We start from the raw sequence: 57,671 nt of genomic DNA, 5'->3' as shown, positions 1-57,671 counted from the left end.
ACGGCGGGCATCCGCAGCCCGCGGCCGAGGTCGTCGACCACCTCGCCGACCCGACCGGCGTGGACCGACTTCGACACCCGCGTGAACAGCGCCGTGACGAGGGAGACGGTGACCAGCGAGTGCGGCAGCATGAAGAACAGGAAGGCCGTGCTGTACGAGTACTTGTCGGTGCTGCCGGTGAGGACCCGCGAGGTGACGATGAAGCCGAGCTGGCTGACCGCGACGGCCGCGAACGTCCACACCGCCACCTTCGACGCCGAGCGCAGCCCCACGCCGCGGAACCCCCACACCGGGCGGAACCGGAAGCCGATCCGGCGCAGCGGCATCACCAGCGCGAATGCCTGCGCCGCCACCCCGAGGGTGGCCGTGCCGGCCACGAGCCAGATCATCGTCGGCGTCCACGCTGAGACGCCGGCCTCGGCGGGCAGCCCGCCGAGCAGGAACGCCCCGAGGCCGAACATGCTCACGATGTTGGCCAGGGCCGGTGCCCACATGTATGCCGCGAAGTGGCCGCGGGCGTTGAGCACCTGACCGAGGAGGGTGTACAGCCCGTAGAAGAAGATCTGCGGGAGGCAGATGAACGCGAAGGCGGTGCTCAGCGCGAGGGTCTGGTCGGACCAGCGCGAGGTCGCGTTGATCTGGACGAGGAACGGCGCCAGGGCGGTGGCGACCACGGTGGCGACCGCCATGAGGGCGATCGAGAGGGTCAGCAGCCGGTTGACGAACTCGTCGCCGCCGTCGTCGTGGTGGGCGGCCTTGGTGATCTGCGGGACGAGGACGGCGTTGAGGACGCCACCGGCGAGCAGCAGGTAGAACTGGTTCGGCAGGGTGTTGGCGACGTCGAAGGCGTCACCGGTCACCGCGAAGCCCATGACGGCGGCGAGCATGACCGACTTGGCCATGCCGAGGACGCGGGAGACCACGGTCCCCGCGGCCATCACCGCGCTGGAACGGGCCAGGCTGCGTTCGCCCTGCTGGGACGTCTCGCTCATCCGCGTGCCTCCACGGTCTGGGGGTCGGCACCGGGGCCGCGGTCGGTGCGGCTCGGTCGCCGCCGGACCGTGCGCACGATACCGAGGGCGATGACCAGCGCTGCCACCCCACCCAGGACGAGGTAGACCCAGTTGCCGGTGGGGGTGACGTGGACCTGGACGTCGGCGCCCTGCCCGACGACCGTGCCGTCGGGCGTGGTGAGCGTCGTGCGCAGCGGCACGAGGCCCGCCGCCAGGGCGGTCACGCTGACGTTGACCGTGGCCCGGCTGCGCGGGCCGATCCGCAGCACCGAGGGCTGGCTGTCGATCTGCAGGCGGGGGTTGGACGCCTCGACGGTGAGCTTGACGTTCTCCACCGGCACGTCGAGGTCGTTCGTCACCGTGATCTGCAGCCGACCGGAGTCCGCGAGGAAGTTGATGGTGCCGGCACTGACCTTGACCGCGGTCGTGGTCTGCCGGGTGGCGGCCGTGACCCGCCCGCTGAGCGTGTTCCAGGCAGTGGGGGCCGAACGCCAACGGGTCGAGAACAGCTGTTCGGCGGCGCGGGTCCAGGTGCGCGCGAACTCGTCGCCGTCGTCGCGGATCTGGGCCACCCCCCGCACCGTGCGCAGGGTGCGGTCGAGCTCGGCGACCCGGGCTCCGGTGAGGACCGGCTTGCTGCCCGTGGTCACCGGCGTGGTCGGCCGGGTCACCGGAGCGGCCTGGGTCGTCGCCGTGCGCCGGGCCTGCGCCAGCTGGGCGCCGGTCGTCGACGGGGTCAGCCACGGCAGCGTCTGCACGGTGTCGAAGAACCGCCGCGTCGCCTCGGGGTCGGGGTTGAACGAGCGCGGGGCGACGACGAACACGGATCGTCCGGCTGTCCCGGGCAGCTCGCCCAGCAGGGCCGCCGTGTCGGCGATGAACTGCTGCGTGCTCAGCAGGGACTCCTGCGGCGACGTGGTGCGCCCGAGCAGCGCGCTGAGGGAGTCGTCGTACGCCAGCAGGGGCAACCCGGTCGTGCTGCGCTGGACCGCGCCCGGGGTGAGGCCGTTCAACCCGGACGGCAGGGCGTTGCTCGAGGCCACCTGCCCGGCCAGCGAAGGCACGCGGAAGAGCTGGCGCAGCCCCGACTCCGCCCGGGCGGTGTACGTGCCGTCAGCCGGCCACGCGATGTCGGCGCGGCCCCCGAGGGCGTCAGCGGCCTCGTCGGAGCGACCGACGAGCTCGCGGACCAGCCCGGTCGCCCCGGCCTGGCCGACGACCGCACCGAGGTCGGCGTCGGTGTCCGGCAGGACCCAGGGCGTGTGGCTGCGGGCCTCCTGGGTGATGCGGTCCTCGGTCGCCGTGCGCAGGACGCGTTCCTGGGTGCCGGTCTGCCCGGCGTCGATGGGGTCGGGCAGCAGGGACGGGGTGAGGCTGGGGTCCAGCGCCCAGGTCACCGGGGCGTCCTGGGTCGCGTCCAGCACCCGGGTCACCCGCGAGGACGCGTCCAGGGCCGAGGTCCACGCGGTCTCCCGGGCGGTGCCGCTCGCGCCGAACAGGTCGGGGTCGGGGTCGAGCGTGAGCGGGACGGCCCACGAGATGGACAGCGGTTGGTACTGCTTGATCCGCTGGTAGCCCGCGAAGGTCCGCACCGCGCTGGTCCCGGACTCCACGCTGAGGGGGACGGCGCCGTACGTCGCGTCGGTGCGGAGGGAGGCGACCCCCTCGATGCTGATCCGGAACCCGGCCGCGGTGCCGGGCGCGACGTTCCCCTTGAGGCGGGTCTGGCCGATGACGTCGCCGCGCGCCGGACCGGCCTGCGCCGCCCAGTCGCGGACGGCCGCCCGGGTGTTGGCGAGGGTGCCGGCCACCACCCGGACGGTCGGTCGGGCCAGGGGGGTGGTGCCGTCGTTGCGGATCGTCCCGGTGACGACGAGCGCCTGGCCGGGGGCCACGACGGCGGGGCTCACGCCGGTGAGCTGCACGACGGCGTCGGCTGCTGCGGCTGCCGGCCGCCCGGCCGCCGCTGTGGTGGTCGTGGTGGTCGCGGTGGTCGTGGCGGTCGCGGGTATGGCGCGGACGGCCGGTGCGGTGGGGCCGGCCGCGGCGGTGGCGTGGGGGGTGAGCAGCGCGGGCAGCACCAGGGCTGCCGCGGCGAGCACGCGGCATACCGGGACGCGCACCATCACCCGTCTCCGGCCAGACGGTGCCAGGCCTGCCTGGCGATGCGACGCTCGTTCGGGAAGGTGAGGTGCTCGTGGGCCTCCCGCAGTGGGAGCCACGCGACGTCGACCGCTTCGTGGTCGGGGTCGTTCTCGATGGTGAGCCGGCCGCCGGTGGCCTCGAGGAGGTAGTGGTGCACGAACTTGTGCACGCGGTGGTCGCTCGTGGCGAACCAGTAGTCGATGGTGCCGAGCTCCGTGAGCACCCGACCCTCGATGCCCGTCTCCTCGGCGACTTCGCGCTCGGCGGTCTCGGGGAGGGTCTCGTCGTTCTCGCGGTGGCCCTTGGGCAGGCACCACTCGATCCGCCCGGCCCGGTTGCGGCGGGCGATGACCGCGATCCGGGCGATCCCGTCCTGCACGTCGACGACGATGCCGCCGGCGGAGCGTTCCTCCACGGCGGGAAGGCGCGCGCGGCTGGGGGCCAGCCGTTCCGGATCGCGCGCAGGGGAGGTCACGCTGTCACTCTAACGAGCGCCTAGGCTTGTCCCTCGTGTCCACCGCTGATCCCCGCGAGCCGAAGGCCGGCCCTCCCGCCGCCCTGCCGGAGCTGTTGCGGGCGGCGACGGCCCACCTCGCCCCGGTGGTGCCGCTGCTCACCGAGCTGGGCGAGCTGTTCGCCGCCGCCGGGCACGAGCTGGCCCTGGTCGGTGGCCCGGTGCGCGACGCCTTCCTCGGGCGCGTCTCGCCCGACCTGGACTTCACGACCAGCGCCTCGCCCGACGAGTCGCTGGCCGTCCTCAAGCCCTGGGCCGACGCCCACTGGGACATGGGTCGCGAGTTCGGCACGGTGGGGGTGCGTCGCGGCGACCTGACCGTCGAGGTGACGACCTACCGCGCCGACGCCTACGACGGGCAGACCCGCAAGCCCGTGGTCGCGTTCGGCGACAACCTCGAGGACGACCTGGTCCGACGCGACTTCACCGTCAACGCGATGGCGCTGCGGCTGCCCTCGATGGAGTTCGTGGACCCGCACGACGGGCTCGCCGACCTCGCCACGCGGACGCTGCGGACACCGGGCACCCCCGAGGTGTCGTTCGGCGACGACCCGCTGAGGATGATGCGGGCCGCGCGGTTCGCCGCCCAGCTCGGTGTGGCGGTGGCGCCCGAGGTGCGCTCGGCCATGGAGCAGATGGCGGGCTCGATCGAGATCGTGTCGGCCGAACGCGTCCGCGACGAGCTCACCAAGCTGCTGCTCGCCCCGACCCCGCGCCCCGGGCTGAGGCTGCTCGTGGAGACCGGCCTCGCCGACCACGTGCTCCCCGAGCTGCCCGCGCTCAAGCTCGAGATCGACGAGCACCACCGGCACAAGGACGTCTACGAGCACTCGCTCACCGTGCTCGACCAGGCCATCGCCCTCGAGGGACCGGCCGACGGCCCCCCGGAGTCGGTGCCCGGCCCTGACCTGTGGCTGCGGCTCGCGGCCCTGCTCCACGACATCGGCAAGCCGGCGACCCGGCGGTTCGAGGAGGGTGGCGGGGTCTCCTTCCACCACCACGAGGTCGTCGGGGCCAAGCTCGCGTCCAAGCGGCTCAAGGCGCTGCGTTTCGACAAGGACACGGTGAAGGCGGTTGCGCGCCTCACCGAGCTGCACCTGCGGTTCCACGGGTACGGCGACGGCCAGTGGACCGACTCCGCCGTGCGCCGCTACATCACCGACGCCGGCCCCCTGCTGCCGCGACTGCACCGCCTGACGCGGTCCGACTCCACGACCCGCAACGCCCGCAAGGCTGCCCGGCTCTCGAGCACCTACGACGCCCTCGAGGTGCGCATCGCCGCGCTCCAGGAGGCCGAGGAGCTGGCGGCCGTTCGGCCGGAGCTGAACGGCAACGAGATCGCCGAGGTGCTAGGCATCCGTCCCGGGCCCGTGCTCGGACGCGCGTACTCGTTCCTCCTCGAGGTCCGCCTCGACCAGGGCCCCATCGGCCACGACGCCGCGGTGGCCGCGTTGCGCCGGTGGTGGGCCGACCAGCCCGAGTCCGCCCCCCAGGACTGACGCAGGCTGACGCGGGACTGACCCAGGAGGGGACGGGTTGTCCCGCGTGGGCCGGGACCCAGCGGTCGGCGGGGCTGCGTGAACAGGCATCGGTGCAGGCCAGCGGTCCTGCGGCCCGGCGCGCCTTGGTCGCGATTGCTCGTGCTTGTGCCTTGTTGGATACTCTGGCGGCCGTGTCCAGTGTTCAGCGCGCCCCCGGGGAAGACGGTTCCGTCGCGCCCCGTGAACCCGCGCCGGCACCGGCGGCCAACGCGCCCGACCCGGTAGCGACCGGGGACACCGCCAGCACCCCCGAACCGGAGGGCGCGCAGGCCCCACGCAAGGGTCGGGCCAACGGCCTCGTCGAGGTCCGGCACTGGCCGATCCCCGTGCTCATGCTGGTCGACGTGGCGATCCTGGTCATCATCATCGTGCTGCTCGCGATGAGCCGGTACGAGCAGAAGTCGTCCATCGTCAACCGCGAGGGCCTCGGCCTGGCCCTCCTGCTCGGCGCCTGCGTCTACCTCGTCACGTACGCCATGCTCGTCGCCCGTCGCTGCCGGTGGGGGACCCAGGACGAGATCGTCGGCCTCGCGGTCGTCGCCATCTTCCTGATGTCCTCGCTCAGCTCGGCGTCGATCCTCACCCACCCCGCGATGCTGCCGCTGTCGGTGGCCGTGACCGCTGCCCCGTGCGCGGCGTGCGGCTGGCTGGTCCTGCGGTATGTCGCGGTGCAGTACCACCGCGCGCGCAAGCGCCGCCAGGGTCGGGCCGGTCGCCGGGCCCTGGTCGTCGGCGCCGGCTGGGGTGGACGCCAGGCCATCGCGATGATGCTCGACGACGCGGGCACCGTCCTCCACCCGGTCGGCCTCGTCGACGACGACTCGGGCAAGCGCCACCTCGGCATCTCCGGCATCCGCGTCCAGGGCCGCATCGACGACCTGCCCGAGCTGGCCCGACGCCTCGGCGCCGAGGTCGTCCTGCTCGCCGTCCCGTCCGCGTCGCCCGGGCTGGTCCAGCGCGTCATCGACCTCACCAACCAGGCCGGGGCCGACCTGCTCGTCCTCCCCTCGCTCGACGAGATGCTCTCCGCCCAGGGCGTCTCCGGGCCGACCCGCGAGGGCATCCCCGGCGGGGTGCGCATCGACCTGCCGCGCCAGGCGTTCCGCCCGGTCCTGCTCGACGACCTCCTCGGCCGGGGTGCCGTCGAGATCGACGTCGAGGCCATCGGGTCCTACCTGCACGGCAAGGTCGTCCTCGTCACCGGCGCCGGCGGCTCGATCGGCTCGCAGCTGTGCCGCGAGATCATCCAGTACCAGCCCGCGCGACTGGTCATGACCGACCGCGACGACAGCCTCCTGCACGCGGTCCAGCTGTCCGTCGACGGTCGCGGCATGCTCGACTCGGAGGACCTGGTCCTGGGCGACCTGCGCACCCCGGGGTTCATCAACGACCTCATCGGCCGACACCGTCCCGACGTCGTGTTCCACGCCGCCGCGGTCAAGCACCTGACGCTGGCCGAGCGGTACGCCTCGGAGGCGTTCCTCACCAACGTCGCCGGGACCAGCGACCTGCTGGCCACCTGTGTCGAGCAGGGCGTGAGCCGGTTCGTCAACATCTCCACGGACAAGGCCGCCGACCCCGCGAGCGTGCTCGGCTACAGCAAGCGGATCACCGAGCGGCTGACCGCCTCGTTCGGCGTCAAGGCCGGGCCGGACGCGCGGTACATCTCGGTCCGCTTCGGCAACGTCCTGGGGTCCCGGGGTTCGGCGTTGACGACGTTCGCCGCCCAGCTGGCGGCCGGTCGCCCGCTGACGATCACGTCCTCGGAGATGACGCGGTACTTCATGACGGTGCACGAGGCCTCCCAGCTCGTGCTCCAGGCGGCCGTCCACGGCCGCAGCGGCGAGGGCCTGATCCTCGACATGGGCAAGCCGCACAACATCGAGCAGCTGGCACGACGCTTCGCCGCGCTGCAGGGCTTCCCGCCGCCGACCGTCGTCTACACCGGTGTCCGCCCCGGCGAGAAGATGGCCGAGCGCACGCTCGCCAGCGACGAACCCGACCACCGCCCGTTCCACGAGCTCGTCACCCACGTCGGCATGCCGCTCATGCCCGACGACGTGCTCGTCGACATCGACCGGGTGCGACGCGAGCTGGCCCTCGGCCGATTCATCGACCTGCACGCCTGGCTCAAGGTCGTGGCGTACGCCGCCGAGCCGGTCTCCGTCCCCAGCGGCCGCCGCGCATGACCGCAGCCCTCGCCTGGGCCATGGTCAGCTGCACGGCGCTCTCGGTGCTCGTCGTGGGCGGGACCCTGCCGCTGTTGCGTCGCCACAGCATCGTCGACATCCCCGCGGACCGCTCGCTGCACGTCGTCCCGACCCCTCGCGGGGGCGGCCTCGGGGTCGTGGCAGCGGTGCTGGGCGCGGTGGTGCTGGTCACCCTGCTGCGCCCCGACGCCGTGGAGGGACACGTCGACGAGCTGTTCCTCGTGCTGCTGCCGGTCCTGGGGTTCGGGCTCGTGGGGTTCGCGGACGACCTGTGGTCGTTGTCGGTCCGGCTGCGGCTGGTGGTGCAGGCCGTCCTCGCCCTGGTCTGGAGCCTGTCCGCGATGGGCGTCACCGGCGACGGGGTCGTGTGGGTGCCGTTCGTCCTCGTCGGCACCATCGCCATGGTCAACATCACCAACTTCATGGACGGCGTGAACGGCCTCGTCTCGGGCCACGCCGTGGTCGCGGGCCTCTGGTATGCCGTCGCGGGTGTCCACTACGACGTCCCCGCGGTCGCCGTCCTGGGCATCGGCGCCGCCGCGGGCGGCCTGGGGTTCCTGCCGTTCAACCTCCCCCGCGCCAAGGTGTTCCTCGGCGACATCGGCTCCTACGCCCTCGGGGCGACCTGGGCCGTGGTGGCGAGCTGGCTGGTGATGCTGCCGGTCCCGACCGAGGTCGCGCTCGCCCCCTTGTTCGTCCTCGTCCTCGACGCCGGGGTGACGCTGGTCCGCCGGATGTCCCACGGCGACCGCGTCTTCGAGCCGCACCGGCTGCACGTCTACCAGCGAGTGGCCCGGGCGGGCTGGTCGCACGCCACCGTCGCGGGGATCGTGGCCGCAGCGACGGCGGTCGCCTGCCTGCTCGCCCTGCCGGCGATGCTCGGCGCCTCGCGTCCGACCCGCGGGCTGGTCCTCGTGGCGGACGTCCTCCTGGGCCTGGCCTACCTCGCCCTGCCCGGTCTCGTCGGGGGCTCGGCCCGGTGGGGTGCCGCCCGTGGGGCCGTCGACCTCGACGTCCGCGCGGTCGACGACCTCCTGCCGCCCCCACCCGCGGACCCCGTCCCGTGAGGATCCTCCTGCTCACGCACTACTACGCGCCCGAGGGTGGGGCCCCGCAGCAGCGCTGGTCCGCCCTCGCGGAGCAGTTCGTCCGGTTCGGCCACGAGCTCACCGTCATCGCTCCTGCCCCGCACTACCCCCACGGCAGCCTCCTGCCGGAGCACGCCGCGATGGCCCCCGGAGCGGTCCACCCCGGCCCGCACGGCGAGACCGTGCACCGCGTCGCCTTCCGTGCGTATGCCGGTGACGTGGGTTCGCGGTTCGCCGACCAGCTCGTGTCCGCCCGGGCCGCCGTCAGCGCGGCCGGCAGGGCCGCCCGGACCGCGACCCCGCAGGTCGTCGTCGCGACGGTCCCGTCGCTGCCGATGCTGTGGGCCGGCCGCCGCGTCGCCGGTCGACTCGGCGTCCCGGTGGTGGCCGAGATGCGTGACGCCTGGCCGGACCTGCTCACCGTCGCCGACGAGTGGGACACGACCTCCGCCGGCCGGGCCAGGCGGGCGGCCCAGCGCGTCTCGCGCGGTGGCCTCGCAGGCGTCGGCCGCGCCACGACGTACGAGCAGCGTCGGGCCGACGCGGTGGTGGCCACGACCGACACCTTCGCCCGGGTCCTGCGCGACCGGGGCATGGAGCGCGTCCACGTCGTGCGCAACGGCGCCCACCCGGTCCCGGGCTACCCCACCCACGTCCCCCGCGACGGTGACGACGGCGTTCTCAACGTGCTCTACGCCGGCACCCTGGGCCGGGCCCAGGGCCTGGCGACCGCCGTCCACGCGGCATCCCTGGCCGGTGGTCGCGGCGCACGCGTCCGCCTCAGGCTCGTCGGTGACGGTGCCGACCGGCCCCAGCTCGTGGCGCTCGCGGCGGCCGAGCGGGTCGAGGTCGAGTTCGTCGACCCCGTCCCGCGCTCGCAGATGGGGACCCACTACGCGTGGGCCGACACCGTGCTGGTCTGCCTGCGGCCATGGCCGGCGCTGGAGCTCACTGTGCCGTCCAAGCTGTACGAGGCGATGGCCCTCGGGGTCCACGTCACCGGCTCGGTGGCGGGCGAGGCCGCGGACATCATCACCGGGGCGCACGCGGGTCACGTCGCCACCCCGGGTGACCCTGCTGCGCTCGCCGAGGTGTGGGAGGCCGTCGCGACCGACCGCTCCCTGCTCGACCCCGGCACCGACGGGGTCGCCTGGGTGGGTGAGCACGCCGAGGACACCCGGCTCGCGTCCGACTACCTCGAGGTCCTCGACGCGGTGGTGACCGGTCGTGGTTGAGCGTCGCGCCCGCGCGGGCGGGCTCGAGACCCTGCGCAACATCGGGATCCTCGTCGTCATGCTCCGTCGGCACGCCGAGGACGACCCCGCCCGCCTCGCGGTGCAGGGCATGCGCCGGCTGCCGGCGCGGTTCCGCCGGCCGGTCGCCAGGGCACTCGGCCGCACGGGTCGTTCCGGTTCGACCGCGGTCGGCCCGCGGCAGGCCCTGGCCAGCTACCTCGCCGACCGGCCGGAGGACGCCCGCGCCACCCTGCGCGCCCTGCCGCCCGAGCAGCTGGGTGCGAGCCGGATCGCCTCCGAGCTTGCCGTCCAGCTCGACCTCGACGTCCCGCAGGGGGCCGACGCCGTCCTCCAGGCGCGGGCGCTGTGGCGTCGCGGCGACCTCACCGGCGCGGTCGAGCTCCTCCAGGCGGCCCCCGGTCGCGCGGGCCGCCGGCAGGTGGGCCGGCTCGCCTCCGAGCGGGCCACCATGCAACCCGGGTATGCCGTGCCCGTTCGTCCGGTGCCACCCGGCACCGTGGCGAGCCCGCGGCATACGCACGGGTCCGGGGTGGGGACGCCTCGCGCGCTGCACCTTCTCACGAACTCGCTGCCCTGGACGCAGTCCGGGTACGCCCTCCGGTCGCACTCGATCCTGCGGGCGCAGGCCGGGCTGGGGATCGCGGTCGAGGCGGTGACCCGGCTGGGGTACCCCGTCAACGTCGGCCTCCCATGGGCTGCGGGCACCGACGTCGTCGACGGCGTGCCGTACCACCGGCTGCTGCCGCGCCGCATGTCGGCGACGCCGGAGGGGCGGCTCGAGCAGACCGCCGAGCTGCTGAGGTTCCACGTGGAACAGTTCGCGCCGACCGTGCTGCACACGACCACGCACTTCCCCAACGCCCTCGTCGCGCAGGCTGTCGCCGGCGCTGCCGGTCTGCCCTGGGTGTACGAGGCGCGCGGCCAGCTCGAGAAGACCTGGCTCGCCTCACGACCGGCGGGCCAGCGCGAGGAGGGGGCCGCGAGCGAGCGGTTCCGGCTGTGGCACGCGAAGGAGACCGAGGTCGCGCTCGCTGCGGACCACGTCGTCGTCCTGTCCGAGGTGATGCGCGCCGACCTCGTCGAGCGCGGGGTCGCCCCCGACCGGATCACCGTCGTCCCCAACGCCGTCGACGCCAGCCTGCTCGACGGGGCCATGACGCCCCGCGAGGGTCGGCGGGCACTCGGACTGCCCGAGGAGGGCCGCTGGGTCGGCACGGTGTCATCTCTCGTGGACTACGAGGGCCTCGACGTCCTGCTGCAGGCGGTCCGCACCCTGCGCGACCAGGGTCTCGACGTGCGGTGCGCCATCGCGGGGGACGGGGTCTCCCGTCCGGCGCTCCAGCAGCTCGCCTCCACCCTGGGCCTCGACGACGTGGTGGTCATGCCGGGACGGGTCAGCCGGGCCGAGGCCGCCCGGTGGCACCGCGCCCTCGACGTCTTCGTCGTCCCGCGGCGCGACACCCTCGTCTGCCGGACGGTCACCCCGCTCAAGCCCATCGAGGCGATGGCGGCGGGCCGGCCCGTCGTGGCCAGCGACCTCCCGGCGCTCGCGGAGATCGTCACCGGACCGGCGACCGGGGTGGGCACCGGCCTGCTCGCGACGGCGGACGATCCCTCAGCACTGGCGGGTAGACTCCACGGGCTGCTCGCGGACGACGCGCTGTGGCACCAGCTCGCTGCCGGAGGCCGGGAGTTCGCCGCCACCAGGACGTGGCAGGCCATGGCAGCGCGGTACCGCGACATCTACGAGACCCTGGGGAGCCGACCGTGAGCGAACGGGCTCGCACCCATTCACCCCTGGCCCAGGTCGACGACGTCCAGCTGGAGGTCGTCGACATCAGCCGACTCAAGCCGGTGGGCCAGCGCGCCGCCCTCGGCTCGTACATCCACCAGCTCTGGCACCGTCGGCACTTCATCACCGCGGACTCCCGGGCCCGCGCCTTCGCCGGCAACCGCGACACCCTGCTCGGCCGGTTCTGGCTCGTCGGCAAGCCCGTGCTCGACGGCCTGACCTACTTCCTGATCTTCGGCGTCCTGCTAGGGACCGCCCGTGGGATTGACAACTACATCGGCTTCCTGCTCATCGGCGTCTTCCTGTTCTCGTTCACGTCGGCATCGCTGAACGGCGGCGCGGGGGTCATGGCGGGAGGCAAGAACCTCATCCGGGCCTTCTCCTTCCCCCGCGCATCCATTCCGTTGGCCCTCGCGCTGCGCCAGGCCATCTCGATGTTCCCTGTCGTCATCGCCATGCTCGTCATGATCGTCGTCATCCCGCCGCACGCGAAGATCACCTGGCTGTGGGCGCTGTTCCCCGTGGTCTTCCTGCTCCAGGTGTGTCTGAACAGCGGGATCATCCTCTACACCGCCCGGCTCACCAGCGCCCTGCCCGACCTGCGGCTGGTCATAGGCTTCGCGTCGAGGTTCTGGATGTACGGCTCGGGAGTCATGTACTCCATCGACAAGTTCGTGACCCATCCGCAACTGCTCGCGGTCCTGGAGTTCAACCCGGCCTTCTGCGTCCTGGAGATCTCTCGCGACCTGCTCCTCTACGGCACCATGCCCGACCTCAAGCTCTGGCTGACCCTCGGTGCCTGGGCCATCGTCACCCCTGTCCTGGGGTTCCTGTACTTCTGGCAGGGCGAGGAGGAGTACGGCCGTGAGTGACCTGCACACCGACGCCTTGTCGACCGACTCGATCGGGTTCGACGACGAGGAGCACGACATCACCCTGCCCTCCGACGCGGATGCCGGGCCGAAGAAGGGCATCGAGGTGCCGCTCGGGCCGCCGACCGTCATGGTCCAACGGCTGTCGGTCCACTACCGCGTCGCCAGCAAGGAGCGCGAGGGCGAGCACCTGGGCCTGCTGCAGCGGGCGGCCCGCAAGATCGGCTGGAACCGCACGGTGACCGTCCGCGCCGTCGACAACATCTCCTTCGTGGCCCGGGCCGGCGAGTCCATCGGGGTCGTGGGCCACAACGGCTCGGGCAAGAGCACGCTCTTGCGGGTCATGGCCGGGCTCGAGACGCCGACCTCCGGGCGGGTGCTGGCGAGCTCGACGCCGTCCTTCCTCGGGGTCAACGCCGCGCTCATGCCCGAGCTCTCGGGGATGGAGAACGTCCGGATCGGCCTGCTCGCCATGGGCCTGAAGCCCAAGGAGGTGAAGGAGGCGATCCCCGACGTCCTGGAGCTTGCCGGCATCGGTTCGTCGATTCACCTCCCGATGAAGACGTACTCCTCCGGGATGGGGGCCCGCCTGCGCTTCGCCATCTCCGCGGCGGCGCGTCCGGAGATCCTGCTCATCGACGAGGCGCTCGCCACCGGAGACGCGGCGACCAAGGCGCGCAGCGAGGCGCGCATGGCCGAGATCCGGCAGCACGCCGGCACGATCTTCCTCGTGTCGCACGCAGCCCAGGTGGTGGAGGAGATGTGTACTCGCGCGATCTGGCTGCACCAGGGCGAGATGGTGCTCGATGGGCCTGCGTACGAGACCGCCCGGGCCTACCGCTGGTGGGCCTGGAACATCGCCAAGGGTGAGACCCAGAAGGCCGAGGGCCTGCTGGAGGACGCCCGCGCCAAGCTGCGGGCGACAGTCGTCCACCCTCAGGACTCCAGCACCGTCCGGCACCTGTCCCGGCACTCCAACGCCACCTGACCCTGCCGGGTGCCGCCCCGACGTCACCCGAACCCGACGTCACCCGAACCCGACGAAAGCGAAGCCTTGACCCAGAAGCGCATCATGACCATCTACGGCACGCGCCCGGAGGCCATCAAGGTCGCTCCCGTGATCAAGGCGCTCGAGGCGCACCCCGACTTCGAGTCGGTGACGGTCGTGACCGGACAGCACCGCGAGATGCTGGACCAGGTCAACGAGATCTTCGGGATCGTCCCCGACCACGACCTCGACGTCTTCGCCCACGGCCAGACGCTCAACGGCCTGATGGCCAAGGTCTTCGACCGGCTCGACCCGGTGCTCGTGGACGTCGCCCCGGACGCGGTCATCGTCCAGGGCGACACCTCGACGGTCGCGGCTGCCTCGATCGCGGCGTTCTACCGCCGGATCCCGGTCGTGCACATCGAGGCCGGCCTGCGCAGCGGCGACATCAACTCGCCCTTCCCGGAAGAGGCCAACCGCAAGCTCACCAGCCAGACCACGGCCCTGCACCTGGCGCCGACGTCGACCTCGCAGGCGAACCTGCTGCGCGAGGCCGTCGACCCGGACACCATCACCGTCACCGGCAACACCGTCATCGACGCCCTGCTGCACACGGTGAAGCAGGACCTCGCCTTCACCGACCCCAGGCTGGCCGAGGTCGAGGCCTCCGGTCGTCCGGTCCTGCTCGTCACGACGCACCGACGCGAGAACTGGGGCGGTGCCATGGAGGGTGTCGGCCGCGCCCTGCGCCGGCTCGCCCTGGCCCACCCCGAGTACCACGTCATCCTCCCCGTCCACCGCAACCCGATCGTCCGTGAGGCGGTGCTCCCGCACCTCGAGGGCCTCCCGAACGTGCTCGTCACCGAGCCGATGGCGTATGGCGAGTTCACCCGCCTCATGGCGTTGTCCACCATCGTCCTCACGGACTCCGGTGGTGTGCAGGAGGAGGCGCCCTCGCTGGGCAAGCCGGTCCTCGTGATGCGGGACAACACCGAACGCCCCGAGGCGGTCACCGCGGGCACGGTCAAGCTCATCGGCACCGACGAGGAGCGCATCGTCACGGAGGTGACGCGCCTGGTCGAGGACCCGGCGGCATACGAGGCGATGTCCCGGGCCGTGAACCCGTATGGCGACGGCGCGGCCGCCGACCGCTCGGTGGCGGCGATCGCCGCCCTCTTCGGCATCGGTGAGCGTCTGCCCGACTTCGTCGCGAGGTAGGGCGAGCGCGTGACCGTTGCCGACCGCCCGCGCCTGTCGCGCCGGCGACGATGGATGGCTGCCGCCACGGTGACCGTCCTCCTGCTCGTCGCTGGTGGGATCGTCACGGCCCTGCTGCGCGGCGACAGCTCGGGCACACCAGCCCCCGAGCCGTCACCCAGCTCGCAGGCGGACACCAGCCCGGCCCCGGCGCTCCTGGATGCCCTGCCCGGGGGCTTCGACTTCCCTGCGGTCGGGGCAGGTGGATGGACCGTGACGGCCCCGAGGGGCGCGCGCGTCGAGATCACGACGACCACCGTGCACAGCGGCAAGGGCGCGCTGAGCATGACCACCGCCGGGACCCGTGGAACCGCCACCGTCACCTCCCGGCCGCAGGCGGTCACCCCCGGGCAGCGGTACGGCGCAGGGGCGTTGGCCATCGTCACCGCGGGTCGCCCCGAGCTGCAAATGGTCTTCGTCGACAGTTCCGGCCGGTCGGTGGGCACGGAGGTGGCCGCCGCCACCGACATGGACGGGGTGTGGTCACGGACGGCGGTCGAGTCCCAGGCCCCTGCCGGCGCGGCGGCCGTGCGCGTCACCCTGGTCGTCGGACCGGACTCCGCCGCCGTCTGGGACGACGTGAACCTCTGGACCACTGCACTGCCCGACGGGGGGTTCGAGGCTGTCGGTGCGTCCGACGGATCCCCCCGCAGCTGGACGTTGTCCGCGGCGCCCGGGACCTCTGCGGTTCGGATCACGTCGGGCCCCCACGACGGAGTCGCCGCCCTGCAGCTGCAGGACGGTTCCACGACGGGCAGCGCGTTCGCAGGTAGTGCCTTGGTCCCGGTCCCCACTGGCGCCGAGCTCGAGGCCACGGCCTGGGCCCGCGCCGTGGCCGGCGGCTCGACCCTGCGGGTGCGCTGGTTCGACGTGCAGCGAAGGCTGCTCACGACGCCACCCGTCAACAGTGTCCCGGCGAAGGGTGCAGCCTGGTCGCGGCTGGCGCTGCGTGCCGCCGTTCCCGATGGGGCGGCCTACGTGCAGGTCCAGATCGGGACCGACCTCGAGGGCACCGCGACAAGCGTCTGGGACGACGTGATCGTGAGTCCCGTGAAGGCGGCTCCCGAGCAGTCGTATGCCGCCGCGCCCGCGGCGACGATGAAGGGCTTCGCCAACACCAAGACGTCGCTGGTCAGCTCGGTCGGAGGAGTGCCGAAGTTCTCCACGGTGGCCTCGGGGTCGCCTGCGGTCTTCCAGCTCGCCGACCTCAAGACGGGGAAGGTGGAGTACTCCCACGAGATCCCGGGAATCCTGAACGGCTGGGCGCTCACGCCCTCCCTAGACCAGCGGATGATCTACATCGGCGGTCAGGGTCACGTCTGGCGCTACGACACAGCATCACGGTCGATCAAGGACCTCGGCGCTGCCACGGCCAAGGCCACCCGTGTCTTCGACCTCGTGACGGCTCCCGACGGTCGGATCTGGGGCGGGAGCTACCCTGGCGGGGAGGTGTGGGTGCTGGACCCCTCGACGGGTCGATTCACGTCCGCCGGAAGCGTCGGCAACGACAACGACTACGCACGCACCCTGGCCGTCGACGCCGCGAACGTCTACGTCGGCACCGGCTCGGCGCGCCCCGACATAGTCCAGATCTCCACGGCCGATCCGCGCCGCCGCACCGAGATCGCACCGCCTCCGGCGGTGCGGACCGGGTTCCTGACCCAGCTCAAGGTCCACGACGGGGTGCTCAGCGTGCTGTTCCCTGACGGCAGTCGGGGGCTCTACGACCTGGCGGCCAAGCGATGGGTCGACGCCCCGGCGCTCGCGACCTCCGGCAACCTCTACCAGCTCCGACCGGGTGGCCGGGCGCCGGACGACCACGTCTACTACTTCCGCGGTGGCAGGTTCTGGGGCGCGGCGCTGGGGCCACGTGGGGTCGTCCAGACACCGCTCGCCACCATCCCTGTGCCCACGAGCGTCAACGGCACGATCGTCCGCATGCGCCTCGACGGTGCCCCCGCCGAGTGGCTGGTCGCCCACGACGGCCACACACGCGTCGTCGTCCTGAAACTCGGGACACGCGACCCCCGGACCGGCCTGTCCACGCCGGTGGGCAAGCCACGTGTCCTCACCATCGCCCTGCGCCCGACCGCTCTACGCATCAAGTCGTTGTCGGCCAGCAGCGGGAAGATCGTGGTCGGAGGGTATGGCGGGTCCAGCCTCTCGATTCTTGATCCCGCGACCTTGGGCAGGTCGCGTTCGCCGGGCCTCGTGCGAGTGGTCGGGGGCGCCACGACGCCCAAGTTCTTCGGCGAGGTCGAGGGGATGGTCACGAACGGTCGGTACGAGTTCTTCGGCACCTACCCGAAGAGCCGCATCTTCCGGTTGGATACCACCCAGCCGTGGAAGCCGCGGACGAACCCCCGGATGGTCGTCGACCTCGGCGCCACGACCGATCAGGATCGGCCGATCGCCTGGGCCACCGCCGGGCGCCGCACCTTCTTCGGGACCATCCCCGACTACGGCATCCGCGGCGGCGTGCTCGGCTGGTTCGAAGGGGATGCGACGACTCCTGTCGTCCTCGACCCGCCCGTACCCGACCAGAGCGTGGTCGCGCTCTCGGCCGACAGGGCTTTGGTCTACGGCAGCACCTCGCGCTGGGGAGGCCTGGGGTCCAGGCCGTCGGAGGGCCCGCCCTCGGTCTTCGCCTATGACGCCGACCAGCGCCGCTTGTTGTGGACCGTCACGCCCGACCCCGCGGCCCAGTCCATCGGGTCGGTGCTGCACGACGAGGAGGGTCGCCTGTGGGCGGCGTCCCGCAACCGGATCTTCCAGCTCGACCCCGCAACGGGGCGCACCATACGCACCATCCCGTTGGGCACCACCGGCGACCCGGCGGGCGGGAACCCCGACGAGGGCGACCCGGCGTCGGCCACGTTCGTCTCTACGGCAATGGTGAGCCTGAAGGGCCACCTCTACCTCGCCGCCGGCGGCGAGGTGCTCCAGGTCGATCCCGGCACCTCCCGGATCCGCCGGATCGGGGACGGCGGGGTCAGCCCGGCCCGTCTGGCGGTCGTCGGCGACGACCTCTACTACCCCACGACCACCGTGCTGGTGCGGGCCCGGCTCCGATGATCCGACGTTGGCGGCATGATGGACACCCTGCAGGGAGGGAGCAGTGATGACGGGGCAGCACGGTGACCTGCCGACCGACGGTGACTACGGGCGGTACCAGCCGCACGTGCGGACGTGGCCGTCGCTCGAGGCGTTCCTCGAGGCGCCCGTGGAGACGTGGGTCGCCGGCGTGCACGTCCTCCTTGGGGGCGACGACGACCACCTTGACCTCTTCGTGGGCGGACGGCCGTGGATGGTCCGTGCCGGCAAGTGTCTGCCCGTGTTCTTCTCCGGCGCCGTGTCCACCAGGGGAGGCGCGCCGGGACCGTTCTTCTCCGGTAAGAACCTCGCCCGCGAGGCCGGCACACCCTTCCTCGCGTTGAGCGACCCGACCCTACGACTCGATCCCGACCTCGACCTCGGGTGGTACACCGGAGCGCCGGGCCGGAGGACCCAGGAGAAGGTCACGAGGCTGCTCGACGGCGTGGCATCGCGCCTGGGCCGCGAGCTCCTGCTGGTCGGCGGCTCTGGAGGTGGGTTCGCGTGCCTCGACCAGTCGGCGCGGATGCGGGAGCCAGTGTCGGCCCTGGTGTGGAACCCGCAGACCGACCTCCTCGACTACAGCGCGCCGCCTGTGCTGCAGTACCTCGTGTCGGTGACGGGAACCAGCGCAGACGTGGCTGGCGGGTGGACCCGGGAGCAGCGCTCCGCCGTGCTGACGGCGGGCGGCGTCGGCCACTCCGTGCGCCGTCCCCTGCCCCAGAGCTCGGGACGCCGGCGGCTTCTGTACCTCCAGAACGCCACCGACGACCACCTGGCTGAACATGCCGAGCCCTACCTGAGGGCCGCTGGGTGGGCCGAGGGCCTGCGCGGACGTTGGTATGACGAAGGCGGCGGCATTGCGCTGGTCGCGCCGATGAGCGAGGGTCACCTCCCCCCGCCGAGGGACGTCCTCCTCACCGCCTTCACCGAGCTGCTCGACGCCCGCACCCGCACCCGGACGGTGGCGGACCGCCTCGGCCGGTCGGGGCTCCCGGGCCTAGATCCCTCTGGTTCCCGGGTGCGGGTGTTGATCGCCGGGAGCTGCGTGTCCCGCGACACCTTCGCCTTCCTCGACCCGATGGAGTTCGCGCTGTCGGAGTACGTCGCCCGCCAGAGCCTGGTGAGTGCATTCGCAGGGCCCAGCGAGCCCGTGATCGACAGTGCCGTGCTACCCAGCCGGTTCCAGCAGCGGGTGCTGCTGGCGGATGCCGCGGCCAGCCTCCCCGAGGTCGTCACCCAGGCGGCCGACTCGGTGGACCTGGTGCTGTGGGACCTCGTGGACGAGCGCCTCGGCGTCCACCGACACGTCGACGGGGGCCTGACGACCGACTCGGTCGAGATCCGTTCCATCCTGGGGGAGACGGTGCCGGATGGCGTGCAACGCCTCCCGTTCGGTTCGCCGGAGCACCTGAGCCTGTTCAGGGAGAGCCTTGAAGGGTGGCGCGAGCTGCTCGAGCGGACAGGGCTCCTCGACCGCACCGTCCTGCTGGCCCCCCTGTGGGCGATGACGACGGACGAGGGCGAGGTCGTCCCCGAAAGCTTCGGCGCGGGCGCCGACGAGGGGAACGCGTTGACCGAGCCCTACATCGAGGCCGCGGTGCGCGTCCTCGGTGTGCCTGTTCTCGGCCGCACCGGGCCGGATCCGCACGCCGGCACAACGCACCAGTGGGGGCCGGCACCCTTCCACTACGACGACGATACCTATCTGCGCCTGTCGGACGAGGTCGTTGCAGCAGTGCGGAAGGCCCACGGCTCTGGCGCGGTGAGCGGCAGAGGGGTGCGGGTACCCAGCGCCGCGGAACGGGCACCCCGACGGGGAGCGCCCACGGTCTCCCTATCCCGACGCGGGGACCGCCTCGCTGTCGTCCTCACCGGCGGTCAGGCCAAGGCGTGGTCGCTGCAGCTCTACCGTGGTGACGAGCGCGTCGCGGCCACGTCGTGGCAGAAGGACCGGCTGGCGGAGCTCCCACTCGCGGGCCCTGGCGTCTACCGGGTCCGCGCCCACCTGCTGACCGATTCCGGCGAGCGCCTCCCCGTGGCCAGCCCTACCCTGCGAGTGTCCTGACCGGCAGTGGCTGTCGCCCCGTGGTGGGGGCGAACTACTCCTGTGACAGCCCTTCGGCCGAACCGCTGAGCATCCCCGGGTCCGTTGCAGGGCCCGCGGCGGGATCCGGCCCGAGGCTCACTCCGTCGGCAAGCGGACCGAGGTACCCCTCGTAGCCGCTGGTCGAGGACCCGATCACCCGTGCGGGCGCACCGGCCACGACAGAGTCGTCGGGGACCTCCTTGGTGACCACGGCGTTTGACCCGACGACGACCCGGTTGCCGATCCGGCCACCAACGCAGACGGCGTTGGCGCCGAGGAACACGTTGTCGCCGATGGACGGAAGGACGTTGCCCCGAGCGCCGATCGTGACGTTCTGGCCGATCTTGCAGTATCGGCCGATGACGGCCTGCGTGTGCACGACCACCCCGATCCCGCCGTAGCCGAAGGTCGTCCCCTCGCCGATGACTGCGGTGTAGGGAATGACGCTGTTGAACCGGAAGTGGATGAACGCCTTGACCAGGTCGGCACCGAACCCCAGCCCATCGAGGTGCAGCTGCCGTGACAGCCGGTAGGCGGAGATCGCGGAATGCGGCCACAGCGCCGCCTGGACCCGTGGGTGCAGCTCGCCGCGGACCGGGACGCGCTCGTACCGGGCGAAGCCCTCGTCGTGGGCGCCCACCCCCACGACGAACGCGTCGGGGGCGACCGCGGCTGGGGCGAGGACGGGGATGCCGTGCACGACCGAACCGGCGTGGGCGCCCGTGGGGTCGACCAGTCCCTCGACCTTCCGGGTGGAGGCCAGGACCAGGGCGAGAGCCAGGGACTGGGGCCCGAGGCCCAGGACGTGGACGGGTTCCGGCCCGAGGGGACGCGCAGGATCGCCGACGGGGCGGTGCTGCACCGACGCGGAGGTGGCCTGCCGGATCGTCCCGTCGGGACCGCGCAGGTACGCCTTGACGGTGTAACGACCCGGGCCGGACAGGTTGAAGCGGGCCCGTGGGACGCGGGAGTAGTGACGGCGCTCGACGACCTCTCCGCCGCTCACGAGGTAGAACGCATAGAGGGTGCCTGGCTCGGCGTCCACCTCGGCGGCGAGTTGGTGCAGGTTCACCACCTCCACCCGCGGAGGTGATGTCACGGCGGGCCCATCAGGGGTGTCGGCGCGCTCCATGATGTCGAACCGTACCGGTCTAGGAGACGACCACCCAGTCGGTCGTCTGCGCAGTGGCCTGGGTGTCCCCGTCGTTGCGCGCAAAGACGCGGACGCGGTACCGGCCCGCGGCCAGGTCGGGCCAGGTCAGGTGCGGTGAGGTCGAGTAGGGGAGTGCGGAGACCAGTTCGTTGTCGCGGAACAGCCGTCCTGCGTACTCGTCGAACGCGCCCGCGAGGACCATGCCCGTCACGGCGCCCCCACGGCTGGTCGCCATCACCGTGAGTGACGGTCCGGGGTCGGAGGTCGACCCCCGGTCCTGGTCGAGCAAGGAGGTGAGGAAGGTCAGCAGGGTGTCGCGGTATACCGCACCGATGTCGGCGTGGCGCAGCCCCGGCAGCACGATGAGCGAAGGGTCCTGGCCCAGCGAGCGAAGGTGTTCCACGAACGGCAGCACGTGGCCCTTGTAGTGGTGGTCGATGTCGCCGACAACGACGGAGATCTGCGGTGCCGGGTGGCGTCCGACGCCGAGTGACGTGGCGGCGAGGTCGTACAGGGCCACGTCGAGCTCCGCGACCTGCTCGGGCCCGGTGCCGCCCGTCATCAGCTCGAGGATGTTGGGATGCGGCTTGGAGACGAACGAACCGATCCGTGTCTGTGGGGCCCCGACGAAGATGTGGCCCGCTCCCGCCGCGATGCCGTGGATGAGCGCTGCGGTGCCCCCCTTGGAGGACCCGACGGTGACGAGGTCGGCCGGCGTCAGGCCGAGCTGCTCCAGCATCCTGGCGATGAGTGCCTGGACGGTCCGGAAGATTCCTCGGTCGCCGTGGTCCTGGAGGTAGTAGGCACCTTGGTCGCCGAAGTCGTCGAGGACGTAAAGCGCCTGGAACGGCGTCTGGTCCAGCGTGGCCCGGTAGTTGTAGGTGAAGTCGCCGGGCTGGTGAACCGCTGTGAACACCACCACGAGGCGGCGGGCGCCGGACGCCGACCGTGCGGGGACGTGCTGGTAGTTGAGCCCGACCTCCTGCTCGAACCGCTGCCAGTGCTGGGTGGGATCGGCCAGCCCCCGGTCGCGGTAGGCGAAGTCGGAGAGCCGCAGCGTGGTCCGGACACGGGTGGAGGCACCGCGGAACGAGACTCGGACGACGTCGGCGGGCTCGGCCTCGCCGAACCTAGGGAACCGCCAGCCGAGGTGGGTCGGGCGCTTCTGCCCGCGACGCACGCTGATGCTCAGGGGGACCTCGGCCCGGATCGTCGCGTCGAGGAGCTTGGTGCCCCGGTGGTGCAGCTCGAACCCGTGGCCATGGGCGACGACGTCGACCCCGGGCCCGATGTTCCACAACAGCTCGTATGCCGCGTCACCGTCAGCCTCCCGGGTGATCGTGTCGAGCACGTCGATGCGCGGGTTCCCCTCGACCTCCTCGACGGAGAGGGTGCGCTCGTGGACGGTGTCGACGAGACGGCCGTTGCGTCCGGTGACCCGGAAGCCGTCGGGGCGGACCGACTCCGCGACCATGCTCACCTCGTGCTGGTCGTCGCCGGCGCGGGGGATGCTCACGCCGTTCACGACGAGGGTGTTGTGGGCGAACTGCGAGTAGCCGTACCGCGTCAGCGGGTCGGTGTAGTTGTAGCCGTAGGGGCCGGCCTCGCTGATGAGGTCGACTCCTTTGCTGCTGAGCACGAAGGAGTTCTCGTCCGCGTGCTTGTGATAACCGTTGTTGTAAGCAGCCTGGAAGAAGACGTACGTCGCATCCGGGTCGCCCCACGCGGAGCGGTACACGGCATACCCCGACCGCGGCAGGACGAGGACGCGCTCGGCAGGCGGCCGTCCGGACCGTCCCTGGGTCGCGGCGTACGCGAACTCGGGGTCGGGGAAGACGGAGGTGGGTCCACCCACGAGAGACACCTGCTGGGTGTCGCTCACCGGCGGGAAGAGGCCACTGGGCATCACGGCGTGGGTGGCATAGACGGAGAGCTCGTGCATCAGCGCCTCGAAGAACGGGGCGTCCTCGTGGTCGATGGCCTCCAGCACCTCGACGTACTCGCGCACGAACCTGGCCACCATGACGTGATAGGTCGGAGTGTTCTCGACGTGGACGCCCTCGTCTGTGAAGCATCCGACGAAGTAGGTCTTGAGGCGGGCGAGCCCGACCTGCAGCACGTCAGTGCGTTCGGCATCGCTGCGCCATGAGGCCAGACCGGCGTAGTTGACCAGGGCCAGGTCCTGGAACATGCCGTGGTTGTTGACGCCCGCGTGGAAGTCGTCGCGACGGAGCAGGTCCGCGGTGCGGTCGAGGAAGCTGCGGTACCAGGCGAGGTCGTCCGGGCCGAGGTGCGCCTCGAACGCCGGCAGCAGCGCGAGGTGGAAGGTGAGCCGTTGCGCCGTGGTCTCGTCGTGGTACGCCATCGGCGAACCTGTCGAGCCTGCGGGAAAGTCATGCTCCCACCGTCGAGTGAGCGACAGCGCCAGCGCGGCGGTGGCAGCGGGGTCTGCGCTCGCGGTGATGTGGGTCGGCCAGTCGGCCAGGAAGAGGAAGCCGTGGACGAAGCGGGCCCGCGAGCGGTCCGACTCGTCGTGCCACACCCGGCCGTCGTCGTACGCGAAGTCACCGAACTGCGGGGACTCGATGACGCCTTCGCGGGCGAGGCGGGCGGCGCGCCGCAGGCTCGGGGCGGACCCCCCGACCGGCAGCCGCCTGCGCACGACCGCGGCCAGGGCCGCGAGGTCGAGGGGAGCCGTCATGCGGGCGTTCCCGGGGTGTTCTCGGAGGTGGACGAGATCGGCTCGGCACCGGCGGCGACTGTCTCCGTGATGCCGGAGGCCAGGTGTTCGTAGGCCTGCGCCGTGTAGTGGAAGGGGCTTGGTCCCCACTGGTGCTCGGTGGTCGAGCGGGCGAGGTCCTCGGGGAGCTCGACGACCGACAACCCCAGTTCGGTGAGGTGGTCGAAGTAGCGCGCGTACTGGAGGTTGGCCTCGTCGGGTGGCGTCATCCAGCCGGGCACCGGGACCTGACCGCCGTCGTCGAGCAGGGATGCCCAGGGTGTGCGCAGCACCACGGTTCGCGGCAGCAGGCCCAGCTCGGCGATCCGGGTGACGACCGCGTCGACGGCGGGGACCCAGAGGGCGAAGTGCTCGTCGGTGCCGAACGGGATGTGACGTCCGCCCCGGGTGGCGGTGCGGCCGCCGGCGGCCCACATCTCGGCGAGTTTCGTGACGTGACCGCCGCCGATGGCGATGACACCACCTCGTTCGTCGATGAGGTCGACGAGGAGCACGTCGACCTGAGGTGCCACCCGGCCGAGGACGTCCAGCAGATCGCCCTTGACGTCACCGGCGACCATGCGGTTCTGGAACGCCGAGGGCAGCTCGGTCAGCTGGGCCTTGACGCCGGCGGCGGGGGAACCGACGCTGATCGCCGACTGGCGGGCGACGTAGGCCAGCAGCGTGTGGCCGTCTGGCAGAAACTCGAAGGTGTCACGGGAGACGCAGCTGCCGTAAATGAGGACGCGGGTCTCAGCCACGGGTCGGCCCCTCGGGGCTGAGGAGGTCGACGAGACGCCCCAGGACGGCTCGCGCCTCGAACTGGTCGGTGACGACGGCGCGGTAGCCCTCGGGGTTCCGCTCCTCGGCGACGACACGGTCGGCCAGGTCGGAGACCGTGGCACTGATCCAGTCGCGCGGGTAGACCAGGTCGGAGCCCGGCCAGGCGAGCACCGCAGGGAGGGCGCGACTGGCCGCACCGTCGGCGATGGTGAGGTGGAACGACTCGAAGTCGCTCACGGACAGGGCCACGCCCACGCCGGTGTACCACTGCGCCATGTCGTCACCGTGCCCGTCGAAGACCACCGTGCCGGGACGTATGGCGTTGAGCCTGTCGATCCGCCCGTACTGCGTGTCGTACCAGGCCATCTCGTCGGGTCGGGCCAGCATCCACGGGTAGTCCTGCGGGGTGCGGCCCTTGATGCGCAGCGAGTAGTCGTGGCCACGAGAGGCCAGCTCCTCGACGACGTCGAGCGCGAGGTCGAGCCGCTTGGTGGCCGGCACGATCCCGACCAGGCCGATGGTCGTCGCCGCCTCCGGAGACTTGGCGAGGTCGAGGGCCGTCGTGTCGACGGGGTTGGGCACGACCACGCACTTGTCCGCGGGGAGGCCGTGGCTCTCGATGGCCGCCGCCCGGACGAGCTCACCGACGAAGACGTAGGCCGCGACGTTCTCGTGGGCCACCTGCGCGAGGTACGGGCGTCGCAGCTCCTGGGAGTGCACCCGGACCACGAGCCGCTGGCCGGGCATGACGTGCTGGGAGTACCAGACGGCGTTGCCCAGACCCCACTCGCACAGCACGACCTCGGCCCGGTCGAGCAGCTCGAGCGACCGCTGCTCGTCGTGGGTGGTGTGGTTCTCCCACTCGTCGAGCAGCACCTCGGCGCCCTCACTGCGGAGCTCGTCGATGAGGGAGGCGGCGAACTTCAGGTCGTGGCCCGCGACGAGGACCCGGCGACCGGCGATGGTCGCAGCGTCCCGAGCCATGTCCGCGCCGTCCAGCGACGAGGTCGTCGAGGTGTCGCTCGCGAGGGGCGGCGCGGCCACGACGGCACGGTGCGGGAGCAGCAGGCGGACCGCGGTGACGTCCTGCGCCCGGAGGGCGTCGTCGAGGTGGGGGTGCTCGGCGGCGACCTGCGCCGAGACGAGTCCGGTCAGGGTGCCGGTCCCGGGGACCGGTTCGGCGATGGGCCGACCTGGCTCGAGGTCGGGCACGCTGTGGCTGTCGATGCGGTCCCACGCGCCGTACGCGGGGGCGTGGAGCAGGTCCTCGAAGTGGGTCCGGCCCACGACGTCGGAGAGCCGGCCGATCCAGCTGGCGACGGTGGCGGGGCTGCCGTACCCGTCCCAGGTGCGCACGGCGACGCCGTGGCGGGCGAGGGCTGCCGTCGCGTCGTCGACGGCGCCCGTGCCGTGGTCGGCGTGCACGAAGACCTCGACGGGTGGCTGGGACTGCAGGGCCAGGGCGCGCAGGACGTCCGGGGCGGTCGAGTCGAGCACCACGGCATACGAGGGGCGCTCGGGGGCGGCCACGGGGAGACCGGCGGTGCGCGCCACGATGGTCAGGGCGGTGTCGACGGTGTGCGAGCGCAGCACGGCACGCATCTGCAGCCACGCCTCGGCGAGCCGAGCCTGTGGGTCGCTGGACCAGGTGCGCAGCAGGGTGCGCCACATCAGCGGGTCGTTGCTCGTGGGGATGACCGAACCGAACGTCTCGTCGATGCCGCGTCCGGGCCCCGACAGGACCACCCCGCCGCAGGCGGCGACCTCGACCACGCGGCGGGAGAACATCGACGGTGACTCGGTGACGGAGTTGACGTTGAGGTTGGCCAGGTGGCTCTTGTAGGAGTCGATGACCTCGTCGTAGGGGAGGGAGCCGCGCACGCTGGACCGGAAGGCCGGGGGGAAGTGGTACGGCGAGTCCGGAATGGCCGCCTGCCGGTCGTAGATGGCCAGGCCGAAGGGGCGGCACGTCTCCAGGAGGAGGCTCAGCTCGGCCGAGCGCTTGGCGTAGCGCTGGCCGTAGAAGGTGCCGGCGTACGCGACGGTCGGCTCGTAGTCGCGCCGCCCCGGCAGGGGGTTGTGGATCTTCGGCTGGGCGTAGAAGGGCAGGGACGAGGCGGTCCGCACCGTGCCGACGCCAGCAGTCAGGTAGGGCAGGACGCGGTTGCCGTCCGTGGTGAAGACGTGGTCGCACAGGGACGCCGTCGCCACGAACCGCTCGAAGTGGACCGGGTCCTCCTTGTTCCAGAAGACCGAGGGCACCCCCAGCTCGCGGGCGCGGGCCAGCAGGGCGGAGATGTCGGCGTGCTCCTCGTCGGAGTAGCGGCCCACACCGCGGTGCCAGGTGCCACCGTTGCCGCTCCACGCCGACTCGATGAAGACCAGGTCGAGGCCGTCGAGCTGGTCCTGCCAGCCGCTGCGGTCGAGCGGGACGACCTGCACGGACGCCGAGAGCGTCGACGTCGTGAACTCGTCGGCCACCAGCCCGACGCGCAGGGTGTCCAGGGCGACCCCGTGGCTCCCCGCCTCGCGGTGCAGCACTGCCGCTTCGCGGTGGGCGCCGCTGATGGTGTGGGCGAGGCCCTCCCAGGTGCGCTCGTCCAGGCACCAGAGGCGACCGGTGCGGCCGAGGTCGGCGCGCAGGTCGGGCTGCTCGACGAGGCGTCGCAGCACGTCCGCGAGGGCCTGGGCATCGCCGGCACGGAACAGCAGGGCGCGCGACTCGTCCGGCCCGGCGATGTCGCGGTGGGGTGCGACGTCCGAGAGGACCACGGCCTTGGCGCTGCTCATCGCCTCCAGCGGCTTGAGGGGGGAGACCATCTCGGTGACCGGCAGGGACAACCGCGGGCACGGCATGATGTCGAAGAGGCTGAGCAGCCGCGGCATCTGGTCGCCGGGAACCCGTCCGACCAGGCGCACGTGGTCTCCGAGGTCGAGGCGGGCGACCTGCTCCTTGAGCCCCGCCGCCGCCGAACCCGAACCGGCCACGACGACCTGGAACCCGACTCCGGCGTCGCGCAGCAGCGCGGCGGCGTCGACGAGCACCTCGAGTCCCTCGTAGGGGACCATGCTGCCGGCGAACCCGATGACCGGCACGTCCGTGCGGACCCCGAGGGTGGCGGCATACCCGGTGTCGCGCGGCAGGGGGAGGAACTCGCTCGGCGTGACCGCGTTGGGGGCCACGGTGATCCGCTCGGCGGGCACGCCTCGTCGGACCAGCTCGTCACGCGTCTGACCCGTGATGGCCAGCACGGCGTCGGCCTCCGTGCCGACGAGGGTCTCGAGTCCGGACTGCAGGGCGTACCGCTCGGAGTCCTCCCAGCCGGGCTTGTCGGAGGCCTCGGTGACCTCCCAGAGTCCGCGGACCTCGTAGACGAAGGGGATGCCGAGCCTGCGGGCCGCGATGAGCGCGGCCAGGCCGACGCGGAAGTTGGAGGCCGCGTGGATGACGCTGGGCCGCTGGAGGCGGGCCTCACGCACGAAGGCGTCGGCGCACTCGAGGATGTAGCGGTCGACGGGGGTGCTCGCGAGGGGGTTCCCGGGCAGGTGGACGTACTCGACGCCGTCGACCTCGACGGCGTGCCGGTGCCGACCACGCGACTTCACGTCCGCCTTGGAGTCCCACGGGTAGCCGGAGCGCGCCACGACGACGACGTCCGCGCCGGACCGGCGCAGGCCCGATGCGACCCCCTTGGTGCGCACGGAGTAGCCGTTGGTGTTGTAGGCCGGGGTCGAGTGGGCGCAGTACATGACGCGGCCCGGCTCGGGCAGGTAGGCGGGGCCGGGCGCACGCGGAGGGACGGGGATGCCCTCGCGGACGACCCGGTCAGCACCGAGGATGCGCTCGGCGAGCTCGGCCGGCCCGGCCTCGAGGGCGGCGGTCACCTCGGGGTGGTCCCGCAGCAGCGCGGACGGCGTGGAGACCAGTCCGCGCTGGTACCACGCGCGGGTGAGCACGTGCCCGAGGCGGACCGGGGTCCGCTGCTCGAGGAAGCGCTCGACGAGCTCCTCGAACGAGTAGTCGCTCAACCGTCGGTCGACGGGGACCGGTGTGGTGGGAGCCGCTGCGGGGGACGTGGCGCGCGGCGCGGGGGACGTGGCGGGGGACGGCGTCGGGGCGGTGGAGCCCGCCGACGCGGTCTGCGGCGCGGCGGGGAGCTGCTTCGGCGCCGCCGCGGGGCGGCCCCTCACCAGACCGAGCGGGGAGGTGAGCGACCGCCCGAGGCGGTACGCCTTGGACCCGCGGACCCGCTTCAGGTCGCCCTTGAGCCGGGTGGTCTCGGCGCGGTAGGCGTCGAGGGCGGAGTTGGCGCTGCCCAGCCGACGGGTCAGCTCCTGCTTCTCCTTGCGGAGCTGCTTGAGCTCGGTGGCGTTCTTGTCGGCATCCTTGAGCTTGGCGCGAGCGGCTCGGTCACGAGCCTGCAGCCCTTCGAACCGCACCCGCAGGCCGTGCGGGTCGCTGATGAACTCCGACAAGAACCGCTGATCCAGGTCCGTGTGATCGCGGCGTTCGTCATCGTGCACGTGTGTCCCCGAATCAGAGTTGTTCGACCGTGTAAGTCCGCGAGTCTAGGGTGTATGCGGCACCACGATCCGACGCCGACCACGACCTTGCGGAGATGTAGCTTGCCTGAGCAGAGTTACTTCATCTACGGGAGCTGCGTAACCCGCGATGCATTCGAGGTCCCGGGTGCGCCCCCATGGTGGACTATGTCGCCAGGTCGGCTCTGGGCAGTGCGTTCGCGCCACGGCCAACTCCGATGCTCGGTATGGACTTCAACCTGAACACGTCGCCCTTCCAGCGTCGGATGGTTCAGCTCGACTGGGAGAAAGGTCTCCCCTCCATTCTCATGGCGACCGACGCGGAGACGCTACTCGTGGACTTCATTGACGAGCGGCTGGAGTTGGTGCGCCATGACGACTCGTGGGTCACGGACTCGCCGGAGGCACGCACCTGTGGCATGCGGAGCGAGTCGGGTGATCGGATCCGGGTGGGTAGTGCGGCCTACTACGAGCGTGTCGAGGCCGGGCTGGCGAGCCTCCTCCATAGCTTCCCCATGGAGCGCATCCTGGTGAACGCCGTGCTGTGGTCGGAGAAGACCACAGAGGGCGACGGGCTGCCGCACCCCGAGTACATCGACCGACACAACGCCTCCCTTAGGGAGATCTATCAACGGATCGATGAGCTCGGGGTACGGCGGATCGACTACGACGCGGGGCTCTTTGTCACCGACCCTGACCACCGATGGGGCCCATCGCCGTTCCACTACGCAGAGCCCCTCTACCGCGAAACCCTGCGGGCGCTCGCGGAAAGGCCTTAGCCGAGGGCTCGTCAAGAGTTTGAGTGCGACTCTGGGTTGTCCTTAACGATCCAGAAGGCGAACTGTCCGCAGAACGCGAGCTTGCGATAGGCGGTCGCGGACGGGCCGTGCCCCCCCGCCCGAGCCCAGTCGTCGATCTCCTGGTTCAACGGAGACTCGCCGCTGAACCACGAGTTCATCTCCGGTTCTCGCATGTAGGCGCGCTTGATGAGGGCGATGCCGTCGATTCCGGGCCGGATTTCCTGCAGGCGCAGTCCCGCGTCCTCGACGATGACCTTGAACCCGACGGGGGTGTAGTTCCATAGGCTCAATGAGTGGTACGGCTCCAAGTGCGAGGTCGAGCCGATGAAGACGGCTCCCGGCTTCATGACTCGGCAGATGTCACGGAGAAGGGGTTCGGGATGCCGGACATGTTCCAAAACCTGTCGGCTGTAGACGAGATCAACCGAAGCGTCGTCGAAGGGAAGGTTGACGCCGTCGAACGTGCGAAACTCTCCGTCGTCCCGGGTCCTCGCACGAACCTCCGGGGAGTCCTCGATGTCGACGCCAACCCAGGTGCTCGTTGGTGCCGCATTACTGAACAGGTCGAGCGACACCCCGGAACCACAACCGACGTCGACCACGAGGGCGCCATCGTGCAAGGTCGGACCCACCTTCGACGCTAGGTCTGTCGCTGAAGTTTGGCGCGCCGAGTCTGTCGGCAGGCTGTCGCGGATCGCGTCCCACATACGGGCTCCAGTCAGGATTACTACTTCGCTGAGGCGTCTGCCATCCTAGATTCCAGCGTGTTCCTTTTGGCCTAATTCGGCCGGGAGATACGCCCTTGACCTGCACGCCTAGCCCTGTGAGGGGGTCCAGAGACCCTGTGACCAGCAGTGATATCTACTTCGATGACTCGCGAACCGGGCCCGACCTCATCTCTGTGCCTGAGGACGGGATCAGTTTTCACCTTCCTGTGAATCTGGAGGGGGTCGCGCTGGATATCGCAATGGACATCACGACCAAGGACGGTGCCGGGAGCGAGGTGAGGAGCAAGGCGCTCGTCGCCTCCGTGCGTTTTGACGACGCACAAGGGCGGCCCCTGCCAGCGCCTAGCGACTGGCTGCTCTCTCGCAAGTTCGGCCCATTCCGGTACGTGGCGGCTCCAGGGTCTGACTCGCTGACCATCAATCCTCCGTTAGGTACCCGGAATTTGACGGTCACGCTGGTGCCCTGGGAGGGCTCGCGCCATGACATCCTGGTACGCAATGCCGTTGTGGCGCGCGAGGTGCCGGTCACGCCGGTGGAAAAGCCATCCTCGCCTGTGCCGACCGAGATCGACCTCTCACCATCCGCTCGCAGCTCTTGGCAACACACCAACGCCACGCCGCCCGTCTCCTTTCCTGTCATCGGTGGTCAGGACTTCGTCCTCGACGTCCGTATCCGTCTCACGGCGCCGAACGGCTCCACCCGGCCGCCGGCCCTCTTGTCCGTGCGGTGGTTCGACGCGCAGGGTAATCTCGTGCCGAGCCGCGGCAGAATCTCGATCAACCAGCAACGGGGCGAGTTTCGCTACCTGAAGAACGCTTCAGACTCTCCCAACTTGTGCCTTCTCCAACCCCCTCTGTCTGCAACCACAGGGGTCGTTCACGTCGAGCGCTGGGGAGCGCCCTCGGGAGCGCTGGAAGTGCGGCGTCACGCGACCCTGATGTTTCGGGGAAGGGTCGGACGTCCGCAGCGCCGAGGTCCCCTACGACCGCCCACCGACATCCGGGTCGCCATCGTCTGCGACGAATTCACGTACAACAGCTTCGACCCCGAGTTCGACCTCTTACCGCTCGATCCGGGCACCTGGCGTGAGCAGCTAGAAGCCTCGCCGCCGGACCTCTTCTTCTGCGAGTCGGCCTGGACCGGGCCCGACCCGGTGTCCCGGCCTTGGCGGGGTCGCGTGTATGCGAGCAAGAACTTCCCGCGGGAGAACCGACACGAACTCTTCGGGATCATCGAGTACTGCCGGGAGAGGGGCATCCCCACGGTCTTCTGGAACAAGGAGGACCCGTCGCACTACCCCGACCGCCAGCATGACTTCGTCAAGACCGCGTTGCTCTTCGACCACATTCTCACCACTGCCATCGAGTGCGTCGAAAGGTACCGCGACGACTACGGTCACCGGGACGTCCACTGCCTGCCGTTCGCCACGCAGCCCAAGCACTTCAACCCCATCGAGACTCAGCCGAGGACCGATGAGGTCGTCTTCGCCGGCAGCTGGTATCGGCAGCACCCTGAGCGAAGCCGGGCCATGGAGGAGATCTTCGACGGCCTGATCGACGCCGGGCACCACGTGCACGTTCGAAACCGCCACCACGGGGACGTCGACCCCAACCACCAGTTCCCTGATCGCTACCAGCAGCTCCTGCATCCTGCTGTGACGCACCGAGAACTGGCAGATCTGTACAAGAGCAGTCGTTTCGGTCTGAACATCAACACCGAGGTCGGCTCCAAGTCCATGTTTGCTCGTCGGGTGTTCGAGTTGATGTCGAGCAACACCCTCGTATTGAGCAACTACTCCGCAGGGATGCAGGAGATGTTCGGCGACACGGTCGTCTTCGTTGACCGCGACCCCGAGCGGTTGCGGAAGTTGTCGTCGCACGAGGTCGATGAACTGCGCGAGAGGGCGCTGAAGCAGGTGCTCGAACGGCACACGTACGCCCACCGCGCACGTCAAGTGTTGGACATCGCGGGCGTGCCCTATTCGGTGCCCGAGAACCGCCCAGTCGTCGCCGTCATGGTCAACAGCCAGGAGGAGGGTGATGTGGCCGTACGTCACTACCCGTTCCTGGCAAGTCACACAGCCGGCCTTCTTCTCGTTCTCGGCGAGGGAGTCGACCAGATCGATGTCCGTGGGTACTACCGTCGCTGGAACCGTGGTTCGGTCCGCGTCGTGGATGCTCGCCTCGTCCAGCACGGAAGCTCCCTGAACCTCCACGGGATCGACACCGTGCTCATGACCCACGACTTGGCATCCCTCACGCGAGACCTGATCGACAGGGTTGTCCTCCATGGCCAGTACGCCCCGAAGCCCTTGGCTATTGCGGACGACATCAGTCAGCGATACACGCGCACCCAAGGCAACGGTGCACCGCCGACGCACGTTGCGCTGACCCCGGAGGACCTGGTGCAGACACTCGTGGGCGGCAAGCCCGATACGTACTACTTGATCTGAGGATCCGATGCCCTCACCTGAAGCTCCCACGACCTCGGCTGCCACCTCGGCACCACGCCTGACCATCGTCATCCCGACGTACAACGTCGAATCCAAGCTGGGCCGCTGTCTGGCGTCCCTCAGTCGAATCGCCTTCGCTCCGGGGGAGCTCGAGGTCATCTTCGTCGACGATGCCTCCACCGACGCCACCGCGGAGATGCTGCACGCCGCATGTGCCGAGCACTCGGGGTGGGAGGTTCAGGTGCTGGTCGACAACAGTGGTTCCCCGTCAACACCGCGCAACGTCGGTGTGGCACGTGCCCATGGCGCTTACGTGTGCTTCTTGGACGCCGACGACGAGTTCTTGCCGGGCGCGGTCGAGCACTATCTCGCCGTGGCGGAGGAGGACGACCTCGACATTCTTCGTGGAGCACTTCTCGTTGATCGCGGCGAGACCTCTCTCCGTCTGATGAATGTCCTCAGCAGATTCGAAGATGACGTCACCCGTGCCGAACGTATCGAGGCCATCTTCGGCCGCACCAGTACAACCGTTCCGGGACTGGTGCGGACGCGTCTCTTTCGAGATCACGGCATCTCTTGGGATGCAACGCTGAGAATGGGTGAGGACAGCGTCTTGCTGGCGGAAGTTCTTGCTGTTGCTGAGCGAATTGACCATCTCGAGGAACCGTTGTTCGTCTACCGCGCTGCCGTCGACTTTGGTGCGTCGTCGACGCAGCGCTACGGTGCTCGCGAGCTACGAAACCATCTCGCGGTGTGGTCGCGAGTGTCCGACCTGCTGATGCCGCACGGAATCGAGTACATGGCGATCCGTGGCCAGGTCGCACTCCAGACGGCGCTGTCCAACCTGCAGCGCTTTCACGACGGCACGCTCGACCTCCCGGCTTTTGAAGAGCTCGTCGCCTTCCTCCGCAGATTCGAGAAAGTAGTTCGCGCCTACACCCTGAATGCCAAGCTCACGGCGTTGGTCGAGCACGCTCTTGCAGGGGACTGGGAAGCCTTCACCCACGCCATAAAGCCCCGTCTGCTCATCGCCGGGTACGACCTCAAATTCATCGAGGGAGCCGCACCGGCGCTGTCCGAGCATTTCCAGGTGAAGTTCGATCCCTGGACCGGGCATGACATGCATGACGCGGCCAAGAGCAAGTCGCTCCTGGCCTGGGCCGACGTGATCCTCGGTGAGTGGTTGCTGGGCAATGCCGTCTGGTACGCGCGGAACAAGAACAAGGACCAGCGGCTTGTCGTCCGAACTCACCTGTTCGAGATGACCCGTGAGTTCGGCCATGAGATCGACCACGCGAGGGTGGATCGCTTCTTCGGTGTCTCGGTTCCAACGACGGAGGACATGCTGCGGACCTTTCCTGCCATCTCGCGTGCCCAGACGCGCGTCATCCCGAACTTCATCGAGGTCGAGTCCTACCGGCGCTCGGACGCTCCTGAGCGGGTTTTCAACCTGGCCATGGTGGGGATCCTCCCCGCCAGGAAGGGATACCTGAAGGCCCTCGAGCTGCTCGCCGGGCTTCGTGAGGAGGATGACCGCTACACCCTCACGACCTTCGGGAAGAGTCCTCAGGAGCTGCCTTGGGTGATCAACAACCCCGCCGAAGCGGCCTACTACCAGTCTTGTCAGCAGTTCATCCTCGACCACGGCATGTCAGACGCCGTGGAGCACCGAGGTTGGGTGGACACGGCCTCGGAGTTGTGTCGCTACGGCTTCGTCCTGTCGTTGAGCGACTTCGAGAGCTTCCACGTCGCTCCCGCAGAGGCCTTCGCCGCGGGAAACGCCGCCGTGTTCCTCCCATGGGGAGGCGTCGAGTACATCTACCCGAAGAGCTATGTACTCCCCGACGTCAAGGCCATCGTCCAGCAACTCCTCGACCTTCGGGATGTCGCGGCGTTCGATGCCTATCGCCAAGACGGCTTGGCCTTCGTCGAGCGCGAGTATGCGCTGGGCGCGTTCGTGGAGCAGTTCACGGAGATGGTCCGCGGTATCTGACGGGTCAGGCGCGGGAGTCCTTGTCGGCCTCGGCGGCTTCCCGTAGGAGGCGGACCCGGTAGTAGAGGTCGCGGACACCGAGGTGTGCCGAGGAGGTCATCGTCGCGAGGTGTCTCTGCACGACGACACGCTCCAGATCTGACCGGGCGGGGAGCAGGATGAACGTCGAAGTCGCGTTGTACCGCGCGAGGTACGTGTAACCGAGGTCGGCAGCGACCGAGTCGAGCAGCCGCTCGTGCTCGACCGTCCCTGCTTCGCATGTGATGACCGGCCGGTCCCGATCGATGAGTTCGGTGGCTCCCCGCAGGACGTCCGCATCCATGCCTTCGACATCGACCTTGAGCAGGACGACGCGCCCCGGCAGGTCAGCGTCATCGAGCCGGACCACCTCGACTCCGGATTCCGCGGCACGAAAGGTCGTTGAGCCGACGTTGGTCCAGTCCAGGTCGACCACCTCCGCAAACCCCGCGGCCGCACCGAGGGCAACAGGTCGAATGGTTACCGAGTCCTTCGCCAGGTTGACCGTGACATTACGTTCGAGCACCTCGACCGTTGGAGCGAAGGCTTCGTACGCAACGACCTTCGCCTCGCACATCCGGGCGAAGTAGAGCGTGTGGTTGCCGATGTTGGCACCCGCGTCGACGACGACGTCCCCGGGAGCAACGAACTTCGCGAGCGCGTCAAGGAACATGCGCTCGTAGAAGTCGCCGGAAGCAGCGATGGTTCCCAGGATGTGGTCGCCCTCGAAGCCCTGCACATCGAACTCGATGTCGCCCTGCACGAAGGTAGTGGAGGCAAGAGGGCGCTGCTGAACGGCGCCGTTGTCCGGGTGCATGCTCATTCCTTCTACGTCGTCGTCTCTCTGGGAGGCCCTCAGAGCCAGAACTCAGCGCCAGAGGCCTCTTGTGTCGATGACGGCCTTCTCGTTGAGCAGGCGACGATCGACGTGGCGGAACTCCCGGTGGTCGACCAGCAGCACGATGATGTCCGCGGCAGCGATCCCGGCCCGGGTCTCGGCGAGCTCGACGTTCGGCAGAGCTGACAGGGACGCCGGCAGGGCGTCGATGTTGGGCTCGATGGCAAGGACGCGGGCCCCAGGGTGACGTTGGGCCAGCTGCTTGGTGATCTCGAGGGCCGGGGACTCGCGCAGGTCGTCGATGTCGGGCTTGAACGCCAGCCCCAGGGCGGCGATCACCGGCTCCTTGAAGCGGTCGGCGCGGTCCTTGACCTTTGTCAGCACGTACTCCGGCTTGTTGTCGTTGACCTCGCGGGCGGTGCGGATGAGGCGAGCCTCCTCCGGCACGGCGCTGACGATGAACCAAGGGTCGACGGCGATGCAGTGACCGCCCACCCCGGGACCAGGCTGGAGGATGTTGACGCGGGGGTGCTTGTTTGCGAGCTCGATGAGCTCGAAGACGTCGATCCCGATCTTGTCGGCAATGATCGACAGCTCGTTGGCGAACGCGATGTTCACGTCGCGGTAGGAGTTCTCGGTCAGCTTGGCCATCTCGGCCGTCGTGGCGTCCGTGAGGTGCAGCTCGGCGTGGCAGAACACCTGGTAGAGGTCCCGGGCCCGCTCTGCGGCTTCGGTGGTCAGGCCGCCGATGATGCGGTCGTTGGTGACGAGCTCGATCATCACGCGGCCAGGAAGCACCCGCTCCGGGCAGTGCGCGAAGTGCACCACCGGGCGTTCCGACGAACCGTCGAGGGACAGGTCGGGCCGCGCCTCCAGCACCCGCTGGGCCATGTGCTCGGTGGCACCGGGAGGAGAGGTGGACTCGAGGATGATGAGCTCACCGCCACGCAGCTGCGGGATGATCGCGTCCGTGGCCGCCTCGATGTAGCTCAGGTCGGCGGCATACCCGTCCTTGAAGGGGGTCGGAACGGCGACGATGTAGGTGTTGGCCTGGGGTGTGTCCTTCTGGGCAGAAAGCATTCCCTGGCTCACTGCGCCGGCCACGTGGGTCGCCAGGTCGGGCTCCACGAAGGGGACCTCGCCGCGGTTCACCGCGTCCACGTGGCGGTCGCTGACGTCGACGCCGATGACCTTCACGCCGTTACTGGCCAGGATCGCCGCGGTGGGCAGGCCGATGTAGCCGAGGCCGATGACGGCCACAGTCTTGGTACTCACGGGTGGGCTCCCAACATTTAGATCATGATGTGCGCATCGCACCGGCCGAAGGACAGGACGCGTGCGTTTGCCAGCAGTTCCGCTGATGTGGCTTCCCAGGTGTGGCGGACCGAAGTATGCCGCATCTGGACGAAGTTGAACCGGTCGGACGAGTAGATGGACAGGCCGGCGGCCGCCACGTCGCGCAGGAAGCCGGTGTCCTCCCCTCGCCACACGTCGGCGAACGGGTGGGCGAGGGCGACCTCCCGGCGGGCCACGATGGTCGGCCCCATGACGAGGTCGGTGAACCGGTGCTCGCGCTCGGGGAACCGCAGGATGGTGACGTCCAGGGCCTCGAGGTACATGTGGTGCGCCTGCTTGCCCACGACGTCCGCCCCGGAGTAGTCGAGGGCGTGCAGCTGGTCGCGCAGGTAGTCCGCGCCATACAGGTCGTCGTCGTCCATCTTGGCCACGACGTCACCGGACGCGGCCCCGACGAGGCGGTTGAGGCAGCCCCCGAGGGTGGTGCCGGCGGGTTCGTGCAGGAGGGTGAGGCGCAGCCCGAGCTCGGCGGCACGGGCGGCGAGGTCCGCGGAGGGCTCGAACCCGTGCGTGAGCAGGACCAGCTCGACGTCCACGCCGCGCTGGGCGGCGACGGTGGCGAGCACGTGGTCGACCTGCTGGGGGCGGTTCGTGGAGACGAGGGCGCTGACCGACGGCAGCCGCGCGGCGGACGAGCCGGAGGCGAGCCCTGCCGCGGACAGGACCGCGTCGAGGCGGCGCGTGTACGTGTGCGACTCCCAGATCCGGCGCTGGGCGGTGTGCACCGTCCGGTCGCGCAGCTCGGGGCTGTTGACCAGGGCGCGCAGCGTCCAGCCGGCCTCCTCCGAGGTGGCCACCTGGAGCACCTCGTCGGCGGGGAAGAACTCGCCGATGGCCCGGCTCGGTGTCGACACGACCGGGGTGCCGCACGCGGTGATCTCGAAGATCCGCCGGGCGCACATGCTCGGCGACCCGACGACCGAGTTCACGTTGAGGAAGACCTTGTAGGCCCGGTAGGCGGTGAGCATCCGTGGGTAGTCCAGCGAGCCGACCACGCGCTGGTCCAGCGGAGCCGGGAACTGGTAGCGCTCGTCGCCCCCGAGGTAGCGCGAGAAGATCTCGAGCCCCGTGGTCATCCGTGACGACACCGCGTCGGCCGCGCCGAGCAGCAGGTCCATCTGCTCGCGGCGCTCGGGGTACTTGTGCGCGAAGTACATCCCGCCGAACCCGATGTCGCGGCTCTGGTGGCCGTCGACGGGCCGGATCGGGTTGTGCAGCGTCTGCTGGGCGGCGAACGGCAGCACGCCGACGCGTTCGTGCCCGAGGTCGCGGTGGTAGTCGGGGACCCGGTCGGAGTCGGTGGTCCAGACGTGGTCGAACAGCCGGGCCGTGTCGAGGAAGTCCTCGTAGTGGACCGGGTCCTCCTTGTTCCAGAACACCGTCGGCACCCCGTGGTCGCGGCACCACTGCACGAGCTCGGCGATCGCCGGCCGCGGCGCCGACGTCCCCGTCAGGTGGTACTGCCACGCGTCCCCGTTGCCGTGCCACGCCGACTCGACGAACAGCAGGTCGAGCCGGGGCGAGTCCACCTGGTCGCGCCAGCGGTCGGGGTGCAGCGCCACCTGGTCCCACTCGTACCCCAGTGCCAGCGACGTGAAGTCGTCGAGGATGACGCCGACCCGCAGGTCAGGACGTCGCGGTGCGCGTTCCGGCAGCGGCCACGGCGGCACCTCGAGGGTCCCGTCACCGGTGAGGCGGATGCTCCCCCGGGGCCGCCGGTCGTCCAGTGCGCGTCGCTGCCACCAGCGGCGGACCTGCTCCGTGCCACCGTGCCGCAGGTGCCACACCGCCCTGCGGGCGTCGGCCACGACCCGCCTCGCACCGGAGGACGAGGATCCGCGGGTGCCGGCGCCGGGCATGGTCTCCTCAGGGGGACGGAGCGGGTATGCGGCGGGGTCGCCGGGCGCTGCCCGGCACGCTCCCCGGCGCGCGAGGTCACCGTCAACATAACGGACATGCTGGTCAGGGCCGTCCACGCGCCGCCCGTCGGCGACACGCGTCAGTTCGGGAGACAGCACGCCGTGCGGCACAATGTCCGAATGCATCGCTTCAGGGGGACCGACATCTGGCTCGGTCTCCTCGCCGTCGTCGTCAACGTCGGCCTCGTCGTCGGCGTCGTCCTCCTGACGACCGGGCGTCCCACGATCGCCGACCCGTCGCCGGTGATCAAGACCCCGAGCAAGACGACGACCACGACGACGCAGCGACCGACGACGAGCACGACGACCACCGCGCCGACGCCGCGCACGCCCGAGGCGCTGCTCGCCTCCGACGCCAAGGTGACCATCGCCGTGCTCGGCGACCAGACCAGCGACGGCGAGTCCGAGTGGGTCACGGCCTTCAGCAAGCTCCTCGCGCAGGACCGCAAGGTCACCCTCAACCGGCTCAACCCGGCCGACCCGACGACCTACACGATCAAGACGTCGTTCGGCACGGCCGGCCCGCCCACCGTCGTCTTCAACGGCAGCCGCGCCGACGCCACCGCCGACTACGCGACCAAGCGGGTGCCGTTCCTCGTGCCCACCACGCCGGACATCGTCATCCTCAACTACGGGCGCAACAACTCGACCGGCAACGTCAAGAAGCACCTGCAGAACGTCGCCTCGGCCGTGCAGACCGCCTACCCGTCGGCCAGCATCCTCGTCACCCTCCAGCCGCCGACCCGGGACGACCAGGACAAGAAGGTGCGCACCGCCGTCGCCGCCTGGGCCGCGTCGAAGAAGCTGCGGACGCTGGACGTCGCCAAGGCGTTCATCGGCACGGGTGACCCCAACGCCTACGTCTCGGCGGCCGACCCCGAGGTGCTGAACGCCCGCGGCGACGCCCTGTGGGGCGAGACCGTGTTCCGGCTGCTGGGCGGCACCATCCGCCTGCCCGACCCGGCCCCGACCACCACCCTCCCGGCGCCGTCCACGACATCCTCGTCGACGCTGTTCCCCTCGCCGTCCTCGTCGTCCTCCTCGTCCTCGGCACCCCCGCCGCCGGCCAGCACGACCTCGTCGTCGAGCTCCTCGACGCCACCACCGGCGACGGACCCAGCGCCGACCGAGCCGCCGCCGATCATCCCGACCTTCACCGCGAACCCCGGTCCCACCCGCGGCTGATCGCGGCAGCGGCAAGGCTGACGGAGCCCGCCCGGCGGCATACGGGAGGGTCTGCTCGGTGAGGTTTCCCGGTTTGCCCACCTGTGGGAGCCTTGCCCCGGCTGCGTCGGCAGGGCGGCCATGGGGAGTTCTCCCCATGGGGGACGGGCTCCACCCCATCTAGCCTTGCCCGGTGCAGTCGTTGGTCACTGCGTCCCCGAAAGGCCCTGATGCCCACCCTGAAGTACCCGAGCGAGCAGTTCCCCGGCCCGCCGTCGGTCACCGTCGACATCCCCGACGGCTGGTCCCCGGTGCGGGTCCCCGGGACGCTGCTCGCCGCGCGCCGGGCGGAGGAGGGCGGCAGCTTCGCCCCCAACCTCGTCGTGCGCGGGTTCACCAGGTCGGCCGAGTTCACCATCGGGCGGGCGCTGGCCGAGCTCAAGGCGTTCGTGACCGAGCGGCCCGACGGCGAGATGGACGAGCCGTTCGAGGTGGAGATCGACCAGGTGCCGTTCGTCGGGGTCAACGTGTCGTGGACCGACGACAAGGTCGGTGACGTCGTGCAGGCGCACCTGTTCGCCGGTGCGCGCCGCGGGCAGGTCGTCGACCTCATCCAGGTCACCGGATCGGTGGGTGGGCCCGAGGTCGAGGCGGAGTACGGCACCATCCAGGAGCTCATGCAGACCGTGCGGGTGACCAGGTGACCAGCACCCCGGTGACGGTCTCCGGCCTCACCCTGCGCGCCGGGTCGGCCACCGACATCGGCCGGGTGCGCGGCCACAACGAGGACGACCTCGTCGCGGAGGGGGCGGTCTTCGCCGTCGCCGACGGGATGGGTGGGCACGCAGCCGGCGAGGTCGCCAGCGGCATCGTCGTCGACGGCCTGCGCGGCCTGGCCGAACGCGTCGTGCTCGTCCGCGACGACGTCGTCGCCGCGCTCGCCGAGTCCAACGCGCAGATCCTGCGCTCGGTCGCCCGGCACCCGGAGCAGACCGGCATGGGCACCACGGCCGCGGGCCTGGCCGTCGTCTCCGCCGGGGGCTCGACGCACTGGGCGGTGTTCAACGTCGGCGACTCCCGCGTCTACCGCTATGTCGACGGCCGCCTGCGCATGGTCACCGTCGACCACTCCGAGGTCCGTGAGCTCGTCGACGCCGGCCTCATCACCGAGGCCGAGGCGGCCCGCCACCCCCTGCGCAACGTCGTGACCCGGTCCTTGGGCTCCGACTCCATGCCCGCCGTGGACCTCTGGGTGTTCCCGCCGCAGGTCGGCGAACGCTTCCTCGTCTGCTCCGACGGCCTCAACGGCGAGCTCTCCGACGACCAGATCGCCACGCTGCTGGGCGAGCACGAGGACCCGCAGGAGGCCGCCGTCGCGCTGGTCGACGCCGCCGTGGCCGCCGGTGGTCGCGACAACGTCAGCGTGGTCGTCGTGGCGCTGGACCGTCGCGAGGACGACGGCGACGACGAGGTCGACACCGCTCCCCGCAGCGAGGTCACGAGGTCCTCGGCATGACCCTGGTCCGCTTCGCCGACCCCGACCAGCCGGGATGGTGCGCCATCTCGGCTGGAGGTCTGTTCGCCCTCGTGCGGGGAGAGGCCACCGACGCGGTGGTCGTGCGCGTCTGCGAGGCCGCCGTCGCCGGTGGGCTCGACGACCTGCTCGACGCCCTGACCCGCGACGGCGTCCGCACCGCCCCCGACTTCGTGGCCGTCCAGGACGGTGACCCCGTGCGCGTCGTCGCCCGCGGCACCGCGTATGCCGTCGTGCCCGGCGAGGACGGTCAGGACGACGCGGTCGAGATCCGCGCCGCGGGCCGGGGTCCCTGGGCCGACGAGGACGCCCCCGAGGGGTCGACCGAGCTCGTCCTGCACTCCGGCGAGGTGACCCCCGCGGCCGAGGACGAGCCGGCTGCCGAGGACGCGCCGGGTCTGCCCGACGGCCGCCTCAGCTCGCCCGGTGGCGTGCAGGGCTGGCAGGTTCCGGCCCGCCTGCGTCGCGGCGGGCCGCCCCCGGCCACCGCCGGCGACCCCGCGGACGGAGGTACCGGCGATGCCGCGCCCGTGGTCCAGGAGGTCCCCGGGTACGACTACCTGTTCGGGGCACCAGGCTCGACCGGCACACCGCCGTTCCTGCCCAACCACGACACCGGCACCCTCCAGGAGCCGCCCATCGGCCGCGCGCCGATGGAGGAGGCGGCCGGGGTGACCCCGCCGCCGGCCGACCACACGCTCCCCCCGCCGCAGCACACCCAGGCCGGGCGACCCTCACCCGCACCCGCTCCGCCGTCGCAGGCGACGCCGTCGGCGCCCGCAGCACCGACCCGCGGCACCGACGAGGGCAGCCGACCGGCGGCAGGCGGTGGGCTGATCGAGTCCGTCCCGTGGCGCCGTGGCGGGAGCAACGTCGCACCCTCCGACGAACCTCCGGCCCCGGCGACCACCGCGATGCCGGTTCCCCCGGTGTCCCCGCCGGCCCCGATGCCCACGCCTCCTGCCCCGCCCGTGACGCCGCCGGCGCAGCCGACCCCGCCACCGGCGCAGCCGACCCCGGCACCGGAACCGCCCGCCGTCTCCGACACTCAGACCGCCCGCGCCGCCGGTGAGATGCCCGGCCGACGCGGCACCCCCGGCCACACGGCCGCCGTGCCGCCGCCCGCGGTTCAGGCGCCTGCCGTACCGCCGCCCGCAGTGCCGCCGGCCGCCGCACCCGAGGACACCGCTGCCCCGCAGCACACGACGCCGCCGCCCGCCCCGGAGGCCGACGAGGCCACCGTCGACCGGGCGAGCCTGCCGATGACGGCGACCGGCTCCATACCGAGGGGCCCCATCGTCCTGGCGGTGCTCTGCCCGGCCGGGCACCCGAGCCCGCCGCACGCGAGCAGCTGCCGGGTGTGCGAGCGGGAGATCCCGCCGCAGCAACCGTTCCAGACGCCTCGGCCGCCGCTCGGCACGATCCGGCTGTCGACCGGTGACGTCGTGACGCTCGACCGCGGGGTGCTGCTCGGCCGCGCCCCGAAGGTCAACGCCGACCTGCCCGCCGCCCAGCGGCCGCACCTGGTGCGCGTGGTCAGCCGCGACAACGACATCTCGCGCAACCACGTCGAGATCGTGCTGGAGGGTTGGCACGTCCTGGTGCGCGACCTCGGCTCGACCAACGGCACCACCGTGGCCCTGCCCGGCCAGCAGCCGGTGCGGCTCCGGCCGAGCGACAGCCAGGTCATCGAGCCGGGCACGGTCGTCGGCATGGCCGACGAGGTCACCTTCACCTACGAGGTGCCCTCGTGACGGTGGCCGCCCCACCCGAGCTCGACGGCCTGGTCTACCGCGAGCTCGTCGGCACGGGTGGGTACGCCGACGTCTACCTGTACGAGCAGCAGATGCCCCGGATGCGGGTCGCGGTCAAGGTGCTCAAGGGCGAGGGCATCACCGACGCGATCCGCCGCCAGTTCCGCGACGAGGCCGACACCATGGCCCAGCTCGCCGACCACCCCTACATCGTCCAGGTCTTCCGGTCCGGCACCTCGCTCGACGGCCGGCCCTACCTGGTCATGAAGTACTACCCGCCGCCGAACCTCGCGCTGCGCTCGCGCAACGAGCGGCTCAGCGTCGAGGAGGTCCTGCGCACCGGGATCCAGCTCGCCAGCGCCGTCGAGACGGCCCACCGGGCGGGCATCACGCACCGCGACATCAAGCCGGCGAACGTGCTGGTCAGCCAGTACGGCGCCCCCGGCCTCACCGACTTCGGCATCGCCGGACAGCTCGGCCACGGTGCGGCGGAGGACGACGAGGACGACGTGGGCGTCAGCGTCCCGTGGGCACCCCCTGAGGTGCTCTTCGGTCAGTCGAACGGTGACGCCCGCGCCGACGTCTACTCGCTCTCCGCGACGCTGTGGCAGCTGCTCGTCGGGCGCTCGCCGTTCGAGATCCCCGGTGGTGACAACTCGGCCTACGGCCTGATGCCCCGCATCCGCACCTCCCCGGTCCCGGCCACCGGTCGCGCCGACGTGCCGGTCTCGCTCGAGCGGCTGCTCACCCAGGCGATGGCCAAGGACCCGGCGGCCCGGCCGCAGAGTGCGATCGCGTTCGCCCGCTCGCTGCAGGAGATCGAGCAGGAGCAGCGGTTCACCCGCACCGCCATCGTCGTCCTCGACGAGCAGGGCCAGACCACCCTCGCCGACCAGAGCGGACCGTCACCGGACGCCGACGACGACCGCACTCGCGTCCGCGCTCCTCAGTCCGTGCAGGGCCAGACCCCGGCGCCCGCTCGACCGCGCAGCGTGGGTGGCACGGTCGCCGTGAACGGCGCCCAGGGGGTGGCGGGGCCGGCGTCGCACGCGGCATACGAGCACCCGTTGGTGGACGACGTCGACGTGGCGGGCACGGTGAGCCGCGACCGGCTCGGCACGCGCACCCCGGCGAGCGAGGAGCCTGCGGCGGCGACCTCGTCCCGCAACCCGGCGGTCACGCTCGCCGCGATCGCCGTCGCCGTGGTCGCCGTCGTCGTGGGGATCTCCGTGGTGTTCGGCGGCGGGAACGACTCCCCGAAGGACACGCCGAAGACGGTCGCCAGCCAGAGCGGCGACGTCGCCCTGTCCGTGCCGAGCACCCCGACCCTCGAGGCGCGAGGGGTGTCCGGTGGCGTGGCGTTCGCGTGGCAGTACCTCGCCCCGGAGAAGCCGGACCGGTTCTTCGTCCGCACCGCGGCGACCACGGGCGGCCTGGGCACGGCGGTCGACGGCGCCCCGCTCGCCCGGTCGACGTTCACGGCGAAGGCCGCCGCCGGCACCCAGGTCTGCGGCCAGGTCAAGGTCAGCCGCGAGGGCCTGACCTCGGAGTACTCGACACCCGTCTGTGGGAGGGCCAAGTGAGCACCGGCAGCATCACCGTGGAGTTCTGTGGCGAGGAGTTCGTCGCCGTCAGGGGCACCCCGCTCACCATCGGGCGCACCGGTGACGTCGAGATCGACGACAACCCGTTCCTGCACCGCAGCTTCCTGCAGGTCGTCGAGGACGGCGGCCTGTGGTGGCTCACCAACGTCGGCACCACGCTGACGGCCACGGTCGCCGACAAGAAGGGGCTGTTCCAGGCCTGGCTCAACCCCGGCGCCCGGATCCCGCTCGCGCTCGAGCGGTTCACCGTGTGGTTCACGGCCGGCCCGACCACGTACGACTTCGACATCATCGTCGACACCCCGGCCTTCACGGCGACGGGCAGCGAGGACGCCGAGACCGACAGCACGGGGGAGACCACCGTCGGTCGGGTCACCTTCACCCCCGACCAGAAGCTGCTCATGGTCGCCCTGTGCGAGGGCCTGCTCCGGCGTTCGTATGCCGCGCCCGGCCAGATCCCGTCGTCGGCCGATGCCGCCGCCCGCCTCGGCTGGAAGGTCACGAAGTTCAACCGAAAACTGGACAATGTCTGTCAAAAGCTCGCCGATGCTGGTACTCGTGGACTGCACGGGGGGCCGGGGAAGCTCGCGAGCAACCGCAAGGCGCGGCTGGTCGAGCACGCCCTGTCGACCCGACTGGTGACCGAGGGCGACCTCGCACTGCTGGACGCGATCGACCACGACGAGCCGGCAGCACCGCAACCACCACCATCACGGGGGCAGTAGTCAGATGAGTCCGGTCGCACGCCGGCGCGCAGGAGTGGCATCGGGGGTCGTCGTCGCAGTGGCGGCGTCGAGCCTGACGTTCTTCGCCGTCCACTCCCGCGGGGAGACCGTGCACGAGGCCGACCTCAACGACGGCGGGGTCTGGGTCTCGGCGACCAACTACAGCCAGTTCGCCCGGATGAACAAGGCGGCGCGACAGTTCGACGCCGGCATCCAGGCCAACGTCACCCCCGGTGCCGGGCTCGACGTCGTCCAGGACGGCGCCGCGGTCGGCGGCATCCTGACCACCGGCAACCAGCTCGTGCCCATCGACCCGATCACCGGTCGGATCGACTCGACCGCACCGGTGCAGCTGCCGCAGAAGGCCAAGCCCGTGGGCAAGGAGTTCGTCCCGGCGACCGGCGACCTGCGCGGTGGCACGCTGGCCATGGTCGACCCGAAGACGGGCAAGGTGTGGGCCCAGCGCGTCGACCCGGCCAAACCGCTGTCGGGGCTGACGCTGACGACCTCCGCGAAGCCGCTGGCCACCGCCGGCGGCATCGCCGCCATGGCCGTCGACACCTCGGGCGGAGTCCACGTCGTCTCGGCCGCGACCGGCAAGGTCGTCTCCGTGCCCGCCGCCGGCGACTCCTTCGGCGCCCCGGTCACCGAGAAGATCGGGCTCACCGCCAGCGCCGTCGACATCACCGCGGTCGGCACCCGGTGGGTCGTCTACAACCCCGTCGAGGACCAGGTCTTCGCCGAGGGCCTCGAGAAGCCCGTCGCCGGGGGCGCCGACCGCCTCGGCGGGATGGCGTACGCCGCGCTGCAGCAGCCCGGTCCGAAGGCCGACTCCGTGGCCCTCGAGACCACCACGGAGCTCAAGGTGATCGGGCTCGACGGCGCACCCGGCCAGGCCGGGGTCCGCCTCCCGAGCCAGGTCGGCCCGGGTGCCGAACGCCCGAAGGTGTCCCGACCGGTGCGCCTCGGGGACTGCGTCCACGCCGCGTGGGCCCAGACCGACCGGGCCTACTACGGCGCCAACTGCGGCCAGGGCCAGACCGTCACGGCCGGGACGCTCGACAAGCCGGGTGACGTCCCGCTGCGCGACGGCATGGCGCTGCGCACCAACCGCAACCTCATCGTCCTCAACGACCTCGACACCGGCGACGCGTGGGACCTCGACTCCAAGCCGCTGAAGATCGACAACTGGGACTCGGTCATCCCGCCGAGCAAGACCGACGACAACAACGACGACAAGGACAAGAACGTCGTCGACGACACGACGACGCCGCAGCCCCCCAAGGCCGAGCCCGACAACCTCAAGGTCCGCGCCGGCCGCACGTCCAAGCTGCACGTCCTCGACAACGACACCGACACCCCGGGCTCGATCCTCGCGATCGCCCCCGGTGAGATCACCCAGCCGGACGCCGGCGGCGTCACCGCGACGGTGTCCGGCGACGGGCAGTCCGTCGACGTGTCGGTGCCGGCCGACCCCGGGACCACCTCGTTCTCGTTCTCCTACCAGGTCAACAACGGGGTCGCCTCCGCCCACCCCCGGGCCACGGTCACCGTCACCGTGGTCGCCGACGACGTGAACTCGCCCCCCTTCCTGCGTGAGGGCAGCGCGACCCTGGCCACGACGGCATACCCGGTCGTCTCCGGGGGACGCATCCCGGTGACCGTCATCGGCGACTGGCGCGACCCCGAGAACGACCAGGTCACCGCCCAGCCGGGCGACGGCGACAGCCTCGTCGACGGGCTCGGCCGGCTGGTCGTGCAGGCCCGTGACAAGGCCGGGTCGCAGTCGGTGCCCTACACCGTCGACGACGGACGCCGCGGTGTCACACCCGGCAAGGTGACGCTCGCTGTGCTCGGCGACGGCAACACGTTCCGCGCGCCGAGCACCCAGCCCGACGTCGTGCGCGGCGTCGTCGGCAAGCCCCTGCAGATCGAGCCGCTCGGCAACGACATCGCCGGCGCCGACCCCGAGGACCCCGACGCGAAGATGCGCCTCGCCACGGACGTGCGCCCCCAGGGGTCGCTCAGCGTGGTCAGCGACCTCGACACCGGCGTCGTGACGATCACCGGTGCGACCAAGGGCACCTTCGAGCTCACGTATGCCGCGCAGGTCGGCCAGGGGGTCGCCCCCGGACGGATCCGCATCGACCTCATCGACGACCCCGACCCCGACGCCCCACCGGTCGCGGTGCCCGACTCCGCGACGGTGCGCGACCAGACGCCCGTCATGGCGGACGTCCTCGCCAACGACTACTCGCCGCGGGCCGACGTGCTGGCCACCCGCAGCGTGGCGGTGGACAGCGACAACAGCTGGCTGCGCCCGACGATCTACCAGGGGCGCTGGGTCCGCGTCGAGGCGCTGGACCCGTTCACCGGCGGCACCAAGCCGCGCACCGGCACGGTCCGGTACACGATCAGCGACGGTCGCAAGTCCACCACCGGGGAGCTGACGGTGACCCAGCGACCGACCGATCCCAAGGCGCTGCCGATCATCCAGGACGACACGGCCGTCGTCCGGGCGCAGGACACGGTGAGCATCCCCGTGCTCGACAACGACTCGATGGCCGAGGGGATCCCGCTCGTCCTCGACCCCGACTCGGTCAAGGTGCTGACCAAGGGCGAGCCGCAGAACGCCTTCGCGTCGGGCAACCTCGTGCGCTACGTACCCGACCCGACCACCCCGGTCACCGTCGAGAAGGTCGTGACGATCGAGTACTCGGCGTACCCCATCGGCGACCCGTCCAAGGCGCGCTCCGGCCGTGTCTCGGTGACGGTCAAGCCGCTGCCGGGCGCCACCAACCCCAACCAGTCGCCGGTCGCCCGCAGCTTCTCGGCGAGCGTCGTCGCCGGCGAGCCGCTGACGATCACCATCCCGACCTCCGGGGTCGACCCGGACGGTGACACGGTCACGGTCCAGGGGATCTCCAGCGCCGACGGCGAGGCCATCAACCTCAGCCTCGGTCGCGTCACCGGGTTCGGCGCCTCGACGATCAAGTACGAGGCGTACCCCCGGTCCGCGGGGACCGAGGTGCTCAACTACACCGTGGCCGACCGGTTCGGTGGCGAGAGCACCGGGTTCGTCCGGATCGGTGTGGTCGCACCGGGCGACCCCCAGCCCCCGGTCGCCGTCGAGGACGTGGTCAGGGCGGCACCCGGCAAGACGGTCACGCTCGACCCCACCGAGAACGACCTCATCGCCCGCGGGGACTCCGTCGACCTGCTCTACCGGGACCTCAACCCCTCGGCGTCGCTGTCGAAGTGGAAGATCGACGCGAAGGCGAGCACGTTCCGCACGGTCGTCCCGCCGGTCTCGGCCGGCCAGCAGCACCTCACCTACGGCATCGACAACGGCGTGTTCGACCCGTCGAAGTCGAGCATCACCGTCGTGCCCGTCGCCGGCTGGAAGAACCGGCCCGTCGCGGTCGACGACGTGGCCAAGCCGAAGGGCGACGAGACGACGGCCCTGGTCGACGTCCTCGCCAACGACCGGGACGTGGACGGCGACAACGAGCAGCTTAAGGTGGTCTCGGTCCTGTCGACCGACGCATCGGTCGAGCCGGGTGGCCGCCAGGTCCGCGTCACGGTGCTCGACCACCCGCACACCGTGCCGTACGTCATCACCGACGAGGACGGCCAGACGGCGATGGCGCTGATCTACGTGCCGACCGGCGACAACGGCGACCCCTTCGTCGTCAACGGGGCGCTCATCGAGATGGACCGCGACTCGAGCAAGACCGTCGCGATCGCGGACTACGTGAAGTCGCCCCGCGCCCGGGTCGTCGGCATCACCACGCCGGACACCCTCAGCGCCTCGCCGTCCGACAAGCTCGAGGTCTCCAACGACGGCAAGAACTCGCTGACCCTCACCTCCTCCGGCGGGTACGTCGGGCCGGGTGCGGTGATGCTCGAGGTCACCGACCAGGAGAACGTGCAGCAGAAGGACTTCCGCACCGCCTACGTCTCCATCCCGGTGCAGATCGGCCCCAAGGTCCCGCTGCTCACGTGTCCCGACTTCGCCGTCTCGCTCGTCGCGGGCGGCCGGCAGCGCACCCTCGACATCCCCACCCTGTGCCACGCCTGGCTGCCGCCGGGGCTGTCCCTGGACGGTGTGGGCTTCGAGGCCCAGTGGCAGCCGGAGTCACCCGGGGTCAGCCTCGACCAGGAGGGCCAGGGAGGGCGCCAGGTGGCGCTCAAGGCCGGCCGCGACGCCCCGAGCAGCACCAAGGGACGGGTACGCATCCGGCCCAAGGGTGGTGAGGACTCGTTCGTCCGCGTCAACGTCCTCGGCCTGTCGGCCGACCCGGCCAAGGCTGCCGTGGACGCGAAGGGCGACCCGTTGCCGGTGGCACCACCGCCGCGCATGCGGCCGTTCTCGGTCACCGGGCTCAAGGCCGGGTCCTCGGCCACGGTCGACCTGAGGTCCTACCTCGACTCACCGCTGGACAAGCCGTCCTGCACCGTCAACTCCGCCCGGATCGAGAGCGGCAAGGGCCTGACCGCCAGCGTCACAGGCTGCACCGTGACGATCCAGGCGTCGGGTGAGTCGTCGGGCAGCGGATCGGTCGCGGTGTCCGTGTCCGACGGGCCGGGGCGCAACGCCGTCGGCCGCGGCAGCATCAGCGTCCTCGGCAAGCCGCTCGCCCCGGGTGGAGTGCGCGCCGTGGCCGACCGGGTCAACGGCGGCACCGCCCGTGTCTCGTGGAACCCGCCCACCTATGACGGTGGCAGCCCCATCACCTCGTACACGGTGACGGGTCGCGGACCCGGGGCGAAGTCCCAGCGCTGCAGCGCCTCGCCCTGCACGATCGGCGGCCTGGAGGACGGCAAGCCCTACTACTTCAGCGTCCTGGCCACCAACGGCGTCGGCGACAGCCCCCGCAGCCCCGAGGTCGGACCGGTCAAGCCCGACACCCTGCCCAACCCGGTCACCGGCGTGCGTCAGGTGAGCCGCGGCGACGGCACCCTCACGGTCACCTGGAACCCGCCGGCGAAGAAGGGCAGCGACGTCCGCTCCTACATCGTCCGGTTCCAGGACACGACGACCGGGGCGATCCGGACGCGGACGGTCGCGGCCCCCGGGGTCCGTGCCTCGATGTCCGGCCTGACCAACAACCACAAGCAGGCCGTCTCGGTGCGCGCCCGCAACGACCTCGGCGCGGGGCCGTTCGGGCCGGCCGTCGAGCTGCAGTCCGCCGGCACCCCGCCGGCCGTCACCATCACCGACGTGAGCTCGCGGGCACCCGCCGCGGGGTACGACAACACCAACGTCCGCATCACGTGGAACGCCGTCTCCCCGAACGGCCCGTCGCTGCTGCGCTACACCGTCTACCGCCGGGTCGGGTCCGGCGCCTGGACCCAGCTGGGCACGACGCCGCCCGGCCAGCGGTACTACACCGACTCCAACCTGCCCTACGACGGCCGCACCTACACGTACACCGTGACCGCGACCAACGGCGCGAACAAGGAGTCGGCCAAGGCGAACACGCGCTCGTTCTCCTCCGTCGGCCAGCCGGCCACGCCCGGCGCTCCGTCGGCCTCGACGCCCCGGCCGGACAAGACGGCGGACGTGCAGGCACCACTGGGCGACTCGCGGTCCAGCGCGTTCTCCCGCCTGGAGTGGGAGTCGCGCAACGGTGGCGCCGTCATCGCCAGCGGGTTCGTCAGCTGCGGGTGCGCGGAGAACTCCACGAAGGCGTTCACGACGAGCGGGCTGGGCACCACCGCCGGCCAGCGCATCCGGGTGCGGGTCTTCAACGGCACCGCCTGGTCGGACTGGTCGCCGCTGAGCGGCAACGTCAGCCCCTACGGCACGCCCTACGCCCCGACGTCCCGCGGCTCGTCCGCCTCCGGCAAGACCATCACCTACACCTGGTCGCAGCGCCTCAACGGCCGAGCCATCGCGGCCTTCCAGGCCTCCAGCGCGGGGACGACCAAGAACCTCGGCTCCGGTGCCCGGTCGGTGAAGTTCACGTATGGCGCGTACGACAGCGCCCACTCGGCCCGGGTCCGGATGAAGGACTCGACGGGTCGGTGGAGCGCGTGGACGACGATCAACGGCCGCACCGCCAAGCCGCCGCCCTCGCCGTCGGTGAGCAAGCCCACGAAGGGCTCCAAGACCGTGCCCCCCAACGCCAGCGGCTCCTGCGCCTCACCCCCCGGGTGCCCGCAGGTGCGGTTCTCCATCTCCAACTTCCCGGCCGGATCGACCTGGACCGTGACCTGCATCCACTCCAAGAACGGGTCGTACACCTCGACCGAGCGGCTCCGGGTCCGCAGCGGCGGGTCCAGCTACGACTGGGGCGGCACCTGCGTCTCCGCCGTCAACGGCGGCACGATGAAGGTCCGCCTCAGCGGTGGCCCCGGAGCCGACCGCACGTCACCGGCAGCGAGCTGGTGACCCCGCGCCATACGGGGGTCCTGCACCCCACCCACCCAGCAGCCCCGCGCAGCAACGAAAGGCACCGCACTCCATGACCGTCACCCAAGAGCAGGCCCAGTGGTTCGAGCAGGCGTTCACCCAGATGGTGCAGAACGTCGAGAAGGCCGTGCTCGGCAAGGACCACGTCATCCGGCTGGCCCTGACCTGCATGCTGTCCGAGGGGCACATCCTGCTCGAGGACTTCCCGGGCACCGGCAAGACCCAGCTGGCGCGCGCCCTCGCGGGGACGGTGCAGGGCAGCAACAGCCGCATCCAGTTCACGCCGGACCTGCTGCCCAGCGACGTCACCGGGGTGACGATCTACGACCCGAGCAGCCAGAAGTTCGACTTCCACCCGGGCCCGATCTTCGCGAACATCGTCCTCGCGGACGAGATCAACCGCGCCTCGCCGAAGACCCAGTCGGCGCTGCTCGAGGTGATGGAGGAGGCGCACATCACCGTCGACGGCGTGCGCCACGAGGCGGGCAAGCCGTTCATGGTCATCGCCACCCAGAACCCCATCGAGCAGGCCGGCACCTACCGCCTCCCCGAGGCCCAGCTCGACCGCTTCCTCATGAAGACGTCGCTGGGGTACCCCGACCTCGAGGCCACCGTCGCCGTCCTCGCCAACGCCAAGGTCCGTGACCGGGCGGGCACCCTGTCGGCGGTCGTCACGAGCAGCGTGGTCAGCGACATGGCGGCGTTGGCCGACGAGGTCCACGTCGACCCGGCGATCCTCGCCTACGTCTCGCAGATCGCCGAGGCCTCCCGCCGGCACGTGTCGGTCAAGCTCGGCATGTCGGTGCGCGGCTGCCTCGCGTTCGTCCGGTGCGCCAAGACGTGGGCCGCCAGCCAGGGCCGCACCCACGTCATCCCCGACGACATCAAGATGCTGTCGAACCCCGTGCTGTGCCACCGCCTGCTGCTCACCGCGGAGGCGCAGTTCGCGAACATCACCGTCGACCAGGTCATCACCCAGATCCTCGGCGAGGTCGCGCCGCCGGCCGAGCGCGCGGCCTGAGGCCGGTCCCACGATGAGCTCACCCACCGGGTCCCCGCCGGACCGCTCCGCTCCCGAGGAGGAGCGGACGGTCCGTCGCGCCGACCTGCGGGCCGGCCGTCCCGAGGGCGGCCGGGCGCGCCCGCGGCGCGCCCGGTCCCGACCGAACTTGCGCCTTCCCGCGGTGCGGCTCCCGGACCTGACCCGGTTCGGCGGCCTGACGGTGCCCGCCGTCCCGGAGGGCGTCACGACCCGGGCCCGCGACCTGCGGGAGCGGACCCGGCCGGCCTGGTCGCCGGTGGCCGGGTTCCTGCGCCTTATCTCGCCGCTGGGCTGGGCGGTCGTCGCCCTCGGGGTCGCCGCCTGGGTCGTCGGGCGCTGGGCCGGGTGGACCGAGTGGCTGATGATCGGGGCCGCGGCCCTCGTCCTGGTGCTGTGCTGCGTCCTGCTCGCCATCGGCCGCACCCGGGTCACCGTCACCACCGACCTCGAACCGGTGCGGGTCAGTGTCGGTGAACCCGCCACCGGCCGGATCACGGTGACCAACGACTCGAAGCGGGGGATGCTGCCCCTGCTCGTCGAGCTGCCCGTCGGTGTCTCGGCGGCCCGCTTCACGCTCCCGCCGCTGGGGTCGGGCAAGGCCCACGAGGAGCTGTTCGTCGTCCCGACCCATAGACGCGGCGTCATCCCGGTCGGGCCGGCCCGCACCGTGCAGGGCGACCCCCTCGGGCTGGTCCGGCGCACCGAGCGCTGGACCGACGTCACCGACCTCTACGTCCACCCCCGCACCGTCTCCTTGGAGAGCCTCGGCGCCGGCCTGCTTCGCGACCTCGAGGGCGAGACCACCCAGGACCTGTCGATGTCGGACCTGGCCTTCCACGCGCTGCGTGAGTACCAGCCCGGCGACGACCGGCGGTACATCCACTGGCGCTCGTCGGCCAAGGCGGGACGCCTGCTCGTCCGCCAGTTCCTCGACACCCGGCGCTCGCACCTGTGCTTGGTCGTCGACGCCGACCCCGAGCAGTTCCAGGGAGGCGAGGACGAGGCCGAGACCGCCATCAGCGCCGCGGCGTCCCTGGCCCTGCGCGCCATCCGCGACGAGCAGGACACCACCGTCGTCTGCCGCGGCCAGGTCGCCTCGCGCACGACGGCCTCGCTCACCCTCGACGCCCTGGCCCGGGTCGAGCTCGGCCCGTCCGACGTGTTCGGCCGCTGCACCGAGGCGTTCTCCCTCGCGCCCGACACATCGGTGGTCATCCTCGTCACCGGTCCGCAGCGCCCCTTCATCGAGGCCCAGCGCGCCCTGGCGCAGTTCGAGCTCGAGGTGAGGAAGGTCGTCCTGACCATCGACGCGATGGAGGAGACCGGCATCCAGCACCTCGGTGGCCTGACCCGCCTGAACATCCGGCGCATCCAGGACCTGCGCGCCGTCCTCGCCAGCGGAGCCCTCGTATGACCGCCCAGCCGCCGGGGTCGCCCGAGCACACGACGGGTCCCGGCCGCGACTCCACCGCCCCGGGCCGCACGCGTGCCCGCACGTCGTGGACCAGCACCCGTTCCCGGTTGGCCGCCTCGTCGCGGCGGGGTGGGCTGCTGCCCGACCGGGCCGCGCTCGTCGACGCGGCGTTCACGGTGCTGCTCGTCGGCCTGGCGCTCATCGGCTTCCGCACCGACTTCGCCGGCCCGAGCTGGGCCCTTCCCGCCGCGGCAGGGCTGGTCCTGGGCCTGGTGGTCACGCACGTCACGACGGCATACCGGCTCCCGTTCGTCACGCCGCTCGCGGTGGTGACCGTCCTCTACCTCCTGCTCGGGGGACCGCTCGCGGTCCGTGGCGACCTCGTAGGCGGGGTGCTGCCCAGCGGCCAGACGCTGCTGGACCTCGCCGACACCTCGGTGCACGGCTGGAAGCGCCTGGTCACCCTCCTGCCGCCGGTCGACACCGGCAGCGGCCTGCTCGCCCTGCCGCTGATCGTGGGACTGCTCGGTGCCTGCGTCACCTACGCCGTGGCGCGCCGCTGGTCCACCCCGTATGCCGTGCTGCCGGCCCCGCTCGTGCTGCTCGCCCTCGGCATCGTCCTCGGCACCACGGAGGCGGCCTCCCCGCTCGCCCAGGGGGCGGTGTTCGCCGTCCTCGGGATCGGCTGGATGGTCGCGCGCGCGGCCCGCACCCGGGCACCCCTGCAGAACGGTGCCGGTCAGCGGACCCGGTACGCCATCGGTGCGTCCCTGGTCGGGATCGCCCTGCTGGCGGGGTACTTCGTCGGGCCGCACCTGCCCGGTGCCGACGCCACGACCCGCCAGGTCGCGCGCTCGCACGTCGTCCCCCCGATCGACATCGCCGCCTTCGCCAGCCCGCTCGCCGGGTTCCGCAGGTACACCGAGCCCAACCCCGCAGAGCTCTGGGACACCCCGCTCCTCGAGGTGACGGGGCTCCCCGCCGGCACCCCGCTGCGCTTCGCGACCCTCGACTCGTACGACGGAGCCGTGTGGGGCGCATCCGAGCGCGCCAACAGCGGGTCGGTCGTGCCCGGCGCGGCGTTCCAGCAGGTCGGCCAGACGATCTCCACGCACGGGCCCGGTCGCAAGGTCGACGTGCAGGTGACCGTCCCCGAGGGCGGGTACGGCGACGTCTGGCTGCCGACCGCGGGGACCGTGGCGGGGGTGAAGTTCGCGGGCCGCCGCGCCGACACCCTCGCCGGGCGGCTGTGGCTCAACATCGACACCAACACGGCCCTGGTCCCTGACCGGCTCGAGCCCGGTGACTCCTACACGTTCACCGCCTACGTCCCGCCGACGCGGGCGAAGATGCCGACCTCGTTGCCGGTCGACCAGGGGTCGCTCACCGACGAGGTCGACACGAGCTTCCTCGACGCCAAGCTCGACGCCTTCACGGGTGACGCGGCCGACCCGTGGGCGCAGTTCGTGGCCATCGCCCGGGCCATGTCGGGCGAGGGCGCCTACACCGACGGCGGCAGCCCGAACTCGGTGGAGCGCTACTACCTCCCGGGTCACAGCATCGGGCGGCTGTCCCGCTTCGTCGGACTGGCCCAGCTCGCCGGCAACGACGAGCAGTACGCCGCGACGCTGGCCCTCATGGGCAACCGCCTCGGGGTCCCCACGCGCGTCGTCATGGGAGCGATCACCCCGGCGGCCGGGCCCGTCCGGGGGCGGGACGTGCACGCCTGGGTCGAGGTCCGGGACAACCAGGGCCAGTGGCAGCCGGTGCTCACCGACAACTTCCTGCCCGATCGGAACAAGAAGCCCAAGGAGCTGCAGACCAAGGTCGAGGACCGCAAGGTCGGCGCCCTCGTCCCGCCGCCTGCGGGCGTGAACCCGCCGAGCGTGCTGCAGGGCCCCGACCAGGCGCAGAACGCCACCAACCTCAAGAAGCCGCCGAAGAAGCTGTTCGACCCCTCGTCCTGGCCGTGGTGGCTCCAGTGGGCCGCACTGGTCGCAGCGGTGCTGCTCGTCCTCGCCGTCGTCTACTGGACGATTCGTGGCCTCAAGGCGTGGCGTCGCCGTCGGCACGCGACCCGAGGACCCACCGCGTCCCGGGTCACGTGGGCCTGGAGCGACCTCATGGCCAGCGCCCGGTCCTACGGGCACCGGCCGCCGCGCCGCGCGACGCGGCTGGAGCAGGCCGCCGCCGTCGACGCCCCGGTCGACCTGCGCCCGCTCGCGGCCACGGCGAACGCCCACGTGTTCGGGCCGGCCGAGCCCACGGCCGAGGACGCCGCGGCCTACTTCGCGGCGACGAGCTCCGCCCGCGCCGACCTGCGGGCCAACACCGACTTCTGGCGACGGTTGCGCTCCGACGTCGACGTCCGGCCGTTGTTCACCCGAGGTCCTGCGCGGCCCGCACGCGCAAAGGCGACCGCGCGGCACACGCCTGCGCCCTCCGAGCCGACCCCCGCCTGACGGGGACGGGCACGCGAAAGGGCACCTCCCGCGTGGGAGGTGCCCCTTCGACCGACGAGGACGCTGGTGCCAGCGCCCTGCGTGTCAGGTCAGCGCTCTTCGGTGCCCGCGATGTAGGCCTCGAGCTTGGCGCGGCCCTCGGTGTCCTCGCGCTGCACGGGCGGGGACTTCATGAGGTAGGACGACGCGGAGATGAGCGCGCCGCCGATGCCGCGGTCCTTGGCGATCTTCGCCGCGCGGATGGCGTCGATGATGATGCCGGCCGAGTTGGGGGAGTCCCAGACCTCGAGCTTGTACTCCAGGTTGAGCGGCACGTCGCCGAACGCGCGACCCTCGAGGCGGACGTAGGCCCACTTGCGGTCGTCGAGCCACTGGACGTAGTCCGACGGGCCGA

At 71.2% G+C, this 57,671-nt stretch carries 35 protein-coding genes (2 of these 35 only partly in view); 23 read left to right on the top strand and 12 right to left on the bottom strand.

The window, feature by feature from the left end; genetic code table 11:
• The 3 genes in view from murJ to ASC58_RS12185 are tightly spaced (each overlapping or abutting the next) and all read right to left on the bottom strand, a layout consistent with a single transcriptional unit that may run on beyond the window.
• Positions 1-992 carry the 5' portion of a murein biosynthesis integral membrane protein MurJ gene (gene murJ, locus ASC58_RS12195; RefSeq protein WP_056919467.1) on the bottom strand. 619 nt of this gene lie to the left of the window's left edge, so the window shows 992 of its 1,611 coding nt (coding positions 1-992); its start codon is at positions 990-992; its stop codon lies beyond the left edge, outside the window.
• Positions 989-3,139 (bottom strand): DUF6049 family protein, encoded by a 2,151-nt coding sequence (locus tag ASC58_RS12190; RefSeq protein ID WP_157581445.1) that lies wholly within the window; start codon positions 3,137-3,139, stop codon positions 989-991. Before ASC58_RS12190 ends, murJ begins: the two co-directional genes overlap by 4 nt.
• Entirely contained in the window at positions 3,139-3,633 is a 495-nt protein-coding gene (locus ASC58_RS12185) for an NUDIX hydrolase (protein ID WP_056916098.1), read from the bottom strand. Before ASC58_RS12185 ends, ASC58_RS12190 begins: the two co-directional genes overlap by 1 nt.
• An 83-nt stretch (positions 3,634-3,716) precedes the next feature.
• On the opposite strand from ASC58_RS12185, the gene ASC58_RS12180 reads away from it, so the two are divergent.
• The 10 genes from ASC58_RS12180 (at position 3,717) to ASC58_RS12135 (ending at position 19,837) form a co-directional block, all read left to right on the top strand.
• Positions 3,717-5,171 carry a CCA tRNA nucleotidyltransferase gene (locus ASC58_RS12180; RefSeq protein WP_369796230.1) on the top strand — a complete coding sequence of 485 codons (1,455 nt, stop codon included), beginning with the start codon at positions 3,717-3,719 and terminating at the stop codon, positions 5,169-5,171.
• Between the two features lie 173 nt (positions 5,172-5,344).
• Positions 5,345-7,402, top strand: coding sequence for a polysaccharide biosynthesis protein (locus tag ASC58_RS12175; RefSeq protein ID WP_056919465.1), 2,058 nt, complete (start codon positions 5,345-5,347; stop codon positions 7,400-7,402).
• The gene (locus ASC58_RS12170) at positions 7,399-8,490 is read left to right on the top strand and encodes a hypothetical protein (RefSeq protein ID WP_056919464.1); all 1,092 of its coding nucleotides are present in this window, start codon (positions 7,399-7,401) and stop codon (positions 8,488-8,490) included. The genes ASC58_RS12175 and ASC58_RS12170 overlap by 4 nt, the downstream gene beginning before the upstream one ends.
• Complete coding sequence (locus ASC58_RS12165; protein ID WP_056919463.1) at positions 8,487-9,746, top strand: glycosyltransferase family 4 protein; 1,260 nt, start codon at positions 8,487-8,489, stop codon at positions 9,744-9,746. The genes ASC58_RS12170 and ASC58_RS12165 overlap by 4 nt, the downstream gene beginning before the upstream one ends.
• On the top strand, positions 9,739-11,538 hold the full coding sequence (locus ASC58_RS12160; RefSeq protein ID WP_056919462.1) for a glycosyltransferase family 4 protein: 1,800 nt from the start codon (positions 9,739-9,741) through the stop codon (positions 11,536-11,538). The genes ASC58_RS12165 and ASC58_RS12160 overlap by 8 nt, the downstream gene beginning before the upstream one ends.
• Positions 11,535-12,431 (top strand): ABC transporter permease, encoded by an 897-nt coding sequence (locus tag ASC58_RS12155; RefSeq protein WP_056919461.1) that lies wholly within the window; start codon positions 11,535-11,537, stop codon positions 12,429-12,431. Before ASC58_RS12160 ends, ASC58_RS12155 begins: the two co-directional genes overlap by 4 nt.
• Complete coding sequence (locus ASC58_RS12150) at positions 12,424-13,419, top strand: ABC transporter ATP-binding protein (protein WP_235529210.1); 996 nt, start codon at positions 12,424-12,426, stop codon at positions 13,417-13,419. Before ASC58_RS12155 ends, ASC58_RS12150 begins: the two co-directional genes overlap by 8 nt.
• A gap of 84 nt (positions 13,420-13,503) precedes the next feature.
• Positions 13,504-14,637, top strand: a complete 1,134-nt coding sequence (wecB, locus tag ASC58_RS12145; protein WP_056919568.1) for a non-hydrolyzing UDP-N-acetylglucosamine 2-epimerase — start codon at positions 13,504-13,506, stop codon at positions 14,635-14,637.
• 9 nt (positions 14,638-14,646) lie between these two features.
• Positions 14,647-17,751, top strand: a complete 3,105-nt coding sequence (locus tag ASC58_RS12140; protein ID WP_157598475.1) for a hypothetical protein — start codon at positions 14,647-14,649, stop codon at positions 17,749-17,751.
• 46 nt (positions 17,752-17,797) lie between these two features.
• Positions 17,798-19,837, top strand: a complete 2,040-nt coding sequence (locus ASC58_RS12135; protein ID WP_157598474.1) for a DUF6270 domain-containing protein — start codon at positions 17,798-17,800, stop codon at positions 19,835-19,837.
• Positions 19,838-19,871: 34 nt separating this feature from the next.
• On the opposite strand, the gene ASC58_RS21020 is transcribed toward ASC58_RS12135, so the two are convergent.
• The 4 genes from ASC58_RS21020 to ASC58_RS12115 all read right to left on the bottom strand — a co-directional run bounded on the left by ASC58_RS21020 (position 19,872) and on the right by ASC58_RS12115 (position 28,989).
• Positions 19,872-20,930: a serine O-acetyltransferase gene (locus ASC58_RS21020; RefSeq protein ID WP_162246849.1), complete on the bottom strand. Its 1,059-nt coding sequence runs from the start codon at positions 20,928-20,930 to the stop codon at positions 19,872-19,874.
• 79 nt (positions 20,931-21,009) lie between these two features.
• Complete coding sequence (locus ASC58_RS12125) at positions 21,010-23,712, bottom strand: heparinase II/III family protein (RefSeq protein WP_056919457.1); 2,703 nt, start codon at positions 23,710-23,712, stop codon at positions 21,010-21,012.
• Positions 23,709-24,491: a DUF6270 domain-containing protein gene (locus ASC58_RS12120; RefSeq protein WP_056919456.1), complete on the bottom strand. Its 783-nt coding sequence runs from the start codon at positions 24,489-24,491 to the stop codon at positions 23,709-23,711. The genes ASC58_RS12125 and ASC58_RS12120 overlap by 4 nt, the downstream gene beginning before the upstream one ends.
• The gene (locus ASC58_RS12115) at positions 24,484-28,989 is read right to left on the bottom strand and encodes a glycosyltransferase (RefSeq protein ID WP_200947814.1); all 4,506 of its coding nucleotides are present in this window, start codon (positions 28,987-28,989) and stop codon (positions 24,484-24,486) included. Before ASC58_RS12115 ends, ASC58_RS12120 begins: the two co-directional genes overlap by 8 nt.
• 224 nt (positions 28,990-29,213) lie before the next feature.
• Between ASC58_RS12115 and ASC58_RS12110 the strand changes: the two genes are divergently transcribed.
• Positions 29,214-29,834: a DUF6270 domain-containing protein gene (locus ASC58_RS12110; RefSeq protein WP_056919454.1), complete on the top strand. Its 621-nt coding sequence runs from the start codon at positions 29,214-29,216 to the stop codon at positions 29,832-29,834.
• An 11-nt stretch (positions 29,835-29,845) separates the two neighbouring features.
• Here ASC58_RS12110 and ASC58_RS12105 read toward each other — a convergent pair whose 3' ends face one another.
• Complete coding sequence (locus ASC58_RS12105; protein ID WP_056919453.1) at positions 29,846-30,562, bottom strand: class I SAM-dependent methyltransferase; 717 nt, start codon at positions 30,560-30,562, stop codon at positions 29,846-29,848.
• Between the two features lie 137 nt (positions 30,563-30,699).
• On the opposite strand from ASC58_RS12105, the gene ASC58_RS12100 reads away from it, so the two are divergent.
• On the top strand, positions 30,700-33,036 hold the full coding sequence (locus ASC58_RS12100) for a glycosyltransferase (protein ID WP_056919452.1): 2,337 nt from the start codon (positions 30,700-30,702) through the stop codon (positions 33,034-33,036).
• 7 nt (positions 33,037-33,043) lie between these two features.
• On the top strand, positions 33,044-35,029 hold the full coding sequence (locus tag ASC58_RS12095) for a glycosyltransferase (protein ID WP_056919451.1): 1,986 nt from the start codon (positions 33,044-33,046) through the stop codon (positions 35,027-35,029).
• Between the two features lie 4 nt (positions 35,030-35,033).
• Here the strand turns inward: ASC58_RS12095 and ASC58_RS12090 are convergent, their stop codons facing one another.
• Genes ASC58_RS12090 through ASC58_RS12080 form a run of 3 tightly spaced genes read right to left on the bottom strand, consistent with a single transcriptional unit; the run spans position 35,034 to position 39,100 of the window.
• Entirely contained in the window at positions 35,034-35,864 is an 831-nt protein-coding gene (locus ASC58_RS12090; protein WP_162246848.1) for an FkbM family methyltransferase, read from the bottom strand.
• Between the two features lie 51 nt (positions 35,865-35,915).
• Entirely contained in the window at positions 35,916-37,160 is a 1,245-nt protein-coding gene (gene wecC / locus ASC58_RS12085; RefSeq protein WP_056916115.1) for a UDP-N-acetyl-D-mannosamine dehydrogenase, read from the bottom strand.
• Positions 37,161-37,177: 17 nt separating this feature from the next.
• Positions 37,178-39,100, bottom strand: coding sequence for a glycosyltransferase (locus ASC58_RS12080; protein WP_082553237.1), 1,923 nt, complete (start codon positions 39,098-39,100; stop codon positions 37,178-37,180).
• A 180-nt stretch (positions 39,101-39,280) separates the two neighbouring features.
• On the opposite strand from ASC58_RS12080, the gene ASC58_RS12075 reads away from it, so the two are divergent.
• The 10 genes from ASC58_RS12075 to ASC58_RS12030 all read left to right on the top strand — a co-directional run bounded on the left by ASC58_RS12075 (position 39,281) and on the right by ASC58_RS12030 (position 57,277).
• Entirely contained in the window at positions 39,281-40,345 is a 1,065-nt protein-coding gene (locus ASC58_RS12075) for an SGNH/GDSL hydrolase family protein (protein ID WP_056919449.1), read from the top strand.
• Positions 40,346-40,554: 209 nt separating this feature from the next.
• The gene (locus ASC58_RS12070) at positions 40,555-41,028 is read left to right on the top strand and encodes a hypothetical protein (protein WP_056916117.1); all 474 of its coding nucleotides are present in this window, start codon (positions 40,555-40,557) and stop codon (positions 41,026-41,028) included.
• Complete coding sequence (locus ASC58_RS12065; protein ID WP_235529209.1) at positions 41,025-41,840, top strand: PP2C family serine/threonine-protein phosphatase; 816 nt, start codon at positions 41,025-41,027, stop codon at positions 41,838-41,840. Before ASC58_RS12070 ends, ASC58_RS12065 begins: the two co-directional genes overlap by 4 nt.
• Positions 41,837-43,612, top strand: coding sequence for an FHA domain-containing protein (locus tag ASC58_RS12060; protein WP_056919448.1), 1,776 nt, complete (start codon positions 41,837-41,839; stop codon positions 43,610-43,612). Before ASC58_RS12065 ends, ASC58_RS12060 begins: the two co-directional genes overlap by 4 nt.
• 2 nt (positions 43,613-43,614) lie before the next feature.
• Complete coding sequence (locus ASC58_RS12055) at positions 43,615-45,195, top strand: serine/threonine-protein kinase (RefSeq protein ID WP_235529208.1); 1,581 nt, start codon at positions 43,615-43,617, stop codon at positions 45,193-45,195.
• Complete coding sequence (locus ASC58_RS12050) at positions 45,192-45,941, top strand: hypothetical protein (protein WP_056919447.1); 750 nt, start codon at positions 45,192-45,194, stop codon at positions 45,939-45,941. Before ASC58_RS12055 ends, ASC58_RS12050 begins: the two co-directional genes overlap by 4 nt.
• Before the next feature lie 4 nt (positions 45,942-45,945).
• Positions 45,946-52,338, top strand: a complete 6,393-nt coding sequence (locus tag ASC58_RS21865; protein ID WP_157598471.1) for a fibronectin type III domain-containing protein — start codon at positions 45,946-45,948, stop codon at positions 52,336-52,338.
• A gap of 73 nt (positions 52,339-52,411) precedes the next feature.
• A complete protein-coding gene (locus tag ASC58_RS12040) occupies positions 52,412-53,380 on the top strand; it encodes a MoxR family ATPase (protein WP_056916122.1) in 969 nt (322 codons plus the stop codon).
• 13 nt (positions 53,381-53,393) lie between these two features.
• Positions 53,394-54,815, top strand: coding sequence for a DUF58 domain-containing protein (locus ASC58_RS12035; protein WP_056919445.1), 1,422 nt, complete (start codon positions 53,394-53,396; stop codon positions 54,813-54,815).
• A complete protein-coding gene (locus ASC58_RS12030) occupies positions 54,812-57,277 on the top strand; it encodes a transglutaminase domain-containing protein (RefSeq protein WP_056919444.1) in 2,466 nt (821 codons plus the stop codon). The genes ASC58_RS12035 and ASC58_RS12030 overlap by 4 nt, the downstream gene beginning before the upstream one ends.
• 89 nt (positions 57,278-57,366) lie before the next feature.
• On the opposite strand, the gene ASC58_RS12025 is transcribed toward ASC58_RS12030, so the two are convergent.
• Positions 57,367-57,671 carry the final stretch of an inositol-3-phosphate synthase gene (locus ASC58_RS12025; protein ID WP_056916125.1) on the bottom strand. 775 nt of this gene lie beyond the right edge of the window, so 305 of the gene's 1,080 nt are visible here — the last part of the coding sequence; its start codon lies off the right edge, out of view — the gene reads right to left on this strand; its stop codon occupies positions 57,367-57,369.

Source organism: Phycicoccus sp. Root101 (assembly GCF_001426245.1).
Classification (GTDB): Bacteria; Actinomycetota; Actinomycetes; order Actinomycetales; family Dermatophilaceae; genus Pedococcus.
Note: the sequence above shows the minus strand (reverse complement) of the source record. Positions and strands in the feature narration are given on the sequence as shown.

Excerpts from the sequence above, each read along its gene's own strand:
- ASC58_RS12125 (WP_056919457.1), bottom strand. The coding sequence starts at position 23,712 with ATGACGGCTCCCCTCGACCTCGCGGCCCTGGCCGCGGTCGTGCGCAGG.
- ASC58_RS12070 (WP_056916117.1), top strand. The coding sequence starts at position 40,555 with ATGCCCACCCTGAAGTACCCGAGCGAGCAGTTCCCCGGCCCGCCGTCG.
- wecB (WP_056919568.1), top strand. The coding sequence starts at position 13,504 with ATGACCATCTACGGCACGCGCCCGGAGGCCATCAAGGTCGCTCCCGTG.
- ASC58_RS12080 (WP_082553237.1), bottom strand. The coding sequence starts at position 39,100 with ATGCCCGGCGCCGGCACCCGCGGATCCTCGTCCTCCGGTGCGAGGCGG.
- ASC58_RS12110 (WP_056919454.1), top strand. The coding sequence starts at position 29,214 with ATGGTGGACTATGTCGCCAGGTCGGCTCTGGGCAGTGCGTTCGCGCCA.
- ASC58_RS12040 (WP_056916122.1), top strand. The coding sequence starts at position 52,412 with ATGACCGTCACCCAAGAGCAGGCCCAGTGGTTCGAGCAGGCGTTCACC.
- ASC58_RS12105 (WP_056919453.1), bottom strand. The coding sequence starts at position 30,562 with ATGTGGGACGCGATCCGCGACAGCCTGCCGACAGACTCGGCGCGCCAA.
- ASC58_RS12035 (WP_056919445.1), top strand. The coding sequence starts at position 53,394 with ATGAGCTCACCCACCGGGTCCCCGCCGGACCGCTCCGCTCCCGAGGAG.
- ASC58_RS12075 (WP_056919449.1), top strand. The coding sequence starts at position 39,281 with ATGCATCGCTTCAGGGGGACCGACATCTGGCTCGGTCTCCTCGCCGTC.
- ASC58_RS21865 (WP_157598471.1), top strand. The coding sequence starts at position 45,946 with ATGAGTCCGGTCGCACGCCGGCGCGCAGGAGTGGCATCGGGGGTCGTC.
- ASC58_RS12135 (WP_157598474.1), top strand. The coding sequence starts at position 17,798 with ATGACGGGGCAGCACGGTGACCTGCCGACCGACGGTGACTACGGGCGG.
- ASC58_RS12095 (WP_056919451.1), top strand. The coding sequence starts at position 33,044 with ATGCCCTCACCTGAAGCTCCCACGACCTCGGCTGCCACCTCGGCACCA.
- ASC58_RS12170 (WP_056919464.1), top strand. The coding sequence starts at position 7,399 with ATGACCGCAGCCCTCGCCTGGGCCATGGTCAGCTGCACGGCGCTCTCG.
- ASC58_RS12060 (WP_056919448.1), top strand. The coding sequence starts at position 41,837 with ATGACCCTGGTCCGCTTCGCCGACCCCGACCAGCCGGGATGGTGCGCC.
- ASC58_RS12030 (WP_056919444.1), top strand. The coding sequence starts at position 54,812 with ATGACCGCCCAGCCGCCGGGGTCGCCCGAGCACACGACGGGTCCCGGC.
- ASC58_RS12190 (WP_157581445.1), bottom strand. The coding sequence starts at position 3,139 with ATGGTGCGCGTCCCGGTATGCCGCGTGCTCGCCGCGGCAGCCCTGGTG.
- ASC58_RS12090 (WP_162246848.1), bottom strand. The coding sequence starts at position 35,864 with ATGCACCCGGACAACGGCGCCGTTCAGCAGCGCCCTCTTGCCTCCACT.